Below are 45,451 nucleotides of genomic sequence, written 5' to 3'. Positions count from 1 at the left end.
CACCAGCGCCAATCCCAGCCCTCCCGCCACGCGATGCCCGCAAACACCACGAAACGACAGAACCGAACACGGCACCTGTCAACCATCAACTGGGACTCGACTGTCAAGCATGACCCGGGACACGACAATGAACTACCCAGCGATCATTGCCGAATTGAGCTTTTAGGTATCAAGGGCGGCGGCGCTCGCGCCGTTGGCGCGGCCCGCCGCCTGCGCCGCCGGAGCATGCGGCGTGGGCGCCGGTCTCCAGCGGCGCGCGCCCGGCCGCGCATCGGCGACGCCCCGACTTGCCGCCCGGCTGAACGGCAGTCACGGGGTCGCGCCACCGCTCAGAGTTGACGGGCGCAGGCCGCCGGCCAACTCGCATTGCTCGCCCTACGGGTGCCTACGGCATTGGACGGCAGCCCGCTCACGTAGGCGACGGGTGCTGTCTCACATCAAGCGTGTGTGACTGGGGAACCCCGTGGTTCCCCAGACCCCTCCTGGAACCGGAGCACTCATTCGCGCCAAGCTCTGTCACACCGTCTCGCCGTTCGCGCGAATGAGCACTCCGGGACGGTGCGAGCTTCTGTGCGGCATACGAGGGGTCCTCCGCCGAGGTTGCGCGGTCTCACCGACCTTGACGGTTGTTTGTGGTTCGGCGTCGTGCCAGGTCGACCATCGCTCACCACGGCCACTCACCCACCAACCTGACTTCCTTCTCATCACAGGTCCATCGGCAAGTGTGCCGTTCGTCCTTCCAAGTCTCCGTTGCAACCTGGGAGCGAGCAATCCAGTCACCTAGCTGTGGCAACGCGATCGCCAGCAGCAGCGAGCGAACAGCCGCCCTATCTGCCGACCTCACCGGACGGATATCGATGTGGATTCCCACGACATCCGGGTGATAGCCGCCCATTCCGAAGTTGAAGGAGTGGGCGGGAACCCATTCCACGGCCAGTGGACTGTCAGCGACACCGCCAACGCAGAACTTCGGTCTCTTAACGAACTCGTACTGCTCACCGAGCCCATCGACTACGTCCGTCAGGGTGATCGGCCACGACACGCCGCTTCGGAGACGGCGGTTGCGTGAAGGCATGATCACATCTTGATGGGCCACCCTGCCTCCGGCGCAAGTCAATTAGGGCTGAGGCTGTGCGGTCGGCAACGGGGACCTGGCAATGCGGAACAATCGCGGAACGGGCGGCCCCGGTCTAGCACGGTGGGGTCGCCCGTTCGCAGATCAGGGGCTAGTCGTCGTCCTCTTGTTCACTCCACTCTGCCGAGCGCAAGCCTGATGCCCTCACGGGATATTCGCGGGATGACTCCGCATGCTTGGAGGCGCGAAACCCGTTGCTATGCAGGTCAGCGGGGGAGGGGCGCCGTGATCCATGGCGCACTGTAAATCCGTCGGCTTAGCCTACGCAGGTTCGAACCCTGCACCCGCCACACCAACGCGAAACGGCCTGTCACCAGGTATGACACTGGTGACAGGCCGTTTCGCTACTGTCCGGCTATTTGCGGAACGCTGCGGAACGCTGTGCCGAAGATCGGTGACCGGTCAGGCCGCGCTCTCGGCGCCCTCGGGAGGCTCTCCCGCTTGGGCCTCGCCCCCTTGCTCTGTGAGGTGGCTTCGGTGATGCGCACGAGATCCGGGTGTAGGGGAACGGGACGCGTTTCGCCAGGCGCACGATGTTTGAGTGGCTGGCGGTCACGCGCCTTGCCGCTAATGGTCCACCTCGCGCCACTGCGCGGTTCTGGCCGGGTTGTGGGACGTGTCAGATGAGAACTTTCATCACGCGTCTTAAAGGCGCTCGCTTCGCGGTCGCCGGCGACCGCCCGCCCTGGCGCACCGGGCGTGCGGCCTGTCCCGTCCGGTCCCGCCGCGCCGCGTCGCCCGTCCGCCACTACCCCACGCGAGCCCAGAAGCGTAGGGAGGCTCACCTCTAGCTCGCCCCCTCAGTAGCCCAGGTATCCCATCAGCCGAAACGGACCGATCTGTTGGCGCCTCCGTTGAGCTGCAACACGACGAGGCGTCGGGATTGCTTGGAGTGCAGGACCAGGTACGCCCCAACGGCAGAGGCGATCGGCATGTGGCCGGTCAATGTGGGGAAGGCCCTGTCGGGTTTCTCCCGATCAGCGCCTGCACCGCTCGACCGGCCAGCGCACGGGTGTCCGTTTCAGGATGTCGGTGGTAGAGGTCGACGAGCTCATCCAGAAAGAGGGGCCAGCCGGTTAGGCAGGCCGCCTCGATGGCGGCATGCTTCATGTCACGGTCTGGGCTGTGCAAGGCTTGCCGGATGAGGGTTATCGACTCCTGATCTGGTTCTTCGGCTGCGATGGCCATCCGCACCAGCGCGCCAGGGGCCGATTCCGTCCGCTCATGCGCACGAGTGCGGAGATCTTCGAAGCTCACCACGGGCAGTTGCGTCTTCAAGAAGGCGACCATCCGGACTAGGACGTCGTCCGGTGCGGTGAGCATGAGGTAGTCCACAGGCGTCTTGCCGTCATTCGCCAGGGACAAGCACACGGTCTCGTCTGCGTCCCGGTACTGATGCTCGATCACGTGCTCGGTGCGCGGCACCAGCGCGTCATAGATGAGGTCGACCCCCTCCTGCTCCTCTAGATCGGCCAACAAGTCATCGATGTCGTTCACAACGTCGGGACCCCGTGCCGGAGGGGCGAGCACCAGGTACGAAACTGCCATCGTGGCCGAACTCCAATCTGTCGCCTTCTATGAATACTTCATGGCGTCAGGCTGGTGATCACCCCCTCGCCCGAATCACGATACTTATCCCTCGCCCCACCGAACGGGTTTCCTTTAACCAACGTCCAGCGCGACGAATGCCTGTGAGTAGTCGCCGTCGCGAAGCGCCTGCCTCGGGATGAGGAAGTTCAGCGAACCTCCCTTGGGAAATTCCCACTCGCCGAGGTTGCTGGAGAGGTGGAGAAGGTGGGTGTACTCCCCCCGCAGATCCGGGAGCGGGTCGCCCGGCGCTATCCACAGCGGCCAGCCGAAGGCTTGGTCGACATCGATCGCCCCCGGGTAATACCCGCCCGGGGAGTCATCTCCGGCGAACAGGCTGGTCACCGACTCCTCTGGGTCGCAGATGCTTGTGAGGTCGGGGCCCGGGTCGAGCCCGAAGCCCTCGATGAGATCCTCCAGCGCTCCGCCCCACCACATGTCGGGGAGCGACAGGCCAGGTTTGGCATGCAGCGGGACGGTTGCGAAGGCGTGATCGTCGGGCGACCTGAGCTCAACGGCACTGGCCGGGTCCGCAGGGATGACCCGACAGTCCTCGAAATCATCGAGGAAGAAGTTGAGCAGTCCAGGCCGAACGGGCAGCTCGTCCCCGAGCCACGGGGCGAGTTCGTCGGTGTCGAGCACGGCGTACAGGCTGAGCGGCAGTTCATCGGTGTATGGCCACGGCGTTTCCGGGTCCAGGAGGGCCGCACCGCCCAGGCGGCTGCGTCCCACCGCCGGACGGGACTCGCCGGCCGGGCTGAGACCAAATCCCGGTCTGGCCAGCGCGGCCAACTGAGATCCCAAGTGCTCCCCGAGGAACTCGACGCAGACCGAACGAATGTAGGCGGCTTCCGACTGGTGATCCATTCGCCCGATCCCATCACACGCCCCCGACCCACGACCGTGATCACAGCTAAGAGATCGGCCAAGACGGACTCGCTGTGGATGGTCGATCCTGCGGGGAACTCGCCGAGGAGAATTTGGTTCCGTAGGTCCTCGGCGGCCTTGAGGTACACCGGTCGCCAGTCGCGCCCAGGAGCGGCGGCCTGGCCGTTCATGACCGGCCTCGATTCCTCGATGCCGTGGGAGCACCTCTCTTGCTGGGGGCGCTGAGCCTCGGCGACGGCGAGGCGCTCGGCGAGGCGCGTCTGTGCGTCGCAGAGAAGCAAGAGTTGGCCCCTGGTCGTTGCCTGGACCTTGGAGGCCGCGCCCCGCAGGATCAGCTGAAAGTCAGCGAGAAAACCTCACTCGTTGCCCTAACTGCCATGACCCGCGCCGTTCCCGCCGGGGGTTCAGCGGGGTCGATCCGGAATTCATGCAGGGCGTGATCGACGAATTCCGGCGAGGCCGCGCCGACCTCGCCGGAACGATGGCCCCCTACCGATTCATCCGGCATGAAGGCGACTTCAACGCAGCCCTGAGCCTGGATCTGACTCCAGCATCTGGGGTGCCCATCGTGATCTGGCCGACCCCACTCGGATGGGGTCGGCCATTCACACGCTCTGGTGTAGCCGCACCATGTACGTATGCTGCGGTGCCGTATCGGGCCGCTACTTCACGTAGTAGGTCGGAATCCCGATGTATTTTCCGTTGTACTCAGCGGCGCCGGCCAGGACTACCCCCTTGGGGTACTTGTAATTGATCCCCTTGAAGAAGGCCGCGCACGGCCTCACCCCACCTGGATCGCAGTTTCGCGTCTCCTTGCGCCTTGGGCCGACGTACTTTCCCTTCGCATTGGTGGCTCGGTACGAGAACTTGACCTTTCCGGCGCCGCGGCCCGGCACCTGTACCGTCACCCGGATGACCTTCCTGCCGCTGTGAGTGATGACCATCTCGACCTTGCCGTTCCTGCGGACTGTAACCTTCTGTGCCGTCGCGTCGCCGTCCGAGATGGCGCTTGAGGTGCTGCTTGAGGTGCCGCTCGGTGCGACGGCCGCCTGAGCGGGCACGGACCCGATTCCCATGGCCACCGTTGCTGCGGACAGGGTCGCGCTGACCAGGATTCGGCGTGTCTGCATGAGATCATCCCTATCTTTTTGGTTCTGTGCCCCGCTCCGGTCGCCCGCGGGCTTCGGAGAAAGGACGTGACAAGAGAAGTCTGTACGGCTCTGTGGCTGACGATTCACCAGAATGAGTCTTCTGGAACTACTCTCCAGTCGACGGTAATAACGCTTGCCGCCGCAACAAAGGCCCCAAGGCACTAATTTCATGGTGCCTGGGCACTACATCCGCTCACTGGATCTCAAGGAACTCAGAGCGACGCGTCTCGCGGTACGACTGATTCACAGCCTTGATGACTGCCCGAAGTGCCCGGGGTTCCTTCCAGCAGCTCTGGAAAGACGTGAGCAACGAGGAGCGGTACACGACCGAGATGCTGGCGACCTTTGCCGTAACCATGATCGATCGTATCGCCGAGCTGCATAAGTCCTCAGATGCCGCGGAATCGGCGAACGAAGCAAGGTTGAACACCTTGCACAGTTACGCAGGAGGGTCGGTGCTGGGAGCCTGATCCCGTTCGTTCGTCCGCGACCTGGTAGGGGAGCTTTCTTCTGCAGGTGTTTCTGGCCCAGTACCCTCGTCAGGTGACGAGCACAGACAACATCCACCCGGTTCGTACCGTACGTGTAGGCAAGATGTGTGCCGAGGTCGACGAGGAGTTGGCGCCGGTTGTGGAGGCGCTGTGGCGCAACGGGTTCAAGACACTGACGAGTTGCCAGGATGCCGGGGAGAGCAACGCGGACTGGGTGGATCGGTTGCCGCATATGGCTGCGTATGTTGAGTCGCGCCGAGGTTGGGCATTCATCGACTTCCCAGTTGACAGCGGGCTATCGTTCCTGACTGCGATCGCGAAGGCTGGCCCGCGTGACGCTTTCTACGTGCGGATGTCCCATTGGGCCGCACCGGACTCTTGGGACGTGTCAATCAGGCCGTTCGATGTCGCGATGCTGGACGAAACCCGTGCCTCGGACTTCGGCCTGCGACTCCTGCAAGTGTGCTTCCCGGCATACGACCTCGCCGAGATCCTCTGTCGTCTCGAACGCCACGAATCTAGTGATCTTGTCGAGCCGGCCCCTACAGATTGGACGACCGTGGGGCGATGACACCGCAGTGCCAACAGTCGTGCACCGCGCTGACGGCGAACTTGCTGACGCGGGTGCTAACAGCGGGCTTGGATGAGCCTGGACGACTGTGGAACTGGCGAGGTCAGAACGAGGGCTCCCGAGCAGATCAGGGGATGGATCTGGACGGGCATCGTCTCGCCGGTTGCGCGGGGTCCAGCCCACGGGGGCGGTGTGCGTGCTAACGCGGATGCTGACAACGGCCCTGGATGACCTCGGACAGGGCGGTGCGGGAGGCTGCGCCGATGATCACAGGGCCTCTACAGGTGGCCGGGTCGAATACGGGTTGAAGTTTGAGTGCCGTTAGGCGGCGCTGACATTCAGGTGCTCGACCACCTCTCAGCCGACGGCATCGGGGCCGGTCTGACTTCTGCCCTGGATCTCTGGCGCCGCGATGTCGGTGAAGTGGGCGACGGCCTCCCGGCAGCGCTCCGATAGAGCTTCGAGTTCGGCTGCATCCCGTACCTGTTTGATCGCGGTGACGAGATCAAGAGCCTCCTTGGCACTCGTGACCACCGGAGGGCTGTCTGAAATGAGGCGTACTCGATAGTAGGCACCCCATGCAGCACTCCGAGTGCGGAACAGGTCGTGGAATCGCTCTTGAGATCTCTCCCCGGTCTCATCCCCCCAGTCGCGCCAGCGGTCCATCTGTGTCCGTCTGTACTCCATGATCGCGACCGCAAAGTCCCCGTACCGAAGCATGCGCTCCTGGCGCAATCGTTCAGTGTGCTGCCCCTTCCGCTGGAACCAGTAGGTCAACGAGACGCCTGCCAACGTCCCCAGCACACCTATGAATGCCGTCCACAGCCCGGCCATAGCTCTCCCCACAAACCATGCGACGCTCATCCACAGTTCACGATCCCGCCCAGGCGCTGGTCCAACCGTCCAAATCTGGCCAGGCAGGGATAGGTGGCACGAATTTTCGAGGTACTTGTGGCCGCTGGCGCCCCGACCCGGCCGCACCGTCGCAGCCCCCGAGCCCCGCGATCCGTGTACTCCGGACCGACAAGCACGCGGTGCCCCACACCTGCCAAGACCCCCGCAGCAAGAGAGTTCATGGCGCGCTACCTGTGCTGGCTCGGCATGCGCTCTGCCTCTTGTCGAAGCTGCCCAGTGGTCACTCCTCCACTGGCGCGACGAGCCTCAGGATCACCTATGGGTATGCCGGTGCCGTCCTATAGCCGCCTTGCGGAGGGATGAAAAAGTGGCCGATTGGTGTCGTGGTACCGTCGCGACGGAGGCGTGTAGATGCCTGCCCCGGACGAGATGTGCGCCGTACCCGGCCTGCTAAGACGACGCACCCAAGGAGACGTCATGGGCAGGTCCCTTATTGATTTCGCCGGTCAGGTTTCCCAGCCTCACGGCCTGGATGTCCAGTGGATCCACGGCTCGCCGTCGGCCAAGCACAACACCGACCCGGATATCCAGGTCCACGCCTACGATGAGCACACGTTCATTCTGCGCCAGAACATGGCGATCAACTACGAGGCGCCATTCCTGTTCCTGCTGTTCGGGGACTTCCAGGCGGTGCTGATCGACACCGGCGCTACCGCATCTGCCGAGCTTTTCCCTTTGCGCCGGGTGGTCGATGGGCTCGTCCACGGCTGGCTCGCCCGAAACCCCCGGGAGAGATACCACCTCCTGGTGCTGCACACTCACCCGCACGGCGACCACATCGCAGGCGATGGACAGTTCACCGACCGCCCCGACACCACGGTGGTCGGCGCAGACCTGACCACCGCCTGGAAATACTTCGGATTCAGCGAGGACCCCGACACCGTGGCTCAGGTCGATCTGGGGGGCCGCATATTGGAATGCCTGGCCACTCCGGGCCACCACGAGGCGGCGGTCACCTTCTTCGACCCGTGGACTGGGTTCCTGCTCACCGGTGACACCGTCTACCCGGGCCGGCTCTACATCCAGGACTGGCCGGCCTTCGCCCGGACCATCGACCGCCTGATCGAGTTCTCCGACCTCCGACCGGTCACGCACGTGGTCGGCTGCCACATCGAGATGACCAGGCAGTCAGGCGTGGACTATCCGATCCGCACCACCTATCAGCCCGACGAGCCCCCACTGCAGATGACCACCGGCCACCTGCGCCAGATCCGTGCGGCGATCAAGGAGATCGGCACCCGGCCCAGTCGGCGCGCCTTCCCGCTCTTTGTCCTCTGGCCAAACGCATGAACAGGCCTGACGTGTGGCCGCTGCCGCGCCAGGCCTCTGTCGTCTTCGGATCGGCCTTCGTCGACCCCCGCGATCCGCACAGCGGGCTGGGCAACCCCTTCGCCGTCGTCATGGGCGCCGACGCCGGGCAGCGCCAAGTGCTGGCCCGGCGCACCGGAACTCCCGAGACCGTGTTCATCGACGCCCTCCGCGACGGGTACAAGCTCGACGTCACCGTCCTGACACCGACCGGGAAGGCACTCGGCGCGTGCGCCCACGGCTTCATCGGCGCTGTGTAGGCCGGCCAAACGAGGTCACCAGACCGGTCAGGAATCGAGAAGCACCCGTCCCCGAGGCTTATTTAGCGTGCTTCCATGGACATCAGCATTCACGCGACCTTCCTGCCGCACGACGACCCGGATGCCTCTCTGGCTTTCTACCGCGACACCCTCGGTTTCGAGGTCCGCAACGACGTTGGATACGACGGGATGCGCTGGATCACGGTGGGGCCCGCCGACCAGCCCGGTACGTCCATCGTCCTGCAGCCGCCGGCCGTCGATCCCGGCGTCACCGACGAGGAGCGCCGCACGATCATCGAGATGATGGCCAAGGGCACCTACGCGGGCATCACCTTGGCCACCGCCGACCTTGACAGCACGTTCGAGCAGTTGCAGGCCGGTGACGCCGACATCGTCCAGGAGCCGACCAATCAGCCGTACGGCGTTCGCGACTGCGCCGTACGCGATCCTGCGGGCAATCTGATCCGCATCAGCGAACTCGGCTGAGCCGTTCCAAGGTCAGGGGCTCGCCGGTGCTTGTAGCAGTGGGCGCAGGTGTGTGTAAGCCCAGCTCGCCAGCGTGGTGGGGGTCGTGGTCTCCAGATCGCGTGGCTGTTCGGGGACCATGTCGCGCGTGCCGGCGGTCATGCCGACCATGCCTTCCACGGCGCTGTGCGTCAGGCCGGCTGAACGGAGCGCGGCACGGACATCGTCGTCACCCACGACGTTGAGCTGGATCGGCCGGTCAAGCACCTCGGTGAGGGTCTTCGCGACCTGCTCGAAGGTGAGGTCCTCCGGTCCGTGGACGGCCTGCACCACGCGGCCTTTCCACTCGTCGTTGAGCAACCGTGCGGCGGCGACGTCACCGATGTCGCGCGGGTCGACCCATGGCATGGGCTTGTCCGGCCGGAACGCTGTGGTCAGCACACCGCCGGCCAGGCCGTCCAGATCCAGCAGGAGATTGGTGAAGAAGTAGCCGCAGCGCAGGTGGAGCGTGTCGGCGCCGGTGGCATCGAGTTGCTCCTCGATCCGGGCCAGTCCGTCGATGTGGCCGACGCCGTGTCGCTTTTCCGCGCCGACGCTGCTGAGCAGCACCACCCGTGCGACGTCGCCGGCGCGGGCGGCCTCCACGAGGCCGGAGGCGGTCCGTTCCGACGTCTCGATCGGGTCGTCGGCCGAGTACGGAGTCGGGTCGACCCAGAAGACCGTCCGCGCTCCGGCCGTGGCCTTGCGGACGAACGCGGCATCGGTCAGGTCGCCGCGCCGTACGTCGACACGCTCGCGGGCCTCCAGACGCGCCGGGTCGCGTACGAGTACCCGCGGCCGTACGCCGGCCTGTAGCAGCAACCGGACCACCCGGGACCCGACATGTCCGGTCGGAGTGGTGACGACGATGGTCATCGTGATGTTCCCCTCTCTCGGCTTCATGGGAACCCTACGAACGAAAGAGGACAGCTACTGGCCGTATTGTCCCCGGTGGGGGTGTGTTGCATCGTCTCCCTGGCGAGAACGGCTTCGAGTAGGAGGGCGAACAGTGAGGGCAGTCCGTATTCACAAGCCTGGCGGGAGTGAAGGTCTCCTTCTGGAGGAAGCGCCGCTTCCGCACGCCGCCACCGGTGATGTCGTCGTGAAGGTGCATGCGGCCAGCTTCGTGCCCGATGAGCTGGAGTGGCCTGGAACGTGGGTCGATCGGGCCGGGCGGGACCGGACGCCGTCCATTCCGGCGCATGAGGTGGCCGGTGTGGTGTCCGAGGTCAGGTACGGGACGAGCGGGCTGGCGGTCGGCGACCGTGTCTTCGGGCTGACCGACTGGCACCGGGACGGGGCGGCTGCGGAGTACGTGGCGGTGGAAGCACGGAACCTCGCGCTGATGCCCGAGGCGCTGAGCCATGTCCAGGCGGCCGCGCTGCCGCTGGCGGGGCTGACGGCCTGGCAGGGGTTGTTCGTGCACGGTGGACTGGAGCCCGGGCAGCGGGTCGTCATCCACGGAGCCGGGGGCGGAACGGGAACGCTGGCCGTGCAACTGGCACGTGAGGCCGGGGCCCATGTCATCGCCACCGGCCGGGGACGGGCCGCCGGGGTGGCGGCGGAGATGGGCGCGCAGACGTTCGTCGATCTGGAACGGGAACGCTTCGAGGACGTGGTGGAGCCGGTCGACCTCGTCTTCGACACCATCGGAGGCGAGCTGCTCGAACGTTCGGCGGGGAAGGTCAAGCCGGGCGGCGCGCTCGTCTCGATCACGGCGCCGCCGCCGGTGCGGCCTGAGGGAGGGCGTGCGGTCTTCTTCATCGTCGAGCCCGACCGCGACCAGCTGGCCGAGCTTGGACGGCGAGCGGAGTCAGGCCGGCTCCGCCCGCATGTCGGCGCCGTTCACCCGCTGGCGGAGGCACGCGAGGCGTTCCAGGGGAAGCGAGGCGTACTCGGCAAGGTCGTGCTGGAGATCTGACGATCCACGCGGATTCCCCGCAAAAGCCCGTGTTGTGGCCCGGGTGGCTGCTGCCGTGAAATCGTGTCCGGCATGTCAGCGACAGACGCCGCAACGTACCCCCGGACGCTACGCTGCTGGCGATTCCTCGGCGTGATGGCCGGCGTCACCGCGTTCTGTGGGCTCACCACCGCGCTGTTGTTCTCCGGGGCGACGTCCACACGGTCCAACCCCTCTGATCTCCAGCGGGCCGTCCTGGGCGGGGTGTTCGTCGTGTTCACCGTGGTGTGCGTCGCGTTCCTCCTCCGTACACGGGTGATCATCGAGGAGTCCGGGATCAGGGTCGTGTGGGGGTTCCACCGGCGTCTCCTGGTGTGGGACGAGATCACCGAGATCACGGCGGACGCTGCGGGGATCGGTCAGGGCTGGTACCTCCACGTGCGCACGGCCGAACGTGAGCACGCCGCCGCAGCGTTCTTCACCACCCGTGGGAAGTCACCGGAGCCGGGCACCCGGCTGTACGAGCCATCGGGGGATGAGCCGTACGGCCTCTACAAGCTGCACGCTGAGCTCTGGGAAGAGTGGCAGAGCCGCATCGCCTAGCTCCAGGCGAAGCCGTTGTCGTCGGAAGCCGCCTGGAGCGGTATTAGGGGAAGGCCTTCAGCGTGCAGGTGAGTTACGCCAGCGAGGCGACGCCCGGGCGGGGGAACGAGGATTACGTCGTCGCGGGACCGGGATGGGTGGTCGTCCTCGATGGGGCCACCGCGCGCCCCGGGGTGGAGAGCGGGTGCGCGCACGATCCGGCCTGGCTCGTCCGGCGGCTGGGAGCGGAGATCGGCGCGCGGCTGGTGCTGGAGAACGGGGCGCCGCTGACGGACCTGCTCGCCGACTCGATCAAGGGTGTTCGCGAGCTCCACACGGGCGCGTGTGACCTGGACAATCCCGACAGTCCGTCCAGCACGGTCGCTTTGCTGCGGCGGGCCGGCGACCAGGTGCAGTGGCTGGTGCTGGCCGATTCGCCGGTTCTGCTCGACGTCGGCGACGAGATACGGGTCATCCGCGACGGCCGGGTGGACGAGCTGCCGAGCTACACCGACGAGGCGGTCCGGGCGGCGCGCAACAGTCCGGGCGGGTTCTGGGTGGCGAGCACCCGGCCGGAGGCGGCGTACGAGGCGCTCGCGGGGGAGATCTCGGTCGACCGGGTACGGCGGGCGGCCCTGCTGAGCGACGGTGCGGCCCGGCTGGTCGAGAGGTTCGGACGCATCGGGTGGGCCGAGCTGTTCGACCTGCTCGACCGGGCCGGGCCACGTGAGGTGATCAGGCGGACCAGGGAGGCCGAGGCGACCGAGACGCTGCTCCGGGGCAAGCGCTACGACGACGCGACGGCCGTGCTGGTGCGCTTCTAGCCGATGGGGTTCTTGGCTCTAGCCAACGGGATTCCTGGCTCTAGCCGACGGGATTCTTGGCGGGCGCGATGTGCTGCCACCAGCCGGCGAGATCCTCGGGCAGGTGCCTGCCTTCGACCGCCAGCCGCCCCACCATCATCGGGTGCTTCCGGCCGGCGGGGAAGGATCGCACGTACGAGGGCGGATCGAGAACGACCACACGCACGCCGTTGACGGCGGGGATGTCGGCGGGGACACCCTCGTTGTAGATCCACTCACCGTGGGCGTCGACCAGGTTCCAGAAGCTGTTCACGATCGGGCCCGCCTCGGGCACGTCGGTGTCGGTGAACCACGAGACCAGCTCGGCCGGCACCGCCTCGCCCGGCATGCCGCCGGGGCGCCCGAGGAGCCTGCCCCCGAGCAGGACGTGCAGCTGGAAGTTGTCGCCGATGCCGCCGATGGAGACCGTCCAGCCCTGACGGGACGCACGGTCGAGAACGAGCAGCCGCTCGTTCTCCACCACCCGCAGCAGCCGCGCCACCCAGTCCATCTTCGCGGAGTGCTCGGCCAGCTGCGCGACGAGATCGGCCTTGCTCTCCCTGTCGGTCACGGAGGCGCGCAGGTCGGCCGACGCCGACAACATCGTGTTGGCCGACAGCGCGAACTTCTCCATCGAGAACCACGACATCATCGCCGCCACCGGATCGTCGAAGTCCCGCGAGACGGTGTCGACGATCTGCTGCGACGGCTGGCCTTCGGGGTCGGGCGGCTGCCGGCCGGTCGCCTTCTGCCAGGCGGCGGCGAACGCGACGCCGCTCTCGGCGACGCCGAGGAGCCGGTCCAGCACGGGCTCCCCGACGCCGAAGACCGTTGCGCCGTTCTCGACCCAGGACCCGGCGATCACCGCGAGCCAGCAGCCGAGATTCGGCGGGGCCGCGGCGATCCCCTCGCCCATCTTCATCATCGCCATGTTCAGGACCGTGGCGGGAGCGCCCTGCGATTCGCTCATCAATCGGGGCATCAGATCACTGAAAGCCTGATCCTCGGCGACGGCGGCCTGGACCGTGGCGTCCACGTGGCGGAGGAAGTCACTCATGACGATCAGCCTGGCATATCGGGCGCAACGGCGGCCGTCCGGCATTCCCGGAGGCTGTGCGCTCAGGGGGCCGGATTTGATTTCGTATCCGGCGCGCGGGCCGTGTATGGTTACACCCGTCGCTGCGGCGGCAAGGCCCCTTTAGCTCAGTCGGCAGAGCGTCTCCATGGTAAGGAGAAGGTCTACGGTTCGATTCCGTAAAGGGGCTCAAGGAAGTCCGCATCCCCCGGTCCGCTCGGAGCGGGCCCGGGGTTGTTCGCGGTTTCCGAGGTGTTGTGGCCATCAGGTATCCTGACCTATCGGTCCACACCGACCATCACGGCGGGGTAGCTCAGTCAGGCAGAGCAAGCGGCTCATAATCGCTGTGTCGCCGGTTCAAGTCCGGCCCTCGCTACTACCCGACCTCTCGTCCCCACTCCGGGCGGGATGGCCGGTGCTCAAGATCAGGGGTTGTCCGCCCGGGCGGCCCAGGATTGCAACGTATGTCCCAGTCCCTAGCCAGAAAGGCACTCCATCGTGGCTGCCACCGACGTTAGGCCGAAGATCACGCTGGCCTGCCAGGAGTGCAAGCACCGCAACTACATCACGAGGAAGAACCGGCGCAACGACCCGGACCGCCTCGAGATCAAGAAGTACTGCCCCAACTGCCGGACCCACCGTCCGCACCGCGAGACCCGCTAGTCGAGCGGTCCGCCGCAGTTCGCCGCAGTCCGCTGCGGCTCACCGCGGTGTGGTCTCTTGACCCCCCGGTGGACTCCCGCCGATCCGCCAGGTCGCACACAGGCCGCCCAGCCGTCATGGCTTTGGCCTTGGCCGGCCTCTGGCGCTGACCGGCGTATCAGTTGGATGGCGACTTCCCAGCGCTTGCTTTCCCATCGCTTGCTTTGACGTGCTCATTGCTTGCTTTGACGTGACTCAGCCCGCCCCCGCGCCTACCCGCGAGGGCGGGCTGAACGTCGTTCTGTTACGGTCCGTCCGAGACGACAAGCATGTGCTCGGCGCGGGCACGCGGGCTCGCACGGCCCTGTTGGACCTGGAGGGACGGATTGCATGGCACTCAACCGTGACTTCATCGGGCGGACGTTCCCGCCCAGTGAGCCGTACGAGGTCAGCCGGGTGAAGATCCGCGAGTTCGCGGACGCGATCGGGGACCGCAACCCGGTCTACCGCGACCCCGAGGCCGCCAAGGCGGCCGGGCACCCCGACGTCATCGCCCCGCCGACCTTCCCGATCGTGGTCTCGCTCGGCGGCCCCGCGATCGTGGACCCCGAACTCGGGCTCAACCTCGCGATGGTCGTGCACGGCGAGCAGCGCTTCGAGTACCGTCGCCCGCTCCAGGCCGGCGACGTGGTGACCTGCACGTCGACGATCACCGAGATCAGGTCGATCGGCAACAACGAGAAGATGACCATCGAGACCGACATCACGACGGTCGAGGGCGAGCTGATCGTCAAGACGTTCAACTCGCTCGTGGAGCGGGGGGCCTGATGACCGCCAAGGTGAAGTACAGCGACGTCGAGGTCGGCACCGAGATCCCCGCGCAGACCTACCAGATCGACCGGCTCAACCTGGTCATGTACGCCGGGGCCTCCGGCGACTTCAACCCGATCCACTGGCGCGAGAGCTTCGCCACGCAGGTCGGCCTGCCCAACGTGATCGCACACGGCATGTACACGATGGCCCAGGGCGGCCGGTTCGTGACCGACTGGGTGGGTGACCCGGGCGCGGTCGTCGACTACGGGGTGCGGTTCTCCGCGCCGGTCGTGGTGCCCGACGAGGGTGGCGCGGCCCTGGAGATCAGCGGCAAGGTGGAGGAGAAGCTCGACGACAACAAGGTCGTCGTCGCGCTGACCGCCCGGTCCAACGACCAGAAGGTGCTCACCCGCGCCAAGGCCGTCGTCCGTCTCGCCTGAGCGCAGGCCGCGCCACGCCGTTCCAGGACGGTGGCGGTGCGGCGAATCGATCGTCTGAGCCGGAGCCGTGTTCCGCCTCCGGTTGGTTCGCGGGCACGGGTCCGGTTCCGGGCCCAGTGGTTCGCGGGCACGGGTCCGGTTCCGCGTCCGGTGGTTCGCGGGCACGGGTCCGGTTCCGCGTCCGGTGGTTCGCGGGCACGGATCCGGCTCATACGATCGGAGCGTTAGGGAGGCGTGAGCGTACGGTACGTGACCGCCCTCGAGGCGGGAACGAACGTACGGGAGGGGAAGACCGCGTGGCAGTGTTCGCTGAGGACGTGAACCTGGCCGGCTACACCACGCTCCGGCTGGGCGGCCCGGCGCGCCGTTTCGTCGAGGCGACGACGGAGGCCGAGCTGGTCACCGCGGTCCGCCGGGCGGACGAGGAAGGCGAACCGGTGCTGGTCCTCGGCGGCGGCAGCAACCTCGTGGTCTCCGACGCCGGATTCCCCGGCACCGTCGTGCACGTCGGCACCCGCGGCACCGAGATCATGCCGGCCGAGGGCGGCCGGGTGCTGGTCCGCGTGCAGGCGGGCGAGGAATGGGACCCGTTCGTGGCGCGCTGTGTCGAGGACGGGCTCGCCGGGATCGAGTGCCTGGCGGGCATCCCCGGACGTGTCGGCGCCACCCCGATCCAGAACGTGGGCGCGTACGGGCAGGACGTCAGCGAGACGATCGTCGCGGTCCAGGCATACGACCGCGAGACCCACAAGGTCGTCACCCTCGACCGCGACGCCTGCCGTTTCACCTACCGGCACAGCGTCTTCAAGGGCTCCGACCGCCATGTGGTCCTGGACGTGACGTACGCGCTGCGCCAGTCCGAAGAGTCCCAGCCGATCGCGTACGCCGAGCTCGCCCGCAAGCTGGGAGCCGAGCCCGGTGATCGTGTCGCGCTCAAGGAGGCCCGCGACGCCGTGCTGGAGCTACGGCGCGGCAAGGGCATGGTGATCGATCCGGACGACCCCGACACCCGCAGCGCCGGTTCGTTCTTCACCAACCCGATCCTGGACGCGGTGCAGCTGGCCGATCTGGAACGCCGCGTCGCCGAACGGCTCGGTCCGGACGTCGCGTTCCCGCGTTATCCCGAGAGCGGCGGCCGCACCAAGACCTCCGCCGCCTGGCTGATCGACCGGGCGGGCTTCGCCAAGGGCGAGGCGCTCGGCCCGATGCGGATCTCGACCAAGCACACCCTGGCCCTCACCAACCCCGACGGCGGCCGCACCGAGGACCTCCTCGCGCTGGCCCGGCACGTCCGCGCCGGGGTACGGGAGGCTTTCGGGATCGAGCTGGTCAACGAGCCCGTCTTCGTCGGCGTCACCCTCTGACTCCAGATCCTCTGCTTTGCGGTGGCTGGTAGCCTGATGATCGTCGAGGGGGAGTAGTCCCAATCGCGTGATCGACATACTGGCGGCCGCACGGCTGGGCCGCCCGGTCACCCGGGCCCGCGCGTGCGCGGGCGGACGAGACCTTCGGCCTGGCAGTCATGCCGGGCCGAGGTCGCGCGCCCTCACCGGCGAGATTCCCCTCCTCCGCTCGGCATCCGAGCGAGAGGGATGCGGTGTCCGCCTTCATCATCAGCCTGGTCGTGATCTTCATTGCGGAGCTGGGCGACAAGAGCCAGCTCATGGCCATGACCTTTGCCACACGCTTCCGGACGCTTCCGGTTCTCGTCGGCATCACGGTCGCGACCGCGGTGGTGCACCTGGCAAGTGTGCTGCTCGGTGCCGCGCTGGGCGCCGCGCTCCCCACTGGGCCGATCTCGATCCTGGCAGGCGTGGCGTTCTTCGGCTTCGCGGCATGGACGCTGCGCGGCGACGAGCTGGACGACGACGAACGCGTCAAGGCCCGCCGGGCCACCGGCTCGGCGATCCTCGCGGTGGGCGGCGCGTTCTTCCTCGCCGAGCTCGGCGACAAGACGATGCTCGCCACCGTCACGCTGGCCGCCGACCACGGCGGGGTGGCCGGCCTGACCGGGGTCTGGCTCGGCTCCACGATCGGCATGGTCGCGGCCGACGCGCTGGCCATCGTGGTCGGCCGGGTGCTGGGCCGGCGGCTGCCCGAGCGGGTGATCCGGTACGGAGCGGCAGCGGGCTTCGCGGTCTTCGGGGCGTTGCTGACCGCCGACGGGATCAGGAGCCTCTGAGCCGCCCGGGCTCCCCGACCGGCTGCTGCTCGGCTGCCTCGACCACCTCTTGTGGCCTCGTCGCGAGGAATTGCTGGCAGGACATGCGCGGCGGTAACAATTGTTTTCTCAGAGTCGTACGTGCTCTGTGCGTTCCACATGTGCCGATTCGCGCGCATCATGAAGGGCAAGGCTCTTCGCACCCGTGGGGTCCTGCCGCGGGAGGGCCTTGAGGGGGCGGAGCACGAGGTGGCCATTCCGCGACCCCAAAGGGGTTTGGGACTGCGTCCTCAGTTGAGCGACGAGGTCGCTGCCCGCATCCGTGAGCTGATCATGGAGGGGCGGGTGCGTCCGGGGGAGTTCCTCCGGCTGGAGCGGCTCGCGCTTGATTTCGGCATCAGCGTGACGCCGGTACGGGAGGCGCTGCAGTCCCTGCGCAGTGAGGGTTTCGTACAGCTGGAGCCGCGGCGCGGTTTCGTCGTCGCGCCGCTGTCCAAACAGGATGTCAAGGACCTGTTCTGGGTACAGGCGACCATCGCGGCCGAGCTGACCACAAGGACGGCCGGCCTGGTGGGGCCTGAGCCGCTCCGGGAGCTGACCGCGATCCACCGGGCGCTCGACCAGGCGGTGAGCGCCGGCCGGGTGGATCTCGTCGAGGAGCACAACCACGCCTTCCATCGGGCGATCAATCTGGCCGCGGACTCGCCGAAGCTGGCCTGGTCGCTGGGTTCGGTCGCCCGTTACGTGCCGCGCGGCTTGTACGGGAGGCTGCCGGACTGGCCCGCCGTGGCCGTACGGGATCATGAGCGGATCATGGCGGCGCTGCGCCTGGGCGACCCCGAGGCGGCGAGCGAGGCCATGCGGCTGCACATCACCCAGGCGGGCGAGCTCCTCATCGCCCATCTGGAGAGGCAGGGGATGTGGCCGACGGCGCTTGATGAAGTTAGTGATTGACCACTAACCTCATCGTATGAGCCCACGGATGAGCGCCGACGAACGGCGCGAGGAGACCGTCCGCGTGGCGATCCGCGAGTTCGGCCGGAGCGGCTACGAAGGCACCTCGACGGCCGCGATCGCCAAGAGCGTCGGGGTATCCCAGCCGTACCTCTTCCGCCTCTTCCCGTCCAAGCGCGCGCTCTTCCTCGCCGCGGTGGAGCGTTGCTTCGACAACATGGAGGAGGCGATGCGCGACGCCGCCGGCGGCAAGTACGGCCAGGACGCGATCGTCGCCATGGGGACGCGTTACCGGGAGATGCTCGACTCCGGCGTCCAGCTCAAATTCCAGTTGCAGCTCTACGCCGCCGCGCTCGACGACGAGGAGGTCCGGCAGATCGGGAACGCCCGCTGGGCCAAGCTGTGGCGGACCATCGCCGAGCTCACCGGCGAGTCGGCCGATGACATCGTGCAGTTCGTGTCGAGGGGCATGCTCCTCAACATCCTGACCGCGCTCGACATCCCCTACGCCCCCGGCCCCGAACTGGGCCGATCACTTCTCGAATGGTCGGAGAAGGGCTGAGCCGTCCCTGCGTTCGGTACCCGCCGGCACACCTATTTTTTTCGGCAGCAAAGTTAGTGATTGATAACTAACAAAGGAATGGTCATGCGGCATCACCCATTGAGAACGTTCATCGTGACCGGCATCGCGCTGTTCATGGTCTCTCTGGACAACCTGATCGTCACTAACGCGCTCCCTTCGATCCGGACCGACCTCGGCACGGGCCTGGAAGCGCTCGAATGGACCGTCAACGCCTACACGCTCACGTTCGCCGTCCTGCTGCTCACCGGCGCCGCCGTCGCCGACAGGTTCGGCCGCCGAAGGTTGTTCGCGATCGGCCTGACCGTCTTCACCGCGTCCTCCGCCGCCGCGGCCCTGGCTCCCGGAATCGGCACGCTGATCGCCGCCCGAGCGGTTCAGGGCGCGGGCGCCGCCATCATCACGCCGCTCACCCTGACCATGCTCGCCGCGGCGGTGCCCGCGGCCAAGCGCGGCCAGGCCCTCGCGGCGTGGGGCGCCATGAGCGGGCTGGGGGTGGCGCTCGGCCCGGTCGTCGGCGGCGCCCTCACCGACTACGCCGGCTGGCAGTGGATCTTCTGGATCAACGTGCCGATCGGCGTCGTCCTGCTCGCCCTCGTCCGGCCGTTCCTGAGCGAGAGCCACGGCCCGCGCAGGCCGCTCGACCTGATCGGCACCCTCCTGGTGAGCGCCGGCCTGCTCGGCATCGTGCTCGGCCTGGTGGAGGGCAACGGCCGGGGCTGGACCAGCGGCCTCGTTCTCGCGTCGTTGATCGTCGGCGCGGTCGTCCTGATGGGCTTCCTGTTGTACGAGGCGCGCGCCGCCCACCCGATGTTGCCACTGGCGCTGTTCCGTGGACGTGGCTTCAGCGCGGTCAACGGCACCGCGCTGGTGATGTCGTTCGGCATGTTCGGTTCGGTCTTCCTGCTCGCGCAGTTCCTCCAGGGTGTGCAGGGCATGTCCCCGCTCGAGGCAGGCGTCCGGACCCTGCCGTGGACGGCGATGCCCGTACTGGTCGCCCCGCTCGCCGCCCTGCTGATGGCGCGCATCGGCGCCCGCAACGTGCTGGTGATCGCGCTGGCGTTCCAGACCGCCGGAATCGTCTGGCTGAGCGCGGTGACGACCACCGACGCCTCCTACTCCGCGCTGCTGCCCGCGTTCGTCCTGGCAGGCATCGGCATGGGACTGTTCTTCTCGCCGCAGGCCCGCCTGGTCCTCGCCTTCGCGCCGCAGGAGCTCACCGGAGTCGCATCCGGCGTGAGCAACGCCCTCCGCCAGCTCGGCACGGTGCTCGGCATCGCGGTGCTCGGCGCGATCTTCGCCGCCAACGGCGACTTCGAGAGTCCCGCCGCGTTCACCGCCGGCCTCACCGCCGCGACCTGGAGCGGCGCCGCCGTCCTGGCCGTCGCGGTCGTCGTCGCACTGATCATCCCGACCCGGCTGCCCGCCACCGCCGCCCCGGCCGCCACTCCGGACCCAGCCGAACCGGCTAAGGCTCAGGCGTCCGCGTCCGAGCCCGCGTCTGTGTCCGAGTCCGAGTCCAAGTCCGCGTCTGTGCCCGCGTCCGAGTCCGCGTCGGCCTGAGGCCTCGCCAGCCAGTCGTCGATGTCGCCGAGGAGGCGCTTGCGGACGGCCTCGGGGGCGGCTGAGCCGCCGATCGACTGGCGGGCGAGCTCGGCCAGCTCCTCGTCGGTGAACCCGTGGTCGGTCCGCGCCAGCTCGTACTGCCGGACGAGGCGCGAGCCGAACAGCAGCGGGTCGTCGGCGCCCAGTGCGAGCCGCGCACCCGCCTCGAACAGGTCCCGGACGGGCACGTCGGCGGCCGTCCGGGCGACACCGAGACCGACGTTGGAGGCCGGGCACACCTCCAGCGTGACGCCGCGGTCGACGATCTTCTCCAGCAGGCTGCGGTCCTCGATGGCCCGCACCCCGTGCCCGATCCGCTCGGCCTCCAGGGTCTCCAGGCACTCTCGGACGCTCTGGGGCCCGAGCAGCTCGCCGCCGTGCGGGACGGCGAGCAGGCCGCCGCGGTGCGCGATGCGGAAGGCGCCTTCGAAGTCGTACGCGCGACCCCGGCGTTCGTCGTTGGACAGGCCGAAGCCGACGACGCCCCGGTCGGTGTAGCGCACCGCCAGGCGGGCGAGGGTCTTGGCGTCGAGCGGGTGCCGCGTGCGGTTGGCCGCGAGGACCAGGCCGATCCCCACCCCGGTGGCCGCCTCGGCCTCGCGGGCGGCGTCGAGGATGAGCTCGACGGTCGGCGTCAGCCCGCCGAAGCGCGCCGCGTACCCGCTCGGGTCGACCTGGATCTCCAGCCAGCCCGATCCCTCGGCGGCCTCGTCCTCCGCCGTCTCGCGCAGCAGCCGGCGCAGGTCGCCGGGGGTCTGGAGCACCGAACGCGCGATGTCGTACAGCCGCTGGAACCGGAACCAGCCGCGTTCGTCGGTCGCCTGCAGATGCGGAGGCCAGTCGTCGACCAGGGCGTCCGGCAGGTGCACGCCGCGCTCGTCAGCCAGCTCGACCAGCGTCGAGTGCCGCATCGAACCGGTGAAGTGCAGGTGCAGATGAGCCTTGGGCAGCGCGGCGAGGTCGCGGGATGCGGATCGGGAACGGGCCTCCATGAACCAATGTTGCCCGATCTTGCGACCGGCCGGTGCATGGACGGCCTGTGGATGCCCCCAGACCACCCGTGACGGTCATCACCCATGGCTCGGAACGACCAGAACCCATATGGGCACCGGCCGTACGGCGGCCCTCACCGAAAGTTCTCAAAAATACTTCCGGTGACCGTGCAACCCCGGTTCGGGGTCGCGCGTATATGAGGGGCGCAAGAGGTTCAGAGGGTCAGAAGGGACACAGCATGTTCACGATGAAGGCAGCCCTTATCGCGGCGTCCGCCGCTGGTGCCGTCGCGCTCGGCGGGGTCACGTGGGCCGCCACGGGTCAGTCGGGTCTCGGTCTTTCGGGTGGCTCGTCCAAGGCACCGGTGGACGCCCAGAAGGTGCGGGACGCGGTCCCCGCCGCGCCGCCCACCTGCCTGCCGAAGGCCGGGCTCCCCAAGGTGCCCGATGCCAAGGCGCCGAATCTCCCGAACGTGCCGAAGGCCCCGGACGTCTCGAAGCCGAACCTGCCGAACGTCCCGAACGCACCGAAGGCTCCCGACGCCAAGCCGTCGAACCTGCCCGACGTTCCCAATCCCAACGTCCCCGCCGTGCCGAAGGACGTCCCGGGCCTTCCCAAGGACGTCCCGGGTGTCCCCAAGGACGTCCCCGCGCTGCCGAACTGCCTGCCGGACACCGGCAGCCTGCCGTCCGGCACGCCGAGCAACCTTCCCACCAACGCACCGAAGCCCGAGCTGCCCAAGCTCCCTGGCGCCCCGAAGCTCAGCTGTGACAAGCTGCCTGCCCCAGTGCAGATCGGCGGCTCGATCGAGAAGACCCTCATCCAGCCGAAGGGCCTGCAGTTCGCGTCCGCGAACCACGGCTCCATCGAGCTGAAGTCGCGGAAGATCTGCGCGATCACGCAGAAGTGGACGGGCAAGGCCGGCCAGTGGCTTACCGTCGAACGTCTGAAGGTGCCCGCCGGGATCACCGAGCAGGACCTGCGCAAGGCCCTCAAGCTTCCCGAGACCGGTGGCAAGAAGATCTCGCTCAACGGAAGCCTCGCCTGGCAGAGCTCCGCGGGCACCGGGGTGCTTCTGTTCGACAAGGACGGCTACTCGCTCTTCGTCAACGGCAGCCCGGTGGTGGCCGGCAGCGTCAAGGACCTGACCAGCGCTCTGCAGCGGGTGCAGTAGGCACCGGGGGCGGACGGCCTTAGGCGCGTGGGGCCGTCCGCCACCGGCGACACAACCGAAAACCCTCCCAGCACCTGCTCACCGCCGGACGGAGCACAGTGGGTCGTCGAGACGACGAATCGTTCACCGAATTCGTGGTGGCGCGCGGAACCGCCCTGACGCGGACCGCCGCGCTTCTCTGCGGTGCCCGCCAGGATGCCGAGGATCTTCTGCAGGCCGCCCTGGAGAAGGCGTACCGGCACTGGGGCCGGATCGATCCCGAGACCGATCCCGAGCCGTATGTGCGGCGCATCCTGGTCAACCTGGCGATCAGCCGGTCGCGCAGGTGGAAGGTGCTGCGGGAGATCTACATGGCGCGGCCGCCGGACGAGCCGGTGGCCTCGCCGGTGCACGCGGTGGAGCTGCGCGGCACGCTCATGGACGAGCTGCGCAAGCTCGGCCCGCGGCAACGCGCGGTGCTCGTCCTGCGTTTCTGGGAGGACCTTTCGGAAGCGGAGACCGCGCAAGTGCTCGGCTGTTCGGTCGGCACGGTCAAGAGCCAGGCGTCCCGGGGCCTCGCCAGGCTCCGAGAACGACTCGGCACCAACATGGCGCCGATGGGGAGATGAGCGATGGACCTGGAGAGCGAACTGCGTGAGGCCATGGCGGAGCACACCGCCGAGGCATCGGCTCCGGCCTCGCTCGCGGCGGCGGTACGGCACCGGCACCGCCGCCGCGTGGCCCGGATCCGCACGACGGTGGGCGTGGCCGCCGCCGCGGCTGTGGCGATCGCCGTGGTGCCCTCCTACCGGTCGATGAACGCGGGTCCGGTGAGCGCGTCCCAGACCCCTACGTCCCCCGGCGCGGCGGCATTGCCGCCGGGGCCGGAGAAACCACCCGCCTCGGGCCCGGCGCGGCCCCCCCACTCGACGGACGGGCCCGGGGCGGGATCGAGCAGGCAGCCGACGACGCCCGGCACCACGCCAGGCGGGAACGGCGGTCCGCTCCCGACCGGCGGAGGGAAGCTCAAGCTCCCAGCATGGGTGACCTATCTGCCGTCCGGTCTGACCGCGGCGGGCCCCTGCGGCGCCGACCGGAGTGGGCGCCAGACGACCACGACGTGCCGCTGGCGCGGCCCGTCCGGCTCGGTGGAGGTACGCGTCGTCCGCGGCATGGGCCTCGCCGGGCCGGAGAGCCTGGCCACGTTCCCGGCCGTGCCGACGCCCACCGCCGTCCGCGGCCGTCGCGCGATCATGTCCGACCGGCCGGACGCGGTCCGTCAGATCGCGTGGCTGGATCGTCCAGGTGTGGGGATCCTCGTGGTGACCGGCGGTGCCGCGCGCGACCGGCTGCTCCAGATCGCCGAGGGCATCCGTCTCTAGGACGAGGGCATCCGTCCCTAGGAACGGCACCACGAGGGCGACGGAGCGCCTACCGCATGCTCGCTCGGCCGCCTAAGCGGAGGCGAGGCCAGGCGAGACGGAGGACACCGCCCTCGGCACCTGACGCGACGAGAGCGCCCTGGCGGGTTTCCGCCAGGGCGCTCTCCGGGCCTTACGGTGTCGGTGGGCCCCGGTGTCTGGTGGCCCGGTGTTTGGTGGCCCGGTGTCAGTGGGCCTCGGTGAGGAGCTTGTTGACCCGGGAGACGCCCTCGACGAGGTCGTCGTCGCCCAGTGCGTACGACAGCCGGAAGTAGCCGGGGGTGCCGAACGCCTCGCCCGGCACCAGAGCGACCTCGGCCTCCTCCAGGATCAGCGAGGCGAGTTCGACCGAGGTCTCGGGACGCTTGCCGCGGATCTCCTTGCCGAGCAGCTCCTTGACCGAGGGGTAGCAGTAGAACGCGCCCTCGGGCTCCGGGCAGAACACACCCGGGATCTCGTTGAGCATCCGGACCATCGTCTGGCGGCGCCGGTCGAACGCGGTGCGCATCTCGGCCACCGCGTCCAGGTCGCCGGTCACCGCGCCGAGGGCGGCGGCCTGCGCGACGTTGGAGACGTTGGAGGTGGCGTGCGACTGCAGGTTGGTCGCGGCCTTGACCACGTCCTTGGGGCCGATCATCCAGCCCACCCGCCAGCCGGTCATCGCGTACGTCTTCGCCACGCCGTTGAGCACCAGGGTGCGGTCGGCCAGCTCGGGCACCACGACCGGCATCGAGTGGAACTCTGCGTCCCCGTACACCAGGTGCTCGTAGATCTCGTCAGTGATCACCCAGAGGTCGTGCTCAGCCGCCCAGCGGCCGATCGCCTCGATCTCGTCGCGCGAGTAGACGGCGCCGGTCGGGTTGGACGGCGACACGAACAGCAGCACCTTCGTCCGGTCGGTGCGCGCGGCCTCCAGCTGCGCCACGCTCACCCGGTAGCCGGTGGTCTCGTCGGCCACCACGTCCACCGGCACGCCGCCGGCCAGCTTGATCGACTCGGGATAGGTGGTCCAGTACGGCGTCGGCATGATCACCTCGTCGCCCGGATCGAGCAGCGCCGCGAACGCCTCGTACACCGCCTGCTTGCCGCCGTTGGTGACCAGCACCTGCGCGGCCTCGACCCGGTAGCCGGAGTCGCGCTCGGTCTTCTCCGCGATGGCGGTCTTCAGCTCGGGGAGGCCTCCGGCGGGGGTGTACTTGTGGAAACGCGGCACTCTGCACGCGGTCACCGCCGCCTCGACGATGTAGCCGGGCGTGGGGAAGTCCGGTTCGCCCGCGCCGAAGCCGATGACCGGGCGGCCCGCCGCCTTCAGCGCCTTGGCCTTGGCGTCGACGGCCAGGGTGGCGGACTCGGAGATGGCGGAGATGCGCTTTGAGATGCGAGGACGGTCAGTGCTCATGTCCCTATCGTTACAGAGGACCACCGATGCCCACGTCCCTATTTCGCACTCCCCGCACGAAGATCTCAGTCGGGCATCGCGGCCGGTCGCGCCGTACGGCCGCGGAGATCCCCGGGGATCTTCTGGCCGTCTGGTTCGACGAGTGGGCCCTCATCCACGTAGACTCACCCCGCAGTGACGCGACACCGGCATACGGCCATGTCTTGAAAGGGCCGTAAGCTGGAATCAGTCACTACTGAAGGGCAGTGGCTCAATTGGCAGAGCTCCGGTCTCCAAAACCGGCGGTTGGGGGTTCGAGTCCCTCCTGCCCTGCGAGGTGCGGTGCGCGCACCCGTGCCCGGCCAGGTCATGGCACGCCGTCATGGCGCGCTGGTGGCGGGCAGGCGCTACAACCACATAGTGGTTGATCACGACCTATGAGGTGAACGGCGGCACAATGGCGACTGAGACCAGCAGCGGCGAAGCCGCTGCCAAGGATGAAGGCAGGAAGCCCGCAGGTAAGCGGACGTCTCCACCTCTCTTCGTGCGCCAGATCATCGCCGAGCTGCGCAAGGTCATCTGGCCCACGCGCAAGGAGCTCATCACCTACACCACGGTCTGCCTGGTGTTCGTGCTGGTCATGATCGGGATCGTGGCGGGGCTGGACTGGGTGCTGACCAAGGGCATCTTCTGGGTGTTCGGCTGAGCCTGACCGGCCCGGCCGTCCCTGTCACAGGCATCGACCACACGCATCGCCTGAAATTCCATCATCGGAAATCGTTCGAGAGAAAGAGTCACCGTGTCCGAGTCCACACAGCCCCACGACGAGGCCATCGAACAGGCCCAGTCTGCAGCGGCTGCTGAGGCCGACCCGGCGGACGAGTTCGCCGCGCCGGCGGACGAGGCGACTGCCGAGCCCGCCGACGTCGAGGCCGCCGAGGCCTCCGCGGCGGACGCCGAGAGCGAAGACGCCGTGGTCAGCGACGCCGCGGCCGCCGACGAGGCCGGGGCCGACGCCCCTGCCGATGACGAGGCTCCCGTCGATGAAGTCGAGGAAGCCGAGGAAGAGGTCGACGCGGGGCCGCCCGTCGACCCGTACGCGGACTTCAAGATGCAGCTGCGGCTGCAGCCGGGCGACTGGTACGTCGTCCACTCCTACGCGGGGTACGAAAACCGGGTCAAGACCAACATCGAGACCCGGACCCAGACGCTCAACATGGAGGACTACATCTTCCAGATCGAGGTCCCTCAGCACGAGGTGACCGAGATCAAGGGCGGCAAGCGGCAGAAGGTCAACGAGAAGGTCCTGCCGGGCTACATCCTGGTCCGCATGGAGCTCACCGACGAGTCGTGGGCCGCGGTCCGCAACACCCCGGGCGTCACCGGCTTCGTCGGCCTGTCCAACAAGCCGTCCCCGCTGAGCCTGGACGAGGTCGCCAACCTGCTGGCCCCCGAGCCGGAAGAGGGCAGCCCGGCCAAGGCCAAGGAGCAGGCCAAGGTCGCCGCCACCGTCGACTACGAGGTCGGCGAGTCGGTCACCGTCATGGACGGCCCGTTCGCCACCCTGCCCGCCACGGTCAACGAGATCAACGCCGAGCAGCAGAAGTTGAAGGTGCTGGTCTCGATCTTCGGCAGAGAGACTCCGGTGGAGCTGTCGTTCAACCAGGTCTCCAAGATCTGACACCTGTGGAGCACGCCCTCGCGTACGCGGGGGCGTTCTTCATGGCATAAACTTGCCAGTCGGCCCCGCCAGCGCGGGGATGGCTCGCTCAAGGTCTTCGTGTCGATCTTTGGACGCGAGACTCGGCCCCGCATCAGCGGGGATATGAGCTCCAATGATCCCAACACCGCGGTCAACGTTCCGCCGTGGTGTTGCCCGTCCCACGGGAGTCGGGATCACAGTGAAACGGAACGCAAGGGGTGAGGCATGCCTCCCAAGAAGAAGATCGCCGCCGTCGTGAAAGTGCAGCTCCAGGCCGGCCAAGCGACTCCCGCGCCGCCCGTCGGTACCGCGCTCGGTCCGCACGGCGTCAACATCATGGACTTCTGCAAGCAGTACAACGCTGCCACGGAGTCCCAGCGCGGCAACGTCATCCCCGTAGAGATCACCATCTACGAGGACCGCTCGTTCACCTTCATCACCAAGACCCCGCCGGCCGCGCAGCTCATCCTGAAGGCCGCGGGCGTGGAGAAGGGCAGCGGCGAGCCGCACAAGACCAAGGTCGGCTCGGTCACCCGCGACCAGATCCGCGAGATCGCCACGACCAAGATGCCCGACCTCAACGCCAACGACCTGGCCGCCGCCGAGAAGATCGTCGCCGGCACCGCCCGTTCGATGGGCATCGAGGTCAAGTAAGTCTCCTCACGGGGTATCCCTGAGGACGTGGGAGGGTCGCCCGCCGCGGCCCGCTCTACCACCAAGGAGCAAGGCATGAAGCACAGCAAGGGTTACCGCAACGCGGCCGACAAGATCGACCGGGACCGGTTCTACAGCCCGGCCGAGGCCGTCGCGCTGGCCAAGGAGACCGCGGTCACCAAGTTCGACGCGACCGTCGAGGTCGCCCTGCGGCTGGGCGTCGACCCCCGCAAGGCCGACCAGATGGTCCGCGGCACCGTCAACCTGCCGCACGGCACCGGTAAGACCGCCCGCGTGCTGGTCTTCGCCGGTGGCGCCAAGGCGGACGAGGCCCGTGAGGCCGGCGCCGACCTGGTCGGGTCGGACGACATGATCGAGAAGATCCAGGGCGGTTTCCTGGACTTCGACGCCGTCGTCGCCACCCCGGACCAGATGGGCAAGGTCGGCCGCCTGGGCCGCGTGCTCGGCCCGCGTGGCCTGATGCCCAACCCGAAGACCGGCACCGTCACGATGGACGTGGCCAAGGCCGTGACCGACATCAAGGGCGGCAAGATCGAGTTCCGGGTCGACCGGCACGCGAACCTGCACTTCATCATCGGCAAGGCGTCCTTCAGCCAGCGCCAGCTGGTGGAGAACTACGCCGCCGCGGTCGACGAGATCCAGCGTCTCAAGCCGTCCGCCGCCAAGGGCCGGTACGTGAAGAAGGCCGTCATCACCACCTCGATGGGCCCGAGCGTCCCGGTGGACCCGAACGCGGTCCGCAACCTGACCGCGGAGCTCGACGAGGCCTGATCTTCCGCCTGGTCACCAGCCTGATCAGCAGTACCGAAGAGGGGCACTCCCAGCCGGGAGTGCCCCTCTTCGGCGTCTGCGCAAGGCTTTTGGGGGTACGCCCCGGGTCGTACCACGTCGGGCTCTATTGGTACCAGCGGGGGATGTGGCCCGAAGCACGCCGGACGAAACTGGATCTCATCGGGCAGGGCAACGAAGGAGGCTCATTCCTCATGAAGCGCCGATTCGCCGTGGTGGCCGGCGGCACCGCCGTGGGTGCCGCGCTGCTCGTCTCCGGATGCGGAGCCGAGAATGGCGCCAACACCGACAACATGAAGCTCAGTGCCGCTCAGGCGCTGACCAAGACCTCGGAGAGGACCAGCCAGGCCGACACGTTCAAGGCCGAGTTGACCGTGACCGAGACCGGTGGCGGCGCCGGCAAGGTCCACGCCACCGGGCAGTTCAGTCTCAAGCCGACGCTGACGTTCAGTGCCCAGCTCGATGAGGTCAGCCGCGGCGGCCAGGCCGTGCCGGGCATCAAGGGGCAGGCCATCTTCACCGGCGACGCGCTGTACGCCAAGGTGCCGCAGCTGGCGAGGTTCGTGGCGAACGGCAAGCCCTGGGTGAAGATCGACGTCAACAAGCTGGGGCAGTCTGCCGGCTTCGACGTCAAGAGCCTCATCGACCAGGTGCAGAAGGTCAGCCCGGCCGAGCAGACCAAGATGTTCACCGGCTCGAAGGACGTGCGCCGGGTCGGCCAGGAGAGCGTCGACGGCGTCAAGACCACGCACTACTCCGGCACGGTCACCGTGCAGGACGCGCTCAACCGGCTCGACGCCCAGACGCGCCAGAAGGTGCAGAACTGGTTCCCGAAGGGCGCGCCCACCGAGAAGATCAACTTCGATCTGTGGACGGACAAGGACGGGCTGCCGCGCAAGCTGGAGTCGAAGGGCGGTACCGGGAAGGACTCGGGCACCGTGACCGTGCTCTACAGCGACTACGGCAAGAAGGTCAGCGTGAACCCGCCGCCTGCCGACCAGACCGGCGAGCTCTCCCTCAACGGGCTGCTGGGAGGCACTCCCAACTAGGGACATGACCGGCATGAAGGGCCATGACGTACTCGTTACGTCATAGGCCCTTCTTCCGTGTTTGAACCTGGCAGGTCTCGCAAGCGTCTAACATTTCCGTCCGGTCATCGCCGCCCGGATGACCGCGACATCCAACAGAGGAGATCACATGATTCGGCGCTTCGCAGCGGGCACGGCGGTGGCCACCGGCCTCGCCCTGTCGCTCACCGGCTGTCTTGGAGCGGCCAAGGACAAGGCGGGCGAGACCGGCACCCAGATCCAGCTCAGCGCCGCGCAGGTGCTCGGCAAGGCCGCGGAGAAGACCGGCCAGACCGACACCTACAAGGCGGACGTGACCATCGACGGCACCATGTCCCAGGGCTCCATGAAGATGCACATGGTCATGCAGACGAGGCTCCGGCCGACGCTGGCCATGGCGATCAACATCGACTCGGCGAACGTCGGCGGCCAGTCGATGCCCGGCGGCGGCGGCATGGAGATGCGGCTCGTCAGCGACGCCATGTACATGAAGATCCCGGGTCTCGCGGCGCAGAACAACGGCAAGCCATGGGCGCGGATGTCCCTCTCCGCCCTGGGTGGGAACTACGACCAGCTCCTCCAGCAGGCACAGCAGCAGAACCCGGCCGAGCAGACCAAGCTCCTCACCGGCTCCAAGGACGTCCGCGAGGTCGGCACCGAGAACGTGGGCGGCGTCCAGACCAAGCACTACAGCGGCACGGTCTCACTGAACGAGGCGCTCGCCAAGCTCGACGCCCAGAGCCGGCAGAAGATGGAGAAGGCCTACCAGCAGCTCGGCACCCAGAAGATCGGCTTCGATGTCTGGGTCAGCGACGACTCGCTTCCGCGCAAGATCGTCAGCAAGGTGCAGACCGGCATGGGCGCCGTGAACACCACGATGCTCTTCAGCGACTTCGGCAAGCCGGTCGAGGTGTCCGCGCCCCCGGCCTCGGAGGTCGGCGAGTTCAAGATGCCGAGCCTCGGCGGCAACTGATCATCAATCTGGGCGCCCTGAGTACCCTGAGCGCCTGACCACGGGACCGCGTCCGACACACGGGCGCGGTCCCGATTTGGTACGAGGGGGATCGAGCACGTACTCTGTTCACTGCCGAAGACCGCCGGTCGTCACCTCACGGTGACCGAAGGACCCGATTCATTCGGGCGGCCCGCGTAGGTGAGACGAGAGCTTCCTGTACGACCTCCGCGTCGTGCCTGACGCCCCGTGCGCCTGCGCCGGGGCGTTCGCTGTTTCTCCAAGCCTTTCGCCCCGGCGGCTTCCACCCAGGTAATCGGAAGGAGGCCCATGGCAAAGGCCGAAAAGGCTGCGGCAGTCGCCGAGCTCAAGAACGCGTTCGAGAGCTCCAACGGCGCCGTGCTGACCGAGTACCGCGGGCTCACGGTGGCGCAGCTCAAGGAGCTGCGCACCAACCTCGGCGAGAACGCGAAGTTCGCCGTGGTGAAGAACACGCTGACCAAGCTGGCCGCTGACGGCGCCGGGCTGGACGAGCAGTTCACGTCGCTGCTCGAGGGCCCGTCGGCCATCGCCTTCGTCAACGGTGACGTGGTCGAGGCTGCCAAGGGGCTGCGTGACTTCGCCAAGGCCAACGAGCACCTGGTGATCAAGGGTGGCTTCATCGACGGCAAGTCGATGGACGCCGCCGAGGTCGCCAAGCTCGCAGACCTCGAGTCGCGCGAGGTGCTCCTCGCGAAGCTCGCGGGGGCGATGAAGGGCAACATGGCCAAGGCCGCTGCCGTCTTCGCCGCCCTGCCGACGCAGACGGCCCAGCTCGCCGAGGCGCTCCGCGCCAAGCGCGAGGCCGCCGGCGAGACCGTCGAGGCTCCGGCCGCGGCTCCCGCCGACGACGCCCCGGCCCCCGAGGCCGCTGCTGACGAGGCGCCCGCCGAGTAACGGTCCACCCGGATCAGGACCCCGCGGTCCACGCAAGACCCCACGTTTTTTAGCCATAGCGGAGGAACACATCATGGCGAAGCTCAGCCAGGACGATCTGCTCGACGCCTTCAAGGAGATGACCCTCCTTGAGCTGTCCGAGTTCGTGAAGCAGTTCGAGGAAGTATTCGACGTCAAGGCCGCCGCCCCGGTCGCCGCCGCCGGCCCTGTCGGCCCGGCCGCCCCGGTCGAAGAGGCCGTGGTCCAGGACGAGTTCGACGTCGTCCTCGAGGCCGCCGGCGACAAGAAGATCCAGGTCATCAAGGAGGTTCGCGCGCTCACGAGCCTCGGCCTCAAGGAGGCCAAGGACCTGGTCGACGGTGCGCCCAAGCCGCTGCTCGAGAAGGTCAACAAGGAAGCGGCCGACAAGGCCAAGGAGGCCCTGGAGAAGGCCGGCGCGACGGTCACCGTCAAGTAAGGCTTCTCCGAGCTCCGGAGCCGAGACGGCTCCACTGCTCTCCAAGAGGCGGTCACCCCGACGGGGTGACCGCCTCTTCGTGTCAGGAGGCGATCTGGGAGCCGTTCGGGCTATCAGAACTTGTCCGAACGTGACAAAAACACGATCGAACCTGCTGTGAGGAGCTAGTTGTGGGCCTCAGCGCGTGCCCCGTAGCGTCACCGTTCAACCAGCACAGCCCTAGAACCTCAACCAGCACACCCCTAGAACCAGTCCAACCCCTTGCTTGAGGCACCTCTTCTCGGCCCAGTAGTCTCACAGGCGGCGTAAGTAACGATTGTCTTACGACGTCGCATTTTGCCGCTGATCTGGGCAGGAACCTCTTCCATTTCCAGAAAGGGCCGCTACGGTAGTGGCACCCGCCACAGCTACCGGCCGGTAGCAACGGGGCGGACGCACGATGTGACGACAACTTCACCGTGAACTCCAGCTCGCCGCCACCCCACCCCCGTCCCCGCGGGCAGAGCGGCGTCACAGTCTGGGTTCGCTACTCGATCATTGGGTTCCGGATTCCCCCCGGCCTGGACGAAAGGTGACGAGTGGGCGTCGAGATTCGCGTCGAAGGACTGACAAAGGCCTTCGGCAGCCAGACCATCTGGCAGGACGTATCGCTAACGCTGCCCGCAGGAGAGATCTCCGTTCTCCTGGGTCCTTCGGGCACGGGCAAGTCGGTCTTCCTGAAGTCCCTGGTCGGGTTGCTCAAGCCCAACCGTGGTCACATCTGGGTCGGCGACCGGGACCTGCCGTACCTCCCCGAGAGCCAGCTGTACGAGACCCGCAAGCTGTTCGGCGTCCTCTTCCAGGACGGCGCCCTGTTCGGCTCGATGAACCTCTACGACAACATCGCGTTCCCGCTCCGCGAGCACACGAAGAAGTCCGAGTCCGAAGTCAAGCGCATCGTCATGGAGAAGATGGAGCTGGTCGGCCTGATCGGCGCCGAGGGCAAGCTCCCCGGTGAGATCTCCGGCGGTATGAAGAAGCGCGCCGGCCTGGCCCGCGCCCTCGTGCTCGACCCCGAGATCCTGCTGGTCGACGAGCCGGACTCCGGCCTCGACCCGGTCCGCACGGCGTACCTCAACCAGACGATCGTCGACCTGAACGCCGAGCTGAACGCGACGTTCCTCATCGTCACCCACGACATCAACACCGCCCGGACCGTTCCGGACAACATCGGCCTGCTGTTCCGCCGCGAGCTGGTGATGTTCGGCCCGCGCGAGATGTTGTTGTCGAGCGAGGAGCCGGTCGTCCGGCAGTTCCTCAACGCCCGGCGCGTCGGCCCCATCGGCATGTCCGAGGAGAAGGACGTCTCCGAGCTGGAGGCCGAGGCCAAGATGGGCCTGGACGTGGGCAAGCTGCCCCCGATCCCGCCGCAGCAGATGCCCAGCAGCGGCCGCGTCCGCCCGGCGCAGCACGCGCCCGGCGCCTGGTGCGCCGCGCACGGCATCACGCCGCCTCCCGGCTCGTTCATCGACGACATGGGCCGCAACTGGGTCGAGGAGTGGCCGCGCTACGTCGCGGCCATGAGCCCGGTCGCCGGTCAGCAGCCCCCCGGAGCAAGGTACTGATGTCAACTCCTGGTATCGGCGCGGACCAGCGAGGGGGCAAGAAGGGCAACGGCTCTTCCGGCACGTCTTCTTCCGGCACGCTCCAGAAGGTCGGGGACGGCGCGGCGAACATCGCGATCAGGGAACCCGGGCGCTTCTTCGCGTTGTGCCTGGACACCTTCCGCGCGATGTTCGTGTGGCCGTTCCAGTGGCGCGAGTTCGTCCAGCAGGCATGGTTCATCGTCAGCGTGACCGTGGTGCCGACGATGCTGGTCGCCATCCCGTTCGGCGGCATCCTGTCGCTGCAGGTGGGCGGGCTCATCCGGCAGCTCGGCGCGCAGTCCTTCACCGGCGCCACCGCGGTGGTCGCGATCGTCCGCGAGGCCAGCCCGCTGGTCACCTCGCTGCTGGTCGCGGGGGCCGCGGGTTCGGCCATGTGCGCGGACATCGGCTCGCGCAAGATCCGCGAAGAGATCGACGCGATGGAGGTGCTGGGGATCAACCCCCTGCACCGCCTCGTCGTGCCCCGCATGCTGGCCTGCGCGTTCGTCGCGCTGTTCCTGAACGGCCTGGTGTCGGTGGTCGGCCTCATCGGCGGCTACGTCTTCAACGTCATGTTGCAGGACGGCACCCCCGGCGCGTACCTGGCGTCCTTCAACGCGATCGCGCAGCTGCCCGACCTGTTGCAGGCCGAGCTCAAGGCGTTCGTCTTCGGTATCACGGCGGGACTGGTCGCGGCCTATAAGGGGCTGAACGCGAAGGGCGGTCCGAAGGGCGTGGGCGACGCGGTCAACCAGACCGTCGTCATCACGTTCATGCTGCTCTTCCTGGAGAACTTCGTGATCTCCGCCTTGTACTTCCAGTTCATTCCCCAGAAGGGCATGTGATGGCTGCCCCTGGCAAGACGGGGAAGGCCGCCACCAAGGCGCTCAACGCCCCCCTCGACCGCATGGAGGACCTCGGTCGCCAGCTGTCGTTCTACGCCCGGGCGTTCGCCTGGTTCTTCCGGGTGCTGCGCCGCTACCGCACCGAGGTGCTGCGGCTGCTCGCCGAGGTGAGCCTCGGGACGGGCGGTCTGGCGGTCATCGGCGGCTCCGTGGTGATCGTCGGCTTCATGACGTTCTTCACCGGCAGCCAGGTCGGCCTCCAGGGCTACAACTCCCTGAACCAGATCGGCACGGCGGCGCTCACCGGCTTCGTGGCGTCGTACTTCAACACGCGTGAGATCGCGCCGCTGGTGTCGGCGCTGGCGCTGTCGGCGACGGTCGGCTGCGGCTTCACCGCCCAGCTCGGCGCGATGCGGATCTCCGACGAGATCGACGCGCTGGAGGTCATGGCGGTCCCGTCGATGCCGTTCCTGGTGACGACCCGCCTGATCGCCGGGATGCTCGCGGTGATCCCGCTCTTCATCGTGGGCCTGCTGGCCTCGTACGGCGCCACCCGGCTGGTCGTCACGTACTTCTACGGGCAGTCGACCGGCACGTATGACCACTATTTCAATCTGTTCCTACCGCCCTATGACATCTTGTGGGCGTTCGGCAAAGTGATCGTCTTCGCGACGCTCGTGATGCTCATCCATTGCTACTACGGCTACAACGCCAGTGGCGGCCCCGCGGGCGTCGGTGTCGCGGTGGGCCGTGCGGTGCGCACCAGCATCGTCGTCATCAACGTGGCCGACCTGCTGCTCGGCATGGCGATCTGGGGAGCCACCACGACCGTACGGATTGCGGGGTGATGGCTCGATGACGCACGGTGCTTCCGGGAATGCGAGCGCGAACGGCATGTCCCAGCGTGTGCGCTACCAGCTGCTGGGCCTGTCCATGGTCATCGTCGTCGCGCTGCTGCTGGTGCTGACCGTCGCCCTGTTCAACAAGGCGCTCACGCCGGTGATCAAGGTGAAGGTCGACGCCGAGCGCGCCGGGCTCCAGCTGTTGCCGCGTTCGGACGTGAAGGTCCGCGGCCTGATCGTGGGTGAGGTCCGGGGGACGCACGCGTCCGCTGACGGCGCCGTGCTGGACCTGGCGCTCGACCCCGACAAGGCCAAGCTGATCCCGAACAACGTCCAGGCCCGCCTGATCCCCAAGACGCTGTTCGGTGAGAAGTACGTCGACCTGACGATCCCGGCCCAGGCCGGCCCGCTCGGGCTGCGCAAGGGCCAGACGATCCAGCAGGACCGGTCGCAGACCGCGGTCGAGATCGACAAGGTGCTCAACAACCTGCTGCCGCTGCTGCAGGCGGTGCGGCCGGAGAAGCTGAACGCCACCCTGAACGCGCTGTCCACCGCGCTCCAGGGCCGCGGCGACCAGCTCGGGCGCAACCTGGAGCAGGTCGACTCGCTGCTGAAGAAGCTCAACCCCGAGCTGCCGACGCTGGTGTACGACCTGAACGCGCTGTCGGACACCGCCGACATCTACAGCGACGCCGCGCCGGACCTGCTGCAGACGTTGCGCAACCTCAACGTCACCAACAAGACGATCGCCGACAAGCGCGCCACGATCGAGCAGATCATCCCCATGGTCACCGGCACTGCCGAGAAGGGTGACCGGTTCATGCAGGTCAACGGTCCCAAGATCATTGGGGTCAACGTCGCCAACCGGGCCGGGCTCGCGCTGTTCGCCCGCTACTCGCCGGCCTTCCCCTGCACGATCGCGGGCATGAGCAAGCTGGCGCCCGAGACCGAGCGGACCGCCGGCGCCAACGGTTCGACGACGTTCAACCTGACGGTCGAGATCGTCAAGCCGCGGCCGCCGTACAAGAACCCGCTCGACCTGCCCGAACCCAGGGACCACCGCGGGCCGCGCTGCTACAACATGCCCAACCCCAAGGTCCCCTTCCCCGACTACCTCGCGCTGGACGGCACCGAGGACGACCTGTGGTGGAAGAACCCCGATCCGCCCAACGCCCCCGCCAACGCCGGCACCCGCGGCCGGGCGACCTCGGGCGTCTTCCTCGACCCGGGCTCCATGAGTGAGAAGGAAAAGATCAAGAACCTCCTCGGTCCGATGACGCGGACCCCGGCGGACGAGGTGCCGGATGTGGCGGAGCTGCTGTTCGGCCCGCTCCTGCAGGGATCGGTGGTGACGGTCAAGTGAAGACCACGAGCGCCGCGATCAAGCTCGGCATCTTCGTCGTCCTGACCTCGCTGGTGACCGGCGTGCTGGCGATGGCCATCTCCAACGTGCGGTTCGCCGACACCCGCAGCTACAAGGCGATCTTCACCGACGTGGCCGGGCTGCTGGAGAAGGACGACGTCCGCGTGGCCGGCGTCCGGGTCGGCCAGGTCGAGAAGATCAAGCTGTACCAGGGCAATAAGGCCGAGGTCACGTTCAGCGTCCAGAAGTCCGGCGTGTTCGAGGCGGGCATCCCCACGTCCACTCAGGTACAGGTGCGCTACCGCAACCTGGTGGGCCAGCGGTACGTGGCGCTGACGGAGGGGGCGGGTGCGACCAACGACTATCTGCGTCCCGGCGGCACGATCCCGATCACGCAGACCAAGGCGGCGCTGGACCTGACCGTCCTGTTCAACGGGTTCAAGCCGCTGTTCAAGGCCCTGGAGCCCGACGACGTCAACAAGCTGGCGTTCCAGATCGTCCAGACCCTGCAGGGCGAGGGCGGCACGGTCAACAGCCTGCTGTCGCACGTGGCGTCGCTGACCAACACGCTGGCCAACCGGGACCGGGTCATCGGCCAGGTCATCGACAACCTCAACAGCGTGCTGGGCACCGTCGACCAGCGGCACGACGAGGTCAACCGGCTGATCGGCGATCTGCGCGGCTTCGTCAGCGGGGTGGCCGACGACCGCAAGGCGATCTTCGACTCGGTGGCGGCGCTCAACGACCTGTCCGGCACCACCGCCGGCCTGCTCGCCGAGGCGCGGCCCGGCATCCAGAACGACATCGCGGGCCTGCGGACGCTGGCCGCGACGTTGAACCGCAACGACGACAAGCTCGAACTGGCGTTGAGGCGGACCCCGCAGCGCCTGGAGGGGTTGATCAACATCTCCTCGTACGGCGGCTGGTTCAACATGTACATCTGCGGCATGGACGCGAAGGTGCGGCTGCCGGGCGGCCCGATCTACCAGACACCGGCGATCGTGAACGACAACCCGAGGTGCAAGTAGATGAGGATCCCCTTCCGGGAACGCAACCCGGTCCCCATCGGGCTTGGCGCCTTCGCCATCATCATCGTCCTGCTCGCGCTGGCGATGAACCTCGGCAGCATCCCGTTCATCAACGGCAACCGGACGCACACCGCCGCGTTCGCCGAGGCCGCCGGGCTCAAGCCGGACGAGGAGGTCCGGATCGCCGGCGTCAAGGTCGGCAAGGTCACCGGCACCGACCTCGACGGCGACCATGTCAAGGTCACCTTCCAGGTGGACAACGACGTGAAGCTGGGCGACCTGACCCGCGCCGAGATCAAGATCAAGACCGTGCTGGGCGCGCACTACCTGTCGCTGGACCCGCGCGGCGGCGGCAAGCTCGGGAAGCAGATCCCGCTCGACCGGACCGCCACCCCGTTCGAGGTGGTCCCGGCGATCAGCCAGCTGAGCCAGCGGCTCCAGAAGATCGACTACCAGCAGGTCGCGAAGTCCTTCGACGTCCTGTCCGACACGTTCAAGAACTCGCCGGACGAGATCCGGGCCTCGCTCAAGGGACTGCGGAGGTTGTCCAGCACCATCGCCTCCCGCGACGAGGAACTGCACGAGCTGGCCGGCCGGGCCAGGAACGTGTCGCAGTTGCTGGCCGACCGCAACCAGGACTTCGCCAAGCTGATCGAGGACGGCGACAAGATCCTGCAGGCCGTGCAGGCCCGGCGGGCCGTCATCCACCAGCTGCTGATCAACACGGTGTCGCTCTCCCAGCAGATCAACGCGCTGATCAAGGAGAACCAGGCCCAGCTGAAGCCGATGTTGCAGAACCTCTCCGGCGTGACCAACATCCTGCTGAAGAACCAGCAGAACCTGGACCGGACGATCGAGCTGTTCGCGCCGTTCGCGCGGCAGTTCTCCGATGTCACCGGCAACGGCCGCTGGTTCGACGCCTGGATCCAGAACCTGATCCCCATCCCCGCCCACATCGAGGACCCGCCGAGCCAGAACGGCGGCAACGGAACCCGCGCCCCGAACCAGAACGGCGGTCAGAACGGGACGCAGGGCGGCCAGAACGGTGGTCAGAACGGCAACAACAAGGGCAACCCGCTGCCCTTCCTCCCGTGAGCGAGCAGGCAGGTATCCGTGCGTAATTCAGGAACCATCCTCCGGCTCGGCGGCGCGATCCTCGCCGTCGCGGTGCTGGCGGCCGCGCTCGTGCTCGCCCTCCGGGAGCCTGAGCAGCGGTACATGACGGCCTACTTCGCCAAGACCGTCGGCCTCTACAAGGGCGCCGACGTGCGCATCCTCGGCATCAAGGTCGGCCGGGTCGAGAGTGTGGCCCCGGCCGGCAACTCGGTCAAGGTCGAGCTGAAGTACGACGCCAAGTACAAGGTGCCCGCCGACGCCCAGGCCGTGATCGTCAACCAGGCCCTGGTCGCCGACCGCTACATCCAGCTGACCCCCGTCTACAAGGGCGGCCCGGTCATGCCGGACAAGTCGACGCTGACCATCAACCGCACCGCGGTGCCGGTCGAGGTCGACGAGATCGGCTCCAGCCTGAACGACCTCAACAAGGCCCTCGGGCCCGACGGCGCCAACAAGCCCGGCGCGAACGGCCAGCAGGGCTCCCTGTCCCGGCTGCTGCAGGTCGGCGCCGACACCCTCGAAGGCCAGGGCACCGACATCCGCCAGACGATCAGCGACACCTCCAAGGCGCTCAGCACGCTCAGCGCCGACCGCGAGGACGTCGCCAAGACGATCGAGAACCTGCGGGTCATCACCGGCGCCATGCGGGCCAACGACGCGCAGATCCGGCAGTTCAACGGCCACCTCAACGGGGTGTCCGGGCAGCTGGCGGGGGAGAAGGAGGAGCTCAGCGCCGCGCTGAACACCCTCGGCCCGACACTGCGCAACGTCCAGCGCTTCATCAAGGACAACCGCGGCGAGCTGTCGAAGAACGTGCGCCAGCTCGCCCAGATCACCGGCACGCTGGTGAAGCAGAAGGACGCCCTCGCCGAGTTCCTGACGGCCGCGCCGCTGGCGATCAACAACACGGCGCGCGCGTACGACCCGATCAGCGGCACCGTCCACCAGCGCGCGGACCTACGGCAGTTCCACGACCTGGCCGACTGGATCTGCTCGCTGGCGTACTCGGTGGGCACCCCGGCCAAGCAGTGCCTGGACTTCGTCCGCCCGTACAACGGCATCGGCAAGGCGCTGACCGGGCTGAGCCTGGACCTGTCCTGGATCACCGCGCTGACCACGCACTACGACCCCGTGCCGATCCCGCCGGACGCGTACCCGCCGGGTGAGGGCCCGGGCACCAGGGGCTCCGGCACCAAGAGCACCAAGACCAAGAACCAGCAGACCAGGACCGGCGGCCAGCAGGCAGGTGGCCAGAACGACCACCAGCCTCGCGGCATCAACGGTCTGCTGCCGGGAGGTGGCGAATGAGGCGGCCGTACATCGGGCTCGCCGCGGCGGCCCTCGCCGGAGTGACGGCCCTGTCGGGCTGCTCGTTCCGCGGCGTGGACTCGATCCCGCTGCCCGGCGGGCCCGACGTGGGCGACAACCCGCTCAGCGTCAAGGTCGAGTTCCAGAACGTGCTGGACCTGGTGCCGCAGTCGGTGGTCAAGGTCAACGACGTCTCGGTGGGCAAGGTCGAGAAGATCGACCTCGCGGGCGGGGGCGGCACCGCGGCCCCCGGCGCGCCCGGTGGCCAGAGCGGCTGGCGCGCGGTGGTCACCGTCAAGATCCGCCGGGACACGAAGTTGCCCGACAACTCCGTGGCGACCATCGGCCAGACCAGCCTCCTGGGCGAGAAGTTCGTGGCGCTCTCGTCGCCGCCGCGGCCCGAGGCCCCGACCGGCCAGCTGGGCGACAACGACCTGATCCCGCTGGCCCGGACGACCCGCAGCACCGAGATCGAAGAGGTGCTCTCGGCGCTGTCGCTGCTGCTCAACGGCGGCGGGCTGGAACAGGTCTCGACGATCACCCACGAGCTCAGCTCGGCCATGGGCGGGCGCGAGGCGACGATCAAGTCGGTGCTGCACCGGGTCGACACGTTCGTGGGCACCCTCGACCGCAACCGGGCTTCGATCGTCCGCGCGATCGACAGCATCGACCGCCTGACCGGCAAGCTGTCGGCCGAGCGCGCGACGATCGCCGACACCATCGACAAGGCCGGGCCCGCGGTCGACATCCTCAACCGCAACCGGGCCGACCTCACCAAGATGCTGGTGTCCCTGGACAAGCTGAGCCGCCGGACCACCGGCGTGATCAAGGCGTCCCAGGACGATCTGCTGGCCAACCTGCGGGACGTCGACAAGGTCCTGCGCAACCTCAACAAGTCCGGCGACGCGCTGCCCAAGACGCTGGAAGCCATGCTCGCCTTCCCGTTCTCGCCCTCGTTCAACAACGTGGTCAAGGGCGACTTCGGCAACGTGCGGCTCACGCTCGACCTGGACATGGAGAGCCTCGCCCGCAACCTGCTCGGCGGCACCGACCTGGAAGGCCTGCTCAACAGTGGCCAGGGCATGCGCAGTCTCCTCAAGGTCCCGAACATGACCCTCCCGCAGAGGCCGCTGGGCGTCCTGCCCAACATGCCGGGTGACAACTCCGGCGGTGGCCTCCCCGGTCTTCCCGGCCAGAACGGCGGTCAGAACGGCGGGAAGACGGGCGGCAACACCGGCGGCAAGCCCCGTTCGATGGGCCAGTCCGATCTGGAGGCGTTGATGACGGGGGGCCTCTCGTGATCCTCAAACGAGGCGTCAAGTTCCAGCTGGTCGTCTTCGCGATCGTCACGATCCTCGGCGTCAGCATCGTCGCGGTGAACTACCTCAAGATCGGCGCCGGTCTGCTGGGCCGCCAGTACACCGCGTACGTCGATCTGAGCGACTCCGGCGGCGTCTTCACCAACGCCGAGGTCACCTACCGCGGTGTGGCCGTCGGCCGGGTCGGCCCGATCCAGCTCACCCAGGACGGCATCAAGGTCAAGCTCCAGCTCGACCGGGGCAAGCGCATCCCGCGCGAGGGCACGTCGGCCGTCGTGGCCAACCGCTCGGCGGTCGGCGAGCAGTACATCGACCTCCAGCCGAGCAAGAACACCGGGCCCTACCTCGACGAAGGCGACCCGTACACCATCCCGCGGCAGCTCACCCGGCTGCCGGTCTCGACCGCGGAGCTGCTGCGGAACGTCGACCGGCTGGTGACCTCGGTCAACCCGAAGGACCTCGGCACCATCGTGGACGAGCTGGACAAGGCGTTCGCCGGTTCCGGCACGGACCTGCAGAAGATCCTCGACGACACCGACCGGCTGCTGAAGACCGCCGAGGCGGCCTACCCCGACACCAAGCAGCTGCTGGACAACAGCAAGATCGTGCTCGACACCCAGCGCTCTCAGGGCGCCGACATCAAGGGCTTCGCGCGCAACCTGAACGAGCTGACCACGCAGATCCGGCGGGACGACCCCGCGCTGCGGGCCACGCTCGACGCCACCCCCGGCGCGGTCGACCAGGTGGACAAGACGATCACCGACCTGTCTCCGACGCTGCCGGTGCTGCTGGCCAACCTGACCACGACGGGCCAGGTCATCACCTCCCGTCAGGCGGGGCTGCGGTCGCTGTTCATCCTCTATCCGGTGGCGGTCGCCGGTAACTTCACCGTGATGCCCGGCGACGGCACCCAGCACCTCGGTCTCGCGTTCAACATCGACGCGCCGCAGCCGTGCATCAAGGGCTACGAGAAGACCCAGCGCCGCTGGCCGCAGGACACCAAGCCCAAGAAGCCGCGCCTGGACGCGGGCTGCAAGCTGCCGAACAGCTCGCCCACCGACGTCCGCGGCTCCCGGAACGTGCCCAAGTCCTCGATCGTCAAGCCTCCGGCGCTCCCGCCGGGCGCCACTGACGGCGCCGGCTTCCCCGAGGGCGGTGCGACCGGCACGAAGGCCAAGGCCGACCAGCAGCGCGCCTCGGTGAACGGCCAGGCCACCGGGCAGGACGCGAGCCAGATCTTCATTCCCTTCCCGTCGAACGCAGTCGAATTGGCCGGGTACGATCCAGCGACCGGCGCGGTCTATGGGCCGGACGGCAAGCGTTATGCCATGCCCAAGACCGCGGGATCCCGTCAGTTGGGAGAAGAAGCCTCGTGGAAGTGGCTCCTGCTCGGGCCGTTGGCGCAATGAACAAGACCTCCAGGCTCACGACGCTGGTCCTCGGCGTGCTCGTGATCGGGCTCGCCGTAGCCGTCATCTGGGTGGGCGTCATCGTCTTGCAGAAGAAGAGCGACGCCGACCAACGCGCCAAGGCCGTCCAGGCCGCCCGCCAGATGGGCGTCAACCTGATGACCGTCGACCACGCCAGCGCCCAGAAGGACTTGGACCGGATGCTCGCCGGCACGACCGGCGACCTGAAGAACCAGCTCGCCACGCAGTCCAAGGTCTTCATCGACTCCGTCACGAAGGCCCAGACCAAGTCCACCGTCAGCCAGGTGGACGCGGCCGTGGTCTCCATCGACGGCGACTCCGCCGAGGTCATGGTCTCCCTGAACGGCATGGTCACCAACCCCAAGGTCCCCGGCGGCGTGACCAGGCCCTACCGGTACCTGATGGATCTGACCAAGTCCGGTGACCGCTGGCTGGTGTCGAAGTTGGAGATGGTCCCGTAATGGCTAAGAACGCCGCCGCCACCCCGGCGGAGAGGGCCCAGGAGGCGGAACGCCGGGCACGCCTGGCCGAAGAAGCCGCCGAGCGGGCCCGCGAAGCCGCCAGGCTCGCCAAGGAAGCCGCCGCAGCCGCAGCCGCCGCCGAAGCCGCCGAGGCCGAAGCCGAAGCCGCGATGGCCGAAGCCGAAGCAGAAACCGCCGCAGCCGACGCCGCCGTCGCCAAGGCCGAGCTGACCAATCCCAACGGCGCATCCAAGGCCGACGACAGTGAGCCCGCCGACACGGCCGAGACCGACGACGCGCCCAGCCCCGACACACAGGCCAAGGGCAAGGGCGTGGTCAAGGCCGGCGACGCGGCAGATGCCCCTGACGCAGCCAAAGCTGACGTGGACGAGACCGTCGACACAGATGACGACGATGGGGCTAAGCCAGGCGCGAAGGCCAAGGCCACCGCCGTGAGCAAGTCCGACGGTGTGGATGAGGCTGCCGACGCGATCGAGGCTTCTGGCGAGAGCGATACGGCCGCCGTGGCCGACTCGGCCGATTCCGACCTCAACGGCGAATCGAACAGCGACAACAGCGAGATCGACGAGGCACGCAAGCCCGCGGCCAAGGCCAAGACCGGGCGGGCTGGCAAGTCTGGCGGTGCGTCCAAGACCGGGCGTGCGGGCAAGACCGACCCCGCAGCCAAGGCGGGCGACGCTGACGATGCCCCTGGTGCGACCGACGCTGACGGTGAAGCTGCCGAGGCCGGCGCCGACGCCAAGGCCAGTGCTGAGAGCAAGTCCAGTGGTGTGGATGAGCCCACTGATGCTGACGCGGCAGATGACGCCGGCGCGACCGAAGCTGCTGATGTTGATGGCGATGCCCCAGCTGTGGCCAAGACTGGCCGCAAGTTCAGGTTCGGCCGTAAGGCCAAGGCACGTAATGGCACAGAACGCGCTGAGACGGCTTCTGAGGCGGTCGAGGCCGTAGCCACGGGTGAAAGCGAACGTTCTGCGGCGGACGCCGAGGATGGCGCTGAGGCCGATTCAGGTGGTGAAACCGGGGCAGAGTCCGTCGTTCTGAAGAAGTCCCGCGAGTCCACGACTTCTGGGGACAATGCCGACGACAAGTCCCGGAAGCGTGGTTCCGGGGTGTCGGTGCTGACCGTGGTGCTGGCGGTGCTGGCTGTGGCGTTGTCCGCAGGAGTGGTGGCGCTGGGGTTGAACGTCCGGGACCGGAGCGCGACCGAGCAGGCCACCCGCCAGGGGACGTTCGCGGCTTCACGGGCGGCGCAGGACCTGTCCTCGTTCGACTACAGGACGCTTGAGGACGACTTCAAGAGCGCCTCGGCACAGACCACCGGGAAGCTCCGTACCGACTACGACAAGCTGGCTCAGTCGCTGCGTTCGACCGCCGTCAGCCAGCAGGCGGTGTCCACCACGACGATCCTCAAGGTGGGTGCGGTCAGCGCCTCGCCGAAGAAGGTCGTCGTGCTGGTCTACGCCAACCGCTCCACGGCGAGGAGCACCGACAAGGAGAAGCGGCTCCCCGAGTCGCTGCGCATGAAGATGACCATGGTCAAGGTCGGCGACAAGTGGCTCGCCTCCGAACTGACGGTGATCTCGTAAACCCAGCTGATTCTGAGCCGAACGATCACCCTGCGAGGGGTGGTCGTTCGCCTGTTTCCAGGGGCTTCTACAGGGGCTACTGGTGAGTAGGGGCGGGAACCTTAAACTATGGCCTTCCTCACTGCAGGTCAGAGCCCGAAAAGTCCATGTCCGCTCTTGACTCTTGGGCCTTCAGGGGCGATGCTCCAAGGCAACTGTGATGCATACTGCGGCGGTAGAGTTGCGAGCGGTGTGGTGGTCGGCTACACTGCCCCTTTGCGCTGCCCTTTGACTATCCTCGTGTGAGAGCAACCCTGCCTGGGCCCGTTTTGGGGTCTTCTGAGCCAGTCTCGCACCTGGATCGTCTGGCGTGCGTGTCGTCAGTTACGCCGCGAGCCCTCGGAAGGACCACCACTCTTGGCAGCCTCGCGCAACGCCTCGAATACCGCAACCGGTCCGAACCGCGTCTCCTTCGCGCGCATCAAGGAGCCGCTCGAAGTCCCGGACCTCCTTGCTCTGCAGACCAACTCTTTTGACTGGCTGCTGGGTAATGAGAGGTGGAAGGCCCGGGTCGAGGCGGCCCAGAAGGCCGGAAGTA

48 protein-coding genes, 3 tRNA genes and 1 riboswitch are annotated in these 45,451 nt (G+C 67.7%); of the genes, 42 read left to right on the top strand and 9 right to left on the bottom strand.

Annotated features, from left to right (window positions below; genetic code table 11):
* Positions 1-664 precede the first annotated feature (664 nt).
* From ACH34W_RS53455 to ACH34W_RS53440, 4 genes are all read right to left on the bottom strand, one after another.
* Positions 665-1,075: a hypothetical protein gene (locus ACH34W_RS53455; protein ID WP_395968993.1), complete on the bottom strand. Its 411-nt coding sequence runs from the start codon at positions 1,073-1,075 to the stop codon at positions 665-667.
* Positions 1,076-2,077: 1,002 nt separating this feature from the next.
* The gene (locus tag ACH34W_RS53450) at positions 2,078-2,632 is read right to left on the bottom strand and encodes a hypothetical protein (RefSeq protein ID WP_395968992.1); all 555 of its coding nucleotides are present in this window, start codon (positions 2,630-2,632) and stop codon (positions 2,078-2,080) included.
* A gap of 165 nt (positions 2,633-2,797) precedes the next feature.
* A complete protein-coding gene (locus tag ACH34W_RS53445; protein ID WP_395968991.1) occupies positions 2,798-3,589 on the bottom strand; it encodes a DUF1963 domain-containing protein in 792 nt (263 codons plus the stop codon).
* Positions 3,590-4,272: 683 nt separating this feature from the next.
* Complete coding sequence (locus ACH34W_RS53440) at positions 4,273-4,740, bottom strand: hypothetical protein (protein WP_395968990.1); 468 nt, start codon at positions 4,738-4,740, stop codon at positions 4,273-4,275.
* A gap of 323 nt (positions 4,741-5,063) precedes the next feature.
* Between ACH34W_RS53440 and ACH34W_RS53435 the strand changes: the two genes are divergently transcribed.
* Together ACH34W_RS53435 and ACH34W_RS53430 are read left to right on the top strand one after the other, a co-directional pair.
* Entirely contained in the window at positions 5,064-5,231 is a 168-nt protein-coding gene (locus ACH34W_RS53435; protein ID WP_395968989.1) for a hypothetical protein, read from the top strand.
* 73 nt (positions 5,232-5,304) lie between these two features.
* Complete coding sequence (locus ACH34W_RS53430; RefSeq protein ID WP_395968988.1) at positions 5,305-5,823, top strand: hypothetical protein; 519 nt, start codon at positions 5,305-5,307, stop codon at positions 5,821-5,823.
* Positions 5,824-6,180: 357 nt separating this feature from the next.
* Here the strand turns inward: ACH34W_RS53430 and ACH34W_RS53425 are convergent, their stop codons facing one another.
* Positions 6,181-6,657, bottom strand: coding sequence for a hypothetical protein (locus tag ACH34W_RS53425; protein WP_395968987.1), 477 nt, complete (start codon positions 6,655-6,657; stop codon positions 6,181-6,183).
* A gap of 418 nt (positions 6,658-7,075) precedes the next feature.
* Positions 7,076-7,143: riboswitch (guanidine-III (ykkC-III) riboswitch) on the top strand.
* Positions 7,144-7,155: 12 nt separating this feature from the next.
* Between ACH34W_RS53425 and ACH34W_RS53420 the strand changes: the two genes are divergently transcribed.
* From ACH34W_RS53420 to ACH34W_RS53410, 3 genes are all read left to right on the top strand, one after another.
* A complete protein-coding gene (locus ACH34W_RS53420) occupies positions 7,156-8,028 on the top strand; it encodes an MBL fold metallo-hydrolase (RefSeq protein WP_395968986.1) in 873 nt (290 codons plus the stop codon).
* Entirely contained in the window at positions 8,025-8,306 is a 282-nt protein-coding gene (locus ACH34W_RS53415) for a hypothetical protein (RefSeq protein ID WP_395968985.1), read from the top strand. Before ACH34W_RS53420 ends, ACH34W_RS53415 begins: the two co-directional genes overlap by 4 nt.
* Positions 8,307-8,381: 75 nt before the next feature.
* A complete protein-coding gene (locus tag ACH34W_RS53410; RefSeq protein ID WP_395968984.1) occupies positions 8,382-8,792 on the top strand; it encodes a VOC family protein in 411 nt (136 codons plus the stop codon).
* A 12-nt stretch (positions 8,793-8,804) separates the two neighbouring features.
* Here ACH34W_RS53410 and ACH34W_RS53405 read toward each other — a convergent pair whose 3' ends face one another.
* Complete coding sequence (locus ACH34W_RS53405) at positions 8,805-9,686, bottom strand: NAD(P)H-binding protein (RefSeq protein ID WP_395968983.1); 882 nt, start codon at positions 9,684-9,686, stop codon at positions 8,805-8,807.
* A 133-nt stretch (positions 9,687-9,819) separates the two neighbouring features.
* On the opposite strand from ACH34W_RS53405, the gene ACH34W_RS53400 reads away from it, so the two are divergent.
* From ACH34W_RS53400 to ACH34W_RS53390, 3 genes are all read left to right on the top strand, one after another.
* A complete protein-coding gene (locus ACH34W_RS53400; RefSeq protein ID WP_395968982.1) occupies positions 9,820-10,731 on the top strand; it encodes an NADP-dependent oxidoreductase in 912 nt (303 codons plus the stop codon).
* 72 nt (positions 10,732-10,803) lie between these two features.
* Positions 10,804-11,313 (top strand): hypothetical protein, encoded by a 510-nt coding sequence (locus ACH34W_RS53395; RefSeq protein ID WP_395968981.1) that lies wholly within the window; start codon positions 10,804-10,806, stop codon positions 11,311-11,313.
* 62 nt (positions 11,314-11,375) lie between these two features.
* On the top strand, positions 11,376-12,116 hold the full coding sequence (locus ACH34W_RS53390; RefSeq protein WP_395968980.1) for a hypothetical protein: 741 nt from the start codon (positions 11,376-11,378) through the stop codon (positions 12,114-12,116).
* Positions 12,117-12,156: 40 nt separating this feature from the next.
* Here ACH34W_RS53390 and ACH34W_RS53385 read toward each other — a convergent pair whose 3' ends face one another.
* A complete protein-coding gene (locus ACH34W_RS53385; protein ID WP_395968979.1) occupies positions 12,157-13,191 on the bottom strand; it encodes a hypothetical protein in 1,035 nt (344 codons plus the stop codon).
* A gap of 135 nt (positions 13,192-13,326) precedes the next feature.
* On the opposite strand from ACH34W_RS53385, the gene ACH34W_RS53380 reads away from it, so the two are divergent.
* From ACH34W_RS53380 to ACH34W_RS53335, 10 genes are all read left to right on the top strand, one after another.
* A tRNA-Thr gene (locus ACH34W_RS53380) sits at positions 13,327-13,399 on the top strand.
* A 112-nt stretch (positions 13,400-13,511) separates the two neighbouring features.
* Positions 13,512-13,585, top strand: a tRNA-Met gene (locus ACH34W_RS53375).
* Positions 13,586-13,707: 122 nt separating this feature from the next.
* Positions 13,708-13,872 (top strand): 50S ribosomal protein L33, encoded by a 165-nt coding sequence (gene rpmG, locus ACH34W_RS53370; protein WP_026404241.1) that lies wholly within the window; start codon positions 13,708-13,710, stop codon positions 13,870-13,872.
* Between the two features lie 369 nt (positions 13,873-14,241).
* Entirely contained in the window at positions 14,242-14,679 is a 438-nt protein-coding gene (locus ACH34W_RS53365) for a MaoC family dehydratase N-terminal domain-containing protein (protein WP_395968978.1), read from the top strand.
* A complete protein-coding gene (locus ACH34W_RS53360) occupies positions 14,679-15,104 on the top strand; it encodes a MaoC family dehydratase (RefSeq protein WP_395968977.1) in 426 nt (141 codons plus the stop codon). The genes ACH34W_RS53365 and ACH34W_RS53360 overlap by 1 nt, the downstream gene beginning before the upstream one ends.
* 296 nt (positions 15,105-15,400) lie before the next feature.
* Positions 15,401-16,468, top strand: a complete 1,068-nt coding sequence (locus ACH34W_RS53355; RefSeq protein WP_395968976.1) for a UDP-N-acetylmuramate dehydrogenase — start codon at positions 15,401-15,403, stop codon at positions 16,466-16,468.
* 233 nt (positions 16,469-16,701) lie between these two features.
* A complete protein-coding gene (locus tag ACH34W_RS53350) occupies positions 16,702-17,286 on the top strand; it encodes a TMEM165/GDT1 family protein (RefSeq protein WP_395968975.1) in 585 nt (194 codons plus the stop codon).
* 273 nt (positions 17,287-17,559) lie between these two features.
* Positions 17,560-18,219 carry a GntR family transcriptional regulator gene (locus ACH34W_RS53345; RefSeq protein WP_395968974.1) on the top strand — a complete coding sequence of 220 codons (660 nt, stop codon included), beginning with the start codon at positions 17,560-17,562 and terminating at the stop codon, positions 18,217-18,219.
* 16 nt (positions 18,220-18,235) lie between these two features.
* Positions 18,236-18,781 (top strand): TetR/AcrR family transcriptional regulator, encoded by a 546-nt coding sequence (locus ACH34W_RS53340; protein WP_395968973.1) that lies wholly within the window; start codon positions 18,236-18,238, stop codon positions 18,779-18,781.
* Positions 18,782-18,865: 84 nt separating this feature from the next.
* Positions 18,866-20,362, top strand: a complete 1,497-nt coding sequence (locus tag ACH34W_RS53335) for a DHA2 family efflux MFS transporter permease subunit (RefSeq protein WP_395968972.1) — start codon at positions 18,866-18,868, stop codon at positions 20,360-20,362.
* Here the strand turns inward: ACH34W_RS53335 and ACH34W_RS53330 are convergent.
* Positions 20,275-21,396, bottom strand: coding sequence for an adenosine deaminase (locus tag ACH34W_RS53330; RefSeq protein ID WP_395968971.1), 1,122 nt, complete (start codon positions 21,394-21,396; stop codon positions 20,275-20,277). The genes ACH34W_RS53335 and ACH34W_RS53330 overlap by 88 nt on opposite strands.
* A 248-nt stretch (positions 21,397-21,644) precedes the next feature.
* Between ACH34W_RS53330 and ACH34W_RS53325 the strand changes: the two genes are divergently transcribed.
* The 3 genes from ACH34W_RS53325 to ACH34W_RS53315 all read left to right on the top strand — a co-directional run bounded on the left by ACH34W_RS53325 (position 21,645) and on the right by ACH34W_RS53315 (position 23,932).
* Positions 21,645-22,571, top strand: coding sequence for a hypothetical protein (locus ACH34W_RS53325; RefSeq protein WP_395968970.1), 927 nt, complete (start codon positions 21,645-21,647; stop codon positions 22,569-22,571).
* 98 nt (positions 22,572-22,669) lie between these two features.
* Complete coding sequence (locus ACH34W_RS53320) at positions 22,670-23,179, top strand: SigE family RNA polymerase sigma factor (RefSeq protein ID WP_395968969.1); 510 nt, start codon at positions 22,670-22,672, stop codon at positions 23,177-23,179.
* Between the two features lie 3 nt (positions 23,180-23,182).
* Entirely contained in the window at positions 23,183-23,932 is a 750-nt protein-coding gene (locus ACH34W_RS53315) for a hypothetical protein (protein ID WP_395968968.1), read from the top strand.
* A gap of 226 nt (positions 23,933-24,158) precedes the next feature.
* On the opposite strand, the gene ACH34W_RS53310 is transcribed toward ACH34W_RS53315, so the two are convergent.
* Positions 24,159-25,370: a pyridoxal phosphate-dependent aminotransferase gene (locus ACH34W_RS53310; RefSeq protein ID WP_395968967.1), complete on the bottom strand. Its 1,212-nt coding sequence runs from the start codon at positions 25,368-25,370 to the stop codon at positions 24,159-24,161.
* A gap of 239 nt (positions 25,371-25,609) precedes the next feature.
* Between ACH34W_RS53310 and ACH34W_RS53305 the strand changes: the two genes are divergently transcribed.
* From ACH34W_RS53305 to ACH34W_RS53205, 21 genes are all read left to right on the top strand, one after another.
* Positions 25,610-25,682 (top strand) — tRNA-Trp (locus ACH34W_RS53305).
* Positions 25,683-25,806: 124 nt separating this feature from the next.
* Positions 25,807-26,055 carry a preprotein translocase subunit SecE gene (gene secE, locus ACH34W_RS53300; protein WP_395968966.1) on the top strand — a complete coding sequence of 83 codons (249 nt, stop codon included), beginning with the start codon at positions 25,807-25,809 and terminating at the stop codon, positions 26,053-26,055.
* Between the two features lie 93 nt (positions 26,056-26,148).
* A complete protein-coding gene (gene nusG, locus ACH34W_RS53295) occupies positions 26,149-27,030 on the top strand; it encodes a transcription termination/antitermination protein NusG (RefSeq protein ID WP_395968965.1) in 882 nt (293 codons plus the stop codon).
* A 246-nt stretch (positions 27,031-27,276) separates the two neighbouring features.
* Positions 27,277-27,705 carry a 50S ribosomal protein L11 gene (gene rplK / locus ACH34W_RS53290; RefSeq protein ID WP_395968964.1) on the top strand — a complete coding sequence of 143 codons (429 nt, stop codon included), beginning with the start codon at positions 27,277-27,279 and terminating at the stop codon, positions 27,703-27,705.
* A 75-nt stretch (positions 27,706-27,780) separates the two neighbouring features.
* Entirely contained in the window at positions 27,781-28,497 is a 717-nt protein-coding gene (rplA, locus tag ACH34W_RS53285; RefSeq protein ID WP_395968963.1) for a 50S ribosomal protein L1, read from the top strand.
* Positions 28,498-28,709: 212 nt separating this feature from the next.
* Positions 28,710-29,564, top strand: a complete 855-nt coding sequence (locus ACH34W_RS53280; protein ID WP_395968962.1) for a hypothetical protein — start codon at positions 28,710-28,712, stop codon at positions 29,562-29,564.
* Positions 29,565-29,712: 148 nt separating this feature from the next.
* Complete coding sequence (locus tag ACH34W_RS53275) at positions 29,713-30,555, top strand: hypothetical protein (protein WP_395968961.1); 843 nt, start codon at positions 29,713-29,715, stop codon at positions 30,553-30,555.
* Between the two features lie 309 nt (positions 30,556-30,864).
* A complete protein-coding gene (gene rplJ / locus ACH34W_RS53270) occupies positions 30,865-31,470 on the top strand; it encodes a 50S ribosomal protein L10 (RefSeq protein ID WP_395968960.1) in 606 nt (201 codons plus the stop codon).
* Between the two features lie 73 nt (positions 31,471-31,543).
* Entirely contained in the window at positions 31,544-31,927 is a 384-nt protein-coding gene (gene rplL / locus ACH34W_RS53265; protein WP_395968959.1) for a 50S ribosomal protein L7/L12, read from the top strand.
* A gap of 578 nt (positions 31,928-32,505) precedes the next feature.
* Positions 32,506-33,531, top strand: a complete 1,026-nt coding sequence (locus tag ACH34W_RS53260) for an ABC transporter ATP-binding protein (protein ID WP_395968958.1) — start codon at positions 32,506-32,508, stop codon at positions 33,529-33,531.
* A 167-nt stretch (positions 33,532-33,698) separates the two neighbouring features.
* Positions 33,699-34,397: an MlaE family ABC transporter permease gene (locus tag ACH34W_RS53255; RefSeq protein ID WP_395968994.1), complete on the top strand. Its 699-nt coding sequence runs from the start codon at positions 33,699-33,701 to the stop codon at positions 34,395-34,397.
* A complete protein-coding gene (locus tag ACH34W_RS53250) occupies positions 34,397-35,245 on the top strand; it encodes an MlaE family ABC transporter permease (RefSeq protein WP_395968957.1) in 849 nt (282 codons plus the stop codon). Before ACH34W_RS53255 ends, ACH34W_RS53250 begins: the two co-directional genes overlap by 1 nt.
* A gap of 46 nt (positions 35,246-35,291) precedes the next feature.
* Positions 35,292-36,602, top strand: coding sequence for an MCE family protein (locus tag ACH34W_RS53245; protein WP_395968956.1), 1,311 nt, complete (start codon positions 35,292-35,294; stop codon positions 36,600-36,602).
* Complete coding sequence (locus tag ACH34W_RS53240; RefSeq protein WP_395968955.1) at positions 36,599-37,630, top strand: MCE family protein; 1,032 nt, start codon at positions 36,599-36,601, stop codon at positions 37,628-37,630. The genes ACH34W_RS53245 and ACH34W_RS53240 overlap by 4 nt, the downstream gene beginning before the upstream one ends.
* Positions 37,631-38,725 carry an MCE family protein gene (locus ACH34W_RS53235; protein WP_395968954.1) on the top strand — a complete coding sequence of 365 codons (1,095 nt, stop codon included), beginning with the start codon at positions 37,631-37,633 and terminating at the stop codon, positions 38,723-38,725.
* An 18-nt stretch (positions 38,726-38,743) separates the two neighbouring features.
* The gene (locus ACH34W_RS53230) at positions 38,744-40,054 is read left to right on the top strand and encodes an MCE family protein (RefSeq protein WP_395968953.1); all 1,311 of its coding nucleotides are present in this window, start codon (positions 38,744-38,746) and stop codon (positions 40,052-40,054) included.
* On the top strand, positions 40,051-41,355 hold the full coding sequence (locus ACH34W_RS53225) for an MCE family protein (RefSeq protein ID WP_395968952.1): 1,305 nt from the start codon (positions 40,051-40,053) through the stop codon (positions 41,353-41,355). The genes ACH34W_RS53230 and ACH34W_RS53225 overlap by 4 nt, the downstream gene beginning before the upstream one ends.
* Positions 41,352-42,782: an MCE family protein gene (locus ACH34W_RS53220; protein ID WP_395968951.1), complete on the top strand. Its 1,431-nt coding sequence runs from the start codon at positions 41,352-41,354 to the stop codon at positions 42,780-42,782. The genes ACH34W_RS53225 and ACH34W_RS53220 overlap by 4 nt, the downstream gene beginning before the upstream one ends.
* A complete protein-coding gene (locus tag ACH34W_RS53215; protein ID WP_395968950.1) occupies positions 42,779-43,264 on the top strand; it encodes a hypothetical protein in 486 nt (161 codons plus the stop codon). The genes ACH34W_RS53220 and ACH34W_RS53215 overlap by 4 nt, the downstream gene beginning before the upstream one ends.
* Positions 43,264-44,874 carry a hypothetical protein gene (locus tag ACH34W_RS53210; RefSeq protein ID WP_395968949.1) on the top strand — a complete coding sequence of 537 codons (1,611 nt, stop codon included), beginning with the start codon at positions 43,264-43,266 and terminating at the stop codon, positions 44,872-44,874. The genes ACH34W_RS53215 and ACH34W_RS53210 overlap by 1 nt, the downstream gene beginning before the upstream one ends.
* A 396-nt stretch (positions 44,875-45,270) precedes the next feature.
* On the top strand, positions 45,271-45,451 hold a 181-nt coding region (locus tag ACH34W_RS53205), incomplete at its 3' end, for a hypothetical protein (protein ID WP_395968948.1).

This window comes from Actinomadura sp. 6N118, from assembly GCF_044326415.1.
In the GTDB taxonomy this organism is placed as follows: Bacteria; Actinomycetota; Actinomycetes; order Streptosporangiales; family Streptosporangiaceae; genus Spirillospora.
Note: the sequence above shows the minus strand (reverse complement) of the source record. Positions and strands in the feature narration are given on the sequence as shown.

Coding starts and splice junctions, on each gene's coding strand:
- ACH34W_RS53330 (WP_395968971.1), bottom strand. CDS start 21,396: ATGGAGGCCCGTTCCCGATCCGCATCCCGCGACCTCGCCGCGCTGCCC.
- ACH34W_RS53445 (WP_395968991.1), bottom strand. CDS start 3,589: ATGGATCACCAGTCGGAAGCCGCCTACATTCGTTCGGTCTGCGTCGAG.
- rplL (WP_395968959.1), top strand. CDS start 31,544: ATGGCGAAGCTCAGCCAGGACGATCTGCTCGACGCCTTCAAGGAGATG.
- ACH34W_RS53225 (WP_395968952.1), top strand. CDS start 40,051: ATGAGGCGGCCGTACATCGGGCTCGCCGCGGCGGCCCTCGCCGGAGTG.
- ACH34W_RS53360 (WP_395968977.1), top strand. CDS start 14,679: ATGACCGCCAAGGTGAAGTACAGCGACGTCGAGGTCGGCACCGAGATC.
- ACH34W_RS53315 (WP_395968968.1), top strand. CDS start 23,183: ATGGACCTGGAGAGCGAACTGCGTGAGGCCATGGCGGAGCACACCGCC.
- ACH34W_RS53405 (WP_395968983.1), bottom strand. CDS start 9,686: ATGACCATCGTCGTCACCACTCCGACCGGACATGTCGGGTCCCGGGTG.
- ACH34W_RS53215 (WP_395968950.1), top strand. CDS start 42,779: ATGAACAAGACCTCCAGGCTCACGACGCTGGTCCTCGGCGTGCTCGTG.
- ACH34W_RS53365 (WP_395968978.1), top strand. CDS start 14,242: ATGGCACTCAACCGTGACTTCATCGGGCGGACGTTCCCGCCCAGTGAG.
- ACH34W_RS53280 (WP_395968962.1), top strand. CDS start 28,710: ATGAAGCGCCGATTCGCCGTGGTGGCCGGCGGCACCGCCGTGGGTGCC.
- rplA (WP_395968963.1), top strand. CDS start 27,781: ATGAAGCACAGCAAGGGTTACCGCAACGCGGCCGACAAGATCGACCGG.
- rplK (WP_395968964.1), top strand. CDS start 27,277: ATGCCTCCCAAGAAGAAGATCGCCGCCGTCGTGAAAGTGCAGCTCCAG.
- ACH34W_RS53235 (WP_395968954.1), top strand. CDS start 37,631: ATGAGGATCCCCTTCCGGGAACGCAACCCGGTCCCCATCGGGCTTGGC.
- ACH34W_RS53440 (WP_395968990.1), bottom strand. CDS start 4,740: ATGCAGACACGCCGAATCCTGGTCAGCGCGACCCTGTCCGCAGCAACG.
- secE (WP_395968966.1), top strand. CDS start 25,807: ATGGCGACTGAGACCAGCAGCGGCGAAGCCGCTGCCAAGGATGAAGGC.
- rplJ (WP_395968960.1), top strand. CDS start 30,865: ATGGCAAAGGCCGAAAAGGCTGCGGCAGTCGCCGAGCTCAAGAACGCG.
- ACH34W_RS53255 (WP_395968994.1), top strand. CDS start 33,699: ATGTTCGTGTGGCCGTTCCAGTGGCGCGAGTTCGTCCAGCAGGCATGG.
- ACH34W_RS53420 (WP_395968986.1), top strand. CDS start 7,156: ATGGGCAGGTCCCTTATTGATTTCGCCGGTCAGGTTTCCCAGCCTCAC.
- ACH34W_RS53210 (WP_395968949.1), top strand. CDS start 43,264: ATGGCTAAGAACGCCGCCGCCACCCCGGCGGAGAGGGCCCAGGAGGCG.
- ACH34W_RS53310 (WP_395968967.1), bottom strand. CDS start 25,370: ATGAGCACTGACCGTCCTCGCATCTCAAAGCGCATCTCCGCCATCTCC.
- ACH34W_RS53340 (WP_395968973.1), top strand. CDS start 18,236: ATGAGCCCACGGATGAGCGCCGACGAACGGCGCGAGGAGACCGTCCGC.
- ACH34W_RS53425 (WP_395968987.1), bottom strand. CDS start 6,657: ATGGCCGGGCTGTGGACGGCATTCATAGGTGTGCTGGGGACGTTGGCA.
- ACH34W_RS53335 (WP_395968972.1), top strand. CDS start 18,866: ATGCGGCATCACCCATTGAGAACGTTCATCGTGACCGGCATCGCGCTG.
- ACH34W_RS53410 (WP_395968984.1), top strand. CDS start 8,382: ATGGACATCAGCATTCACGCGACCTTCCTGCCGCACGACGACCCGGAT.
- ACH34W_RS53250 (WP_395968957.1), top strand. CDS start 34,397: ATGGCTGCCCCTGGCAAGACGGGGAAGGCCGCCACCAAGGCGCTCAAC.
- ACH34W_RS53275 (WP_395968961.1), top strand. CDS start 29,713: ATGATTCGGCGCTTCGCAGCGGGCACGGCGGTGGCCACCGGCCTCGCC.
- ACH34W_RS53385 (WP_395968979.1), bottom strand. CDS start 13,191: ATGAGTGACTTCCTCCGCCACGTGGACGCCACGGTCCAGGCCGCCGTC.
- ACH34W_RS53455 (WP_395968993.1), bottom strand. CDS start 1,075: ATGCCTTCACGCAACCGCCGTCTCCGAAGCGGCGTGTCGTGGCCGATC.
- ACH34W_RS53245 (WP_395968956.1), top strand. CDS start 35,292: ATGTCCCAGCGTGTGCGCTACCAGCTGCTGGGCCTGTCCATGGTCATC.
- ACH34W_RS53415 (WP_395968985.1), top strand. CDS start 8,025: ATGAACAGGCCTGACGTGTGGCCGCTGCCGCGCCAGGCCTCTGTCGTC.
- ACH34W_RS53325 (WP_395968970.1), top strand. CDS start 21,645: ATGAAGGCAGCCCTTATCGCGGCGTCCGCCGCTGGTGCCGTCGCGCTC.
- ACH34W_RS53395 (WP_395968981.1), top strand. CDS start 10,804: ATGTCAGCGACAGACGCCGCAACGTACCCCCGGACGCTACGCTGCTGG.